This window comes from Halopseudomonas pelagia CL-AP6, from assembly GCF_000410875.1.
Lineage (GTDB): Bacteria > Pseudomonadota > Gammaproteobacteria > Pseudomonadales > Pseudomonadaceae > Halopseudomonas > Halopseudomonas pelagia.
This window is the reverse complement of record NZ_AROI01000008.1, coordinates 1-55338: the sequence shown is the minus strand read 5'-3', so window position 1 is coordinate 55338 and position 55338 is coordinate 1. Positions and strand designations below refer to the sequence as shown.

Below are 55338 nucleotides of genomic sequence, written 5' to 3'. Positions count from 1 at the left end.
GAATACCCCGAGCCAAAGCGCAGTGAGCAGGGCAAGGAAGCGCAGTTGTGCGGTTTTGAGTAGTGGCATTTTACTGTCCGTAGTTGAGATCAACGGCGTCAGTGTGCGCATACTGCTGTCAGCGCTTCGTCAAGGCGCTGTGAAAAAAGTGTTAATTCAGCGGCCCGATCGGGCGAGGGGGGTAGTTGCGCATGCGCATTCTGGTGATTGAGGATAACCGCGATATTCTGGCCAACGTGCTCGATTATCTGCAGCTCAAGGGCTACACCGTGGACTGCGCGCAGGACGGTGTCACCGGCCTGCATCTGGCGGTCAGTGAGCACTACGATCTGATCGTGTTGGACATCATGCTGCCCGGCATGGACGGTTATCAGGTCTGCCAGCGTTTACGTGAGGATGCCGGACGCGATACGCCGATCATTATGCTAACCGCCCGCGACGAGTTGGATGACCGGCTTGAAGGGTTGCGCAGCGGCGCTGATGATTATTTGATCAAACCGTTTGCGCTGTCCGAGCTGGTAGCCCGCATTGAGGCGATTCTGCGCCGCAGCCAGGGCAGTTCGCGACACATACTGGCGGTGGCTGATCTGAGCTACGATCTGGATACTCTGCAGGTCAGCCGGGCTGGGCAAGAGCTCAAACTCAACCGGGTGGGTCTCAAGCTGCTGGAGCTGCTGATGCGCCGAAGCCCGGCGGTATTGCGCCGCGCCATTCTCGAGGAAGCGTTGTGGGGCGAGGAGCTTCCAGACAGTGATAGCCTGCGTAGCCACATACATCAACTGCGGCAGGTGGTCGACAAGCCTTTTGCATTACCGCTTATCCATACCGTGCACGGGATAGGCTACTGTCTCGCGGAGCGCCCGCAATGATGCCTAAGCAGCCGCTGGTCCGGCGTATCGTTATTGCCTTCACGCTGATGACGCTGGTGGTCAGCGGGGTGTTTTCGCTGGGTATTGTCGCCATCGTGCACTTTGTTGAAGAGCATCTGGTCTCGCGGGAGATGAGCGACGAGCTTGACACCATACTGCAGGAAGACTTGGCGCTGGGCCTGCCGCCCCGGCTGGACGCCAAGACCCGCCTGTATGCGTCACACATGACCGATTCCGAGATCCCAGCCAAACTGGCGGAGATGGAACAGGGTTTCAGCGAGCTGGTCACCGAAGATGATGTGGCCTACGTGTTCATCCGCGACATCGGCACCCAGCGCTATGTGCTGGTACAGGATCAGGCCGAGTTCGAGGCGCGCGAGAATGCGCTGTTCGCTATTGTGCTGGCCGGCTTTCTACTCAGCGTCCTTTTTGCCTGGCTGCTGGGCAGGTTGATGGCGCGGCGGATTATGGCGCCGATCATCCGCCTGGCCGGACAGGTACGCCACCGTGATCAGTTGCTGACCATCGCACCGGCGCTGGCGCCGGACTATCCGCAGGATGAGGTCGGCAATCTGGCGGAGTCGTTCGATGCCACCCTGGGTCAACTGCGCCGCTCGCTGGAGCGTGAGCGGCTGTTCACCAGTGACGTCAGTCATGAGCTGCGCACGCCCCTGATGATCATCGCCAGCTCGGCCGAGCTGCTGGACGCGGCGCCCTTGGCTGAGCGCGAGCAGCGCCAGGTGGCACGGATCCAGCGTGCGGCGGAGGAAATGCGCGGGCTGGTCGAGACCTTCCTGCTGCTGGCGCGCTCGAAAGCCCGGCCTGAGCGACTGGTCGGCAACGCCAGTCTGCTGCAAGTGGCGCAGGAACAGGCCGAGCGTTGGCAGCATGCGTTCGTTGATAAGGGGCTCAAGTTCCATTTGCTCGTCGAGCAGGAAGACCATGGCAGCTATCACGTCGGGCTGCTTGGTACCGTGATGTCGAACCTGCTACGCAACGCCCTGCATTACACTGAACAGGGTGAGGTGAGACTACTATTGACCACCAGTGGTTTCCGCGTCGAAGACTCCGGACAGGGAGTGCCCGCTGAGCAGCAAACGAGGATCTTTGAGCCCTTTGTTCGCGGTAGCGAGGCGCGCGGCGAGGGCCTTGGGCTGGGGCTATCGCTGGTCAAGCGGATCTGTGCGCATCAGGATTGGGAGGTGCATATGTATTCGCTGCGCCCGGTTGGCAGCTGTTTCGAAGTCCGCCTGGGATGAGGCTTTTAACGAAATTTTGACATCCTTTTGACAGTGCGTTGATCCGCTGCTGCCTAGTCTGGCAGCACATCATTTTCCAGGATCCATCGCCATGTCGGATAGCAAACCGATTGAACTCGCGTTTTCCAGCAAGTACGACAGCGATCATGCTCAGCAGTATCTGACCAAACATCGCACTGGCCTGGCTCGGCGCTTGTCCACCTGGCGCGACATGCAGTTAGCCCGTCGCGCTCTTAAAGATGCTGGTGAACCCAATCTGGTACTTGATTTGCCCTGCGGCGCGGGCCGCTTCTGGCCGCTGCTAGCCGAGGCACCCAACCGCATGATTCTCGCCGCAGATTACTCCGCCGACATGCTAAATACCGCGCGCCAGGGGCAGGCATCGGAATTGGTTGCGCGGGTCAAGACTTTCCAGACTTCGGCCTTTGATATCGAGCTGGGTGACAACGCCGTAGACAGCATCTTCTGTATGCGTCTGATTCATCATGTCGCTGACCATGAGCACCGCATCGCGCTGTTGCGCGAGTTCGCACGGGTCACCCGCGACACGCTGATTATCTCGCTGTGGGTGGACGGCAACTACAAGGCGATGAAGCGCCGCCGGCTGGAAGCGCGCCGTGCGGCAAAGGGCCAAAACGGCCAGAATCAGAATCGCTTTGTGGTCGCGCGGGAGGTGATTGAGGCGGAATTTCGCGAAGCTGGCTTCGAGCAGATCAGCCGGCGAGACTTTCTGCCTGGCTACGCCATGTGGCGGGTCTACGTACTGCGCAGTACTGCGCAAGGTGCGCGCGTGAGCGCCGTCTCGCCTGCCGACAGCCGGCTGCTGTCGTTCAGCGACTCGCGTTTTGATCGCTGGTGGGATATGCAGGGCGAGTGGGTCGAGGCACCGAACCTGCGCCGTGGCGGCGAAAGCGGCGTGAAGCTTTTGCCGGCGCTGGCAGCGGGCCGCCCGCGGCTCTACAGCAAGCAACAGGTGGGGCATACCTATCGCAGTCTGCTGCACCCCTTCGGTCGTCCCACGGTGCTGCGCGAAGAGCAGGCGTTGCAGGTCTGTGAAGAACTCGGTGTGCCGGTGCCCCGGCGCGTGTTCTGCGCTGCCCGGCGCCATGCCGGTCAATGGCAGGCGCTGCTGATCACTGAGGAGCTGCAGGGTTATGTCAGCCTGCAAGACTGGTATGCCGAGCCCATCAGCATGCTGCAGCGCCACGCGGTGTTGCAGCAACTGGCGCAGGTGCTCTGGCGCCTGCATCAGGGTCGACGCCAGCACGGGTGCCTGTATGCCAAGCACATCTACGTGCGGGTTGATGGTGCTCAGGCGCTCGTCGCACTGCTGGATCTGGAGAAGAGTCGCCGCCGTCTGCTGCGCGGGCCCGCAGTTAGCCACGACCTGGATCAGTTGCAGCGCCACCGTGGCGCGATGCCGGACGTTGACTGGCAGTACCTAGTGAACTGTTATAATAGCCTGAGTGCGGGTAGCGAAGACAGCACCCATGCGACCTGATTCTCCGTCTGACTCCCCATCTGACTTCCCCTCTGGCGCGCAGGACGCGCTGGCGCTGAAAAGTCATGGCGGCTTTGGCCGGTTACTCAATGCCACCGGTTACTCACTGGCCGGGCTGCATGCGGCGCTGACCGGTGAGGCGGCCTTCCGCCAGCTGCTGTTGTTGGCGCTGGTGCTGGTGCCGCTTGCGTTCTGGCTGCAGGTCAGAAATCTGGAGCGGGCCTTGCTGGTGGGCGTGGTGATCATTGCCCTGATCGTCGAGCTGCTGAACTCGGCTATCGAGGCCACAGTGGACCGCATTTCACTGGAACTGCACCCGCTGTCCAAGCGCGCCAAGGACCTCGGTAGCGCCGCGCAGATGTTCGCGCTACTGCTGATTTTTAGCGTCTGGATACTGATTCTCATCTAACCTGGCGGCGCCGGGCCCTGTCTGTGGAACCGAACTGATGACTGCCCTTTCTGCACCCGGCCGGCTACGGCCGGTGGTTGGCCTGCGAGGCCAACTCCTGTTTGTTCTCGGCTCATTGCTGGCGCTGACGCTGATGCTCAGCCTGCTGCGCGCGGTCTTGCTGGCCTGGAACTGGGAGTTGGCCGCCGAAGCCAGCCGCAGTGACCTGCTGGAAGCCTTCGCCAACGGTTTGCGCTTCGATCTGCGCGTGGTGGTGCTGGCCGGCGTGCCGCTGATACTGTCGGTGCTGAGTAGCAGGCTGATGGCGATGCGGCGGCTGCAATGTGCCTGGTTGACGCTGGTGACGCTGCTGCTGTGCCTGCTCGGGATGATCGAGCTGAACTTCTATCGCGAATTTCATCAACGTCTGAACGCCCTGGTGTTCCAGTACCTGCAGGAAGACCCGGGGACCGTCCTGCGCATGCTCTGGTATGGCTTTCCGGTGGTCAGATTGCTGCTGGCGATGGCGCTGCTGAGCTGGGTGATGTACCGGCTGTTTAGCTGGCTGGATGGGCGCACCCGGCTGCCGGCGGGCCGCGATGGGTTGCAGCTGAGTCGACGCGGTGCGCTGGTTGCGCGGCTGTCGGTGCTGCTGTTGCTGATGCTCAGCTCCACTGTCCTGGCACGTGGCACCCTGCGCCAGGGGCCGCCCCTGCGCTGGGGCGATGCCTTTACCACCGACTCGATATTCGCCAACCAGCTGGGGCTGACCCCGGCACTGACTCTTTACGCGGCAGCCAAGGCGCAGTTTTCCGATCATCGGGAAAATGCCTGGCTGGGGTTGATGGACAGCCGCGAGGCGACCGAGATAACCCGGGAGCTGTTGCTGACCGAGCATGACCAACTGCTGGACAGCGAGCAGGCGCCAGTGCGGCGGCTGTATCAGGCGCCCGCGGACGGCAGTCTGCCGATCCGCAACGTGGTGGTGATTCTAATGGAAAGCTTTGCCGGCCATTACGTCGGCGCGCTGGGCTCACCGCTGAACATCACGCCTGAGTTTGACCGGCTGAGCCGGGAGGGGCTGTTGTTCACTCGCTATTTCTCCAACGGCACCCACACCCATCAGGGCATGTTCGCCAGCATGGCCTGTTTTCCCAATCTTCCGGGTTTCGAGTACCTGATGCAGGAGCCTGAAGGCGGTCAACAGTTTTCCGGCCTGCCGCAGCTGCTGGGCAGCCGTGGCTTCAATGATCTGTATGTCTACAATGGTGACTTCGCCTGGGATAACCAGAAGGGCTTCTTCGGCAATCAGGGCATGAGCCGTTTCATCGGGCGCAGCGATTACATCAATCCTGTGATGTCTGACGCGACCTGGGGCGTGTCCGATCAGGATATGTTCGACCGCGCCGCCGAGGAACTGGGCAAGCTGGATCCGGAAAAGCCCTTCTATGCGCTGCTGCAGACCCTGTCCAACCATACCCCCTATGCGCTGCCCGATGCGCTGCCGATTGCGCCGATCAGTGGCCAGGGGGTCAACGATGAACACCTCACCGCGATGCGCTACTCGGACTGGGCGTTAGGCCGCTTCTTCGAGCGAATTCGCAACGAGCCCTACTACCAGGACACCTTGTTCGTGATCCTTGGAGACCACGGTTTCGGTACGCACCTACAGCTGACCGAGCTGGATCTGCTGCGCTTTCACGTACCGATGCTGCTGATCGCACCCGGCATCACCGAGCGGTTCGGCGCACGCAACGATGTAGTCGGTACGCAGGTAGACATGGTACCCACCATCATGGGCCGTCTGGGCGGCGACGTGCAGCATCAGTGCTGGGGCCGGGACCTGCTCAGTCTGCCTGCTGCGGATACTGGCTTTGGCGTGATCAAGCCGTCCGGTGGAGGCCAGACCGTCGGTATGCTGAATGGTGACGAACTGGTCGTCCAGCCGCGTGGCGAAGATCCCCGCGCCTATCGCTACTGGCTTGGTGCGGACCCCGGCGTAGATGCCCTGCTGGCAGTATCGTCGGACCTGCGCGAGCAGCTCACGGCCTATGTGCAGACCGCGACTGAAGCGTTGCTGGATGATCGGGCTGGGGTTGGGACTGTGTCGGGCAAGAGACAGTAGTGGTAGGTGACTGATCACTGTGCGGGCTGATAGATCTTCGGCGACGCTAATGAGCGGTGGCCGTAAGGACCGCTTCCCAGTCGTTTCTGAGCTGAAGCACTATGGGTTACCGAACCGTCGACTGCGCTCAGCAGTTCAGCGGCTGGCGGTCACATTCAGCTCCGCTCCAAAGCCGTCCTGGCGTCCGCTTGCCGGCGAGCGCAGATGCAATGTCATTCCTGCCCCTGTGGCAATGGCGTCGGCAATGGCCAGACCCAAGCCCGAACCGGCCGTATCCGTTGTTGCGCGTGCAAAGCGGTTACGTAGCAAGGCGAGCTGCGGCGCTGGCACGATGGTGCCTGCATTGCTGACCCGCAACCTACCATCGTCGGTCATGCTGACCTCTACCGTCTGGTTGTCGGCGCCATGCTTGAGAGCATTCTCAATCAGGTTACGCAGCAGGATGGCGAAGGCATCGGGATCGAGCAAGGAGTTTACTTCACTCTCGGGCAGGCTCAGGCTTATTCGTCCTGCTGCCTGGCGCTCGAAGTCACTGACGATCATCGCCAGGATCGGCACCAGGTCGTGCGGGCTCTGCGATAGGGCGCCGCCCCCTTCGGCTTTCGCCAGTTCCAGCAGTTTTCCGGACAGTAGCGACAGGCTGCGCAGCGCTTCCTCTATCTCGGCAACATTGTTCTGCAGTTGCTCACTGTGAACCTGGGTTTTCAACCGCTGCACTTTGGCCAGCGCGGTGGCCAAAGGTGTGCGCAGTTCATGCGCGCTATTGGCGGTAAAACTCCGTTCTGACTCCAGCGCGCGGTGCAAGCGTGCCAGCAGCCGATTGACGGCTATGGCGATCGGCTCAAATTCGCTGGGTAACCGATCCCCGGTAACCGGGGAGAGATCGCCAGCGCCGCGAGATTCTATCGATTGCTGGAATTCGACCACCGGGCGCAGGGACAGTCGGACGATCCACCAGATCCCCAGCAGACTGATCGGAATCAGCAACATCAGCGGCATTAGCAAGGCCAGGCCCGCTTCCAGTGCCGCTTCGCGCCGGTGGGCCAAGGGTTCGGCCACCTCAAGGTAGAGGGTATCACTGACCGCAGACGCGCCGTATAGCCGGTGTGTTGCCGTGCTGGAAAATCCTTCTCGGGGTAATGGGGCAAACACCCGGGGATCGGCATCGTGGGACTGCAGCAGGTGGTTGCCGTGCGCGTCTCTGACCAGGTACGTGAGGTATTCATCATGCGCTTTCAGCGCCGGGGTCCTTTGTTTGCCGCTGGCATTTTCCCGGTTGAGGATGTCGGTCACCGCCAACGGCAGAATGCGTTGGGCGGTCTCTTCCAGGGCGCTGTCGAACACCTCGTTCATTTCGTGCTGGGCCACCAGTCCAGACGCGGTCACGCCTAACAGCCAGAGCAGGGTGACGCCGAGAGTCAGGCCGATGCCCAGACGGTTCTGTAAGCTGGTTCTAGTGCTCATGTGTTTCCAGGCGATAGCCCATACCCCTGACCGTTATGATCGCATCATGCCCGAGTTTTTTCCGCAAACGGCTGACATACACCTCAATGGTATTACTTTCGATTTCTGCGCCGAAGGCGTAAAGACGGTCCTCCAGCTGTGACCTGGATAACAGCATTCCGGGGCGCTGGATAAAGCCTTCGAACAGTGCCCATTCACGCGCCGTAAGCTCCACCGCCTGACCGTTGCGACTGATGCGGTGATCACCCAGATCGACCTGCAGATCGCCCACGCGTATCAGTGGGTTCGGATCGCCGCGGTAACGACGGGCGACTGCGGCCACCCGGGCCGATAGCTCGGACAGATCGAAGGGCTTTATCAGATAGTCGTCGGCGCCAGCGTTGAGTCCGGCAATTCGGTCCGATACCTGATCCCTGGCGGTCAGGATGATGACCGGGGTCGAGTTTCCGCTGGTTCTCAGCTTGCGCAAAAAATCCAAGCCGTGGCCATCGGGCAGCATCAGGTCGAGCAGAATCAGGTCGTAGGTCGTGGTCTGCACACTGGTTTCGGCAAAACGCAGGGTTTGCACCCAGTCCACCGCGTGGCCGTCATCGGCAATCTGATCGCGCACCGCCTCGCCCAACCCGAGCGTATCTTCAACCAGCAGTACCCGCATAACTCACCTCTGTTCCCGCCCTGAAAGCAAGATACTACAGCCGCGTCCTGACAGCAGCCTGAATGGCGCCCTGGTAATGGTTCTCGCCCCGCCACAGCCCTTCAGTTGGCTGTCAGGTTTGCGCGTTAACCTTAGCCTCACTCTTCCAGGTGTCATCAGAGGCGCTGTCATGCTCCGGATCATTTTACCTTTTATCATCGTGGTGTGCGGCCTCTGGGCCTGGAGTCTGGCTGCAGGGCCCTGGTCGGTCTATGAGCAGAGTCTGCTGCTCAGTGGCTGGTTGTCCATCGCCTTGATGTCACTGGTCATGATCTTGGCGCAGCGTCCGGCCTGGCTGGAACGCCCCTTGGGCGGAATGGACCAGATGTATCGCAGCCATAAATGGGCCGGGATTCTGGCGGTGGTTTTTGCCGCTGCCCACTGGCTGATTGAGATGGGCGACGACCTGATAGAGTCGATGTTCGGCGCAGCCGACAAGCGGCATGACCCGGATTATTCCGGCTTTATCGACGCCATGCGTGATGTTGCCGAGGACATAGGCGAATTTAGCGTTTATCTGTTGTTCGCCATGCTGCTGATTACCCTGTGGCGGCAGTTTCCCTACAAATACTGGCGCTATATCCACCGTGGCATGCCCGCGCTGTACCTGTTGCTGGCTTTCCATGCGGCGTGGCTTGCCCCGCTGCAATGGTGGCAGCAGCCGATTGGCCTGTTGCTGGCCATCCTGCTGCTGGGCGGCAGCATCGCCAGCGGGCTTTCCCTGGCCGGCAGAGTGGGCCGCCGTCACCAGGTTCAAGGTTCGATCAGCGCCATCAATACCCTGGGTAAGGGTGTCACTGAGGTTGTGTGCACGCTGGGCATGGCATGGCCTGGGCACCGTGCCGGACAGTTTGCCTTCGTGACCTTTAACACCCTGGAAGGTGCTCACCCGTTCACCATCGCCAGCGCTGACCGGGGCAATGGCGAGGTGACCTTCCTGATCAAATCCCTCGGCGACTTCACCCACCATCTCAGCAACAAAATCAGCGTCGGGCAAACAGTCACGGTTGAGGGCCCTTACGGCTGCTTTGACTTCGGCCGAAGAAACCGCAAGGCCCAGCAGATCTGGATTGCCGGCGGCATCGGCGTGACGCCGTTCCTGGCCTGGCTTGAAGCCATTGGCCGCAGCACGGAAACGGCGCCGCAGGCAGACCTGCACTACTGCACTCGCAATGCCGACCAGGACCCCATGGCGGAACGGCTCCGGGCGCTTTGTCGCGGCTTTCCCAGCATTCAGCTGCAGATTCATGACAGCAGCCAGGGTGACACGCTCTCGGCAGCAAAGCTGACTACCGGTGCGGACTCAGCTACGCGGACAGAGGTCTGGTTTTGCGGCCCGACAGGGCTGGGGCGGGCACTTGAACAGGGCTTGCGGGCGGTGCCCTTGCGCTTGTTGCGTTTCCACAAAGAGGCTTTCCAGTTTCGCTGAATATGATTGGACGCGTTCAGGCCCGTGTCAGGTACAGCTCATAAAGTACTCAGTGTGGATTCAACAGGAGATATGCCATGAAGACCAAACCCTTGTTTATAGGCCTCGCTCTAGTATTCCTGAGCCCTGCGCTGCTGGCTGACGATGACTGTGATGACCCGCTGGCCAATTGGCAACCGCGGGAAAATCTGCGCCAGAAACTGCAAGCCGAAGGCTGGACTGTCTACCGCATCAAGGTGGATGACGGTTGTTATGAGGTCAAGGGCCTGACCCCGGAGGGCTATCGCGCGGAAGCGTCCTTTGCACCAGCGTCGCTGAAATTGATGGAACTGGAGCGGGAGGAAGACGATGACGACGATCACGGTCACAGCAACAAAACGCACAAAAGTGCCCAGGCTAGTGGCCAGGTGCCGGTGCCGCAAACTGGCGCCGGCAAAAGTCGCCCCAGGGTAACCATTGAATAACCCGCCGATTCTGTCTGTTTGTTGTTAACGCAGTTCACGTTTTTATCGGAGAGACTGTATGAAAAAAAATTTTATTACTCTGGGACTGGCTATCGCACTGGTTGCGCCCGTTCTTGCACAGGCACGGGAGGTGACCATCACCACCGATTTGCTCGACTACGGTGGGGATGGCGCCTACCTGGCGCTTTACCTGACCGATGCTGCCGGGAAATTTCAGCAAACGCTCTGGGTTGCCGGAAGAAAACCCAAGTACTACAAGCACCTGAGTGGCTGGGCGCGCGGCAGTGGGCTGGATCCAGCTGAGTATGATGGCCTCGCCGGAGCGAGTGTAACCAGTGGGCGCAGCCTGAAAGTCACTGTGGACCTGGATGATGCGCTGATCGACAGCGGTTACCAGATCCATGTCGACAGCGCCGTTGAAGATATGCGTGATCATCGCTCGGATGTCGTCGTACCCCTGACCAGCACAGGTGCCGGTAAACAGGTTACTGGTGTTGGCTATGTTCGCTCGCTGCGCTACGATTTTTAACCGACTGGCAGGAGCAAAAGTAATGTTGCGTCAATTGCACGGTTTACCTGGTCTGTTCGCGGCGCTGTTGCTGATGACGCTGGCTGTCAGCGGGGCAGTTTTAGCCCTCGCGCCCGCAATCGACCGGGCGGCCACGGTGATCCCGGCTGCTGGCGAGGTGAGCGTGGCGGCGCTGGCAGAACGTGTCGTGACCCATTACCCGGGAACCGAACAGATTGTGCGCGGCCCTTCCGGCGGCGTGATCGTCTATTACAGCCGTGACGGTCAGCCCGGGGCTGATCTGGTCAATCCCTTGACCGGCGAGGGCATTGCGCCGTACGAGCCATCGGCTTTTTTCACCTGGATCAAGAGTCTGCATCGCTCGTTTCTGCTGGGTAATGCTGGCCGGGTGCTGGCCGGGGTCATGGCCGCAGTGATGCTGCTGCTGTGTCTCTCCGGCATTCTGCTGCTAGTCCGTCGGACCGGTGGCTGGAAAGCATTGTTGCGGCCGTTTACCGGTTCGGGCGGCAAGCGAATTCACGCCGAACTGGCCCGGTTGGCCGTTCTCGGGTTGCTGCTGTCGGCGTTGACCGGTTGCTATATGTCAGCGCTCCGCTTTGGCTTGCTGCCCGAACCTGCCGAAACCGGACCGACGTTTCCTGCTGAGGTCTCGGGTGGGCCGCCAGCGCCGGTGGCTACTCTGCGCGCTCTCTCGGCTGTTGATCTCAGCGACTTGCGGGAACTGGTGTTTCCCTATCCTAATGACCCACAGGAGGCCTATTCCCTGACCACCAGCGCCGGTGCCGGATTTGTTGATCAGGCGACAGGTGAACTGCTGAAGTACCAGCCGCGGGCTGCGGGGAGCGTGTTCCAGCAATGGATGGTCAGTTTGCACACCGGCGAAGGCCTGTGGTGGCTGGGCTTGATTCTCGGCGCTGCGGCGCTGAGCGTGCCGCTGCTGTCATTGACGGGGCTAACCATCTGGTGGCGGCGCCGCCGCTCGTCAGCGCAATTGCCGGACAATGCCGAGGCCGCTCAGGCGCAGGTCATTATCCTGGTCGGTTCGGAAAATAACACGACCTGGGGCTTTGCCCGGGCCCTTCACGCCAGCTTGCACCAGGCCGGTCTGCGGGTGCATAGCAGCGAGATGAACGCATTGGCTGACCATTATCCGCAGGCAGCCAGGCTTTTTCTGCTGACCTCGACCTACGGCGACGGCGACGCGCCGGCGTCAGCTCGTCAGTTTATGGCCAGGCTCAGTCATTTTAGGGGCGCGAAGACGCTGAAATATGCGGTGCTGGGTTTTGGTGACCGGCAGTTTCCAAACTTCTGTCAGTTTGCCTTGGCGGTGGATGCGGCGCTGGCCAACCAAGGGCTGAACCGTCTGCACGCTATCGAGCTAATTGATCAGTGCTCCGCTACGCAATTCAGTGCGTGGGGAGACAAGCTCAGCGAGCTGATCGGCACTCCGCTTGCGCTGAGCTACGATTCGCTGCCGCCGCCCAGCGTCAAGCTGGAACTGATCGAGCGGGTGGATTACGGGCTGGCGGTGCAGGCCCCTACCAGCATTCTGCGTTTCAAGGCGGCAGAGCAGGGTCGGGGCAAGTGGCCGATGTTGCTCTCCGGAGCCCGCACAACGCTGCCACTATTTGAAGCGGGCGATCTGCTTGGCGTCACCCCTGCGCGTGGGCAGCCCGCGAGGTTTTACTCGCTGGCCTCCTCTGCGACTGACGGCATTCTGGAGATCTGCGTGCGTAAAAAGCCTGGTGGCCTTTGCTCCGGATATTTGCACGGGCTCAGACCGGGGGATCGTATTGATGGCTTTATTCGCCATAACCCCGGTTTCCGGCCAGCGGTGGGCAGTACCCCGATTATTCTCATTGGTGCCGGTGCAGGGATTGGCCCACTGACCGGTTTTATTCGGAAAAATACGCAACGTTATCCAATGTATCTTTATTGGGGTGGGCGCAATCCGCAGTCGGATTTTCTCTATCAACCTGAGTTAGAGGACTACCTTGAAGACCATCGGCTGACAGGGTTGAATACGGTGTTTTCTCGATCAGACGAACGCGCCTACGTACAGGACAAACTCATGCAAGATCAGGTCGCTGTGCGTGAGATGGTTGAAAAGGGCGCACAGATTCTGGTCTGTGGTGGCCGAGATATGGCCGCCGGGGTAAAGCAGGTGATTGAAGACATTCTCAAGCCGTTGCGCACCGATGTGGAGACTCTCAGGGCCGAGGGCCGGTATCTAGAAGATGTCTACTGAACGGAAGGCGTACCCTAGAGCTGGCATGTTAGCTTCTACTGGTCAGGACCGTATTGACAGAGTAATCTGCTTGAGCGCTGATTTAACAGGCCAACCACCGCACACCAAACCGATCAGAACAACCTGGATTCACGTTCTGGATCAAAGGCGGCGGCAGTATCTTCAGAAAGCCAGTAATCAATATCAGGCCGTCAGCAACAACCCCTGGGGCAGGTGCAAGTGCAGCCTGAAGGGACAGTAGTCAGCATCAGCGGCCTGATCGCTCAGCAACTCCAGGGTGATTCTGCCACCCAGTGCCTCCAGGCTGGCGCGCACGGCATCCATGCCGACACCGCGGCCAGACGTCATACTGACACTATCTGCAGTGCTGAGCCCGGGATGGAAAATCAGCTCAGCCAGCTCCTGTGCCGGCCACTGGTCCTGCTCACCTTTGATTCCGGCCTCTTGCGCCTTGATGGCTAACCGGGCCAGGTTCAGGCCGCAGCCATCATCTGCCAGCGACAGGACAAAGTTGTTATCCTGCAGCTCACCATGCCATTGCAGGTGGCCAGCCGCCGCCTTGCCAGACCTCAGCCGCTGTTCGCCGGACTCGATGCCATGGGCCAGACTGTTGCGCAGGATATGCGTCAAGGCGCCCGCCAAAGCCGGCAGGCAAGTCGCTTGCAAGCGAGTGCAATCCAGTTGTCCGGAAAAGCTGATGCTCGGGGTTGGCTTGTCCAGCTCATTCGCCAGACGCGGCAAATCTGCGGTAATGTCCTGCAACCAATCCTGCATCAGTGGTACGCCCACTTGTTTGAGCAACTCACTCAACACCGGGCTTTGCTGTTGCGCTGCCAGTAATTGCAACTGATCCCAGAGTAGGTCATCGATGTGCCTGCCCTGATTCACAACGGCATCGGCATAGCCGGACAAACGTTCTGCATGCACCCGGCGGTAACGTTCCAGGTCCTGCACTACCTGTTCCAGTTCAACTTGCAGCTGCTGACTGTTGCGTCCTTGCACTGCCTGCTCTGCCGCATGCAGGCTGTCGGTAACAGCGAATAGACCGAGGGTGCGAGCGTTGCCTTTGATCGTATGCAAGTCACGGTAGGCCGCCAGCCATTCCGGCTGATGACTCTCGGGCTGCCAGTCCTGCACTGCTTGCAGCAGAGCGTCGATGCTCTGGCTGGATTGCTGCAAAAAAGCGGAAAACCGGGCTGGCGCGACGGCAAGAATCTCTTCCAGAAGTTGCAGTTCGCGCTGCTGCTCGTCGGCCTGAGCCTGCAGAGCACGCATCTGTGTGATGTCGCGAACCACCAGCATCAGGCGTTCGACGCAGTCATCAGCATCCAGCAAAGGCTGCCAGTGCAGTTCTAGCAACTTGCTGCCACCGCGTAAATCAACCCTGAGTTCGGTTGGTAGGTAGTGAGCATTGCACTCATACAGCAGCACGTCCTGCTCGAGCACCGCCATTAGCGCAGCAGCAGCTTGCTGCTGCTGATCAGCCCCCAGCATACTGCGCTCAAGTAGTAACTCCACGATTGACTGCCCGGCCAGGTTATCCTGGGCCAGGATGCTGGTCAGGTGCGCCGAGTAATCCTGATGCAGGGTCAGGTCCGGCTGGATAATACAAATCCCCTGCCGCATGTTTTGTAACACCGCCTGAATTTCACGGTTCCTGGCGTCCAGCGTTGCCGTGTGCTCATGTACGATTGCCAGTTGCTGCTCATGCGCCAATTCAACCAGGGCGCGGGCACGTAGAAACCCGACGTAAACACCTTGCCAGGTGATAACCACCCCTTCGGCATCCGGCTGCGCATGCACCCGCTTAAGTACCTGTTCGGTACTGGCATCCAGCTCGGCAGTAGGGCAAGCCGAGAGGAAATGCTCGAGCAGTTTGGGCTGGCCGCGATTGGCCAGCAGGGCCAGGCCGAAGCGCGAATAGACGTAACCCTTGAGGCTACGCTCGCAGACCAGGCCGAGTGGCTGCGCTTGCGCATCCAGCACTGGGAAGAAATGCTCCTGCTGGTAGTCACGGAACACCTCCAGCACCTGCAGCATATCGGTACTGACCAGGATCGGACGAATAACCTCGAGCCCACGCACAATACTCGGATTGCCCTGGCCCTGAAGGCTCTTCAGCAAGGCCTGGGGGTCGTGAAAACGCCGGTCTGGGGAGGACGTTTTAGCGGCCTTGTCGGCCGCAGAAGTAGCTTGAACAGGCATGACAGCAGCTCTCGTGTTAATGAAGGGATAATGACGTGAACGTGCCTGCACTCTAGAGGCCTGCTGTTGCTGTCTGATGACACTACGATAATATTATGGCGTCATCAAAACGACATCATGCCAGGCTAGCATCCCGCCCTAGACGCATTCTATCTAGGAGGCTGCTGTGCTTATTGTTCTTTCCCTCATCTTGGGCTGCCTGCTCGGCTGGGCTGTTTGGCGCCTGTACCAGCAACAGCTGACGATAAAAATTCAGCAAGACCAGCTCATCCAGGTTGCCCGCGCTGAACAGGACATGCAGCAACGCTGCCTCAGCAATGAGAAACAACAAACCAGCTTACAGGCAGCTCTGCATGCTTTGCAGCAGGACCTGGATCAACAACAGCGACACTGGCAGCAGGAGCGCAGCCGGCTTCAAGATGACCGTCATGCCAATGACCATCAGGCTGAACACCGGGTTAGCACTTTGCAGCAGGGCATGCAGCAGATACAGACGCTGAACCGGCGCTGGCAGCAACTCAGTAGCGAAATCGATGAGTTAGGCCAGATTGTTCACACCTTCGAACGCTGGAACGCCAACCTGGATGTAATGATGCAGCACAACCAGGCAATGCAGCGGGAGAGCCAGGCCTTTGCCGCCATCACCAAGCAAACCATCCTGCTGGCGCTGAATGCGAGTATCGAGGCTGCCCGGGCTGGTGAGCATGGCCGCGGCTTTGCCATTGTTGCCGAAGAAGTACGCAATCTGGCCAATCGCTCGGAGACGCTAAATAACGGCTATGCCGAGCGCTTGTTACAGAGCGCGGCCGTGACGACCACCACTTTTCAGGATATTCAGGCATCCAGCCGGATGATCCATACCGCCATTCAGGACTTGCGGCTGCAGTGCCAATCCCTGGATCAAGCCACTCGAGAACTGGAGGCGCAGCATGCTCATGCCCGCGCAGCCTGATACCAGCCATCTGGATGCTACGACCCGGGAGCAACTCGACGTTATGCTCTGCCGCGGCCTGGACGACAGCACTACCAGCCTGCATCGCGCACAGGTGTTGCCCGCACATGAGTGGCCGCGCGGTGCTGCAGACAGCGATGTCTACCTGACCCTGTTGAGTTTAAGCAGTTACCAGTTTCACAGCCTGGTGCTGGTCATTACCGACAGCTCTCGGGCTACTTGCGAAGTAAGCGACGATCACTTGCTGGAAATGGGTAATACCTTTTGCGGCAGCCTCAAGCGCCAGTTGGGACAACACCTGCCCAACCTCGGCATGTCTACCCCTCACGCCTTGTCGGTCAAGTGCCTGCCCATGCTATTGGACAATTGCCGGCTACCGCTGGTCGCCGGCTGCCATGACAGCCGTGGCCTGGGGGTTACCGGCTGGCTGTTGCTACCCCATGATTTCAATCTGCAACTGGTGGCTCAAAGCGTTGATGACGTGGAAAGCACTGGCGAACTGGAACTGTTTTAAACCCCACACCACAGAGGAATAACCATGTCTGCCATACTCGTAGTTGACGATTCCGCCACTGTACGCGACGCCGTTGCCGCCTTTCTGCGGCAAAATAACCTGACCGTTATTACCGCCAACGATGGACGCGAAGGCCTGCAACAACTGCAGCGCTACGCCAATATCAAGCTGGTAATTTGTGATGTAAATATGCCCCACATGGATGGCCTGACCATGGCGGAAAAGTCGCGCAGCGAGCTGCGTTGCAACGTCCCGATCATCATGCTGACCACAGAAAGTTGTCCGAAGATGAAAGAGCGAGGCAAGGCGGCCGGGGTCAAAGGCTGGATCGTGAAGCCGTTCAACGGGCCGGGGATTATTGGTGCCATACACAAACTCTTGGCTGCCTGAAGGTCTGTCAGCGCCTATCTAAAAACCGGCTGGGCGCCCCAGGCACTTTCTGCCTGGCCATGGGAGAGCTGCGGGTGTAAGGGTCGAGGGTTCAGGGGCAGAGGCTCAGGTCCTGCCTGTTGCTAATGCGAAGAGGAGCTCTAATTAATTGTTTTAGACCTGGGCAGGAAAATAAATCTGCCGCGTTGTCGCTATAATTTCGCTTTCACTCTTCTCGCTGATCGGCGTATCAGGAACCGCACGTCATCTACAGCGGGAACCATCGCGAGTGTGACTAACGCAAGTGCCAGCGGAACCGTTGCAATATAGCCGACATGCTTGAATCCAAACGCTCCCATTACCCCACCCAGGAAGAAACACATCGCTAACAGCGTGAGCATTTTGAGTCGAAACCGGTTGGCCGATACCTTTGGCCGGATTGAAGACGTTCCGGTATTCCAATAGGCAAGCTTACCTAGCTCGATACCTATGTCCGTGATGATGCCGGTAATGTGCGTCGTCCTGATCTCGGCGTTGGAAATCTTGGTAATAAGCGCATTTTGCAGGCCCATAATGAAACACAGCAGCATGACGGTTACAGGCACGAACAAGCCGCTCACGGTGGAGAGCCGAGCACCAAGCAAGCCAAAGCAGAGCAAGAGACCGGCTTCAAGCAGCAATGGCAGCGCAAATACGCTGTGCATCCGGTGGCGCCGCGAATAGTTGACCATTATCGCAGAGCAGGCCGCGCCCATCAGAAAGCACAGCAAGCCGCCAGCACCACTCAATACCAGTTCATAGGCACCCAGGACGATGTTGTCCGCCATTGAGGAGACAATGCCCGTCATATGCGAGGTGTATTGCTGCACAGCCAGGAAGCCACCGGCGTTGGTGGCTCCGGCCACAAAGGCCAAGACAAAGCCAAGGTGCCGGTTTGCGTCGGTAGTGCGCTTTCGCCCCGCGAGGCGTCTAGCGTATTTAATTGGCATTAAGACTACTCGACCCATTGATACAACGCAGACTGGAATCAGCGGCCTGAGCATTTCCGAGCCTATAGGGCGTTTGTCGCAGCGAGAATGCACTCGTCGGCTGCCGCAGCGACCAGCGCGCAGATCTTTGCAATAGCTGGACAGGTGCTTTAGCAGTGGATTTCCGCGCTTTTGATGCCCAAGCCTTTCAGCTCTTCAACCAACTCGTCCAGGTATACAAAAGATTCAATAACTTCGTTCTCATCAACCAGAAAGAAACTCTTTCCTGCGCCTTTTTTGAAAAATACGATCCATTCTCTGACATTGGTCGGGTTTGCGATCACATGGGTATCGAAAACCACGCCTTCGGCATGCCGGGTTTTTACGTCTTCACGCTTCATTACAATCACCGCACTCTAGGGTTCGAGCTGACTTGTTGCGCAGCCTGGTCGCTTCTGACCCAGCCATCTTGCTGGAGCTACTGTGCTTACAGTCCATCGTCAAAGTGCTTCATATTAACATCATATGTTAATGAAAAGCACATTGATGGCTGGGCGAATGGACGCTGCTGACGATACGCTAAGCAACGAACTTAGGGCTTTGAGCTTGAGGTCAGCTTGCTCTTGGTCGCGTAGGTGGCGCCGTGGGTTTCCAGATAGGCCCTAATCAACTGGCGTACCACTTGCGATGGAGTTAGGTCTTGAGCAGAGCAAAGCTCCTCGAAAGCTTTCTTTTTTGTGGGATCAATAAGCACCGTCAGACGCGCCGTTTTGTTTTCCATGATTTCTCCGTTCGCTTAAGTTGCCATATGTTAATCAAATTATAATCATCTTACCCTTGGCTGTCACCGGATAGGCAGGGGTAGGCAGGATTAGGAAATGCCCGCCAGATCCTGAATACAGGTCTCATCAGGGGTGGGGGAAAGCGGTTGGCGCGCTTTTGCACAGGCTATCGTTGGCCTGCCGGGTATCACTCGCGGATCTTTATTTCCCCAGCACTATTGCCCGTGCACGCCATTCTAGAGCCTTGACGGGCCTTCATGAGAAATAATCTCGTTTGAAATGGGCTCGTAATAGACACCCTCTATAGTCTCCCTTCCCAGGTGGATTGCAGCATGCATAGGCTGCAGCTTTTTAGCAAAAGTGACTCAGGGCGGGATGATTCAGCTGAAACGCCAGCGGTTATCGAGAAACCAGCCAAACCTGCCGGCATGGGCGGTGAGTTTGCCATGGCCGCGCCGGAGGTCCTCTCTCCGCGCGCGGTGCTGTACACCACCTCGATCGATTCGGGATATCCACTTCTGGACGCCACCAATGGCTGGGGGCGTCTGGATCTGGTAACCGCTGCAGACGGTTACGCCGCTTTCCTGGGCGACGTTAGCGTTGACATGGATGCCAGCGAAGGTGGCTTCCATGTGCGGGACTGGTGGAGAAACGACATTAGCGGAGAAGGTCGGCTGACCAAAACGGGTAGCGGTCAGCTAACGCTGGAAGGTGATAACAGCTATTCCGGTGGCACCCTTGTACAGGGCGGCGTGCTGGAAGCGAAATCCGACTCGGCATTCGGTGAAGGCGATCTGTACATCGAAGATGGGAGCGTTAGCGTAACTGCCGAGGATTCATATACGTGTAAATCGCCTATTCGGCGTTCTGATGCAGCCTGCTGACGACTAAAACCCCAACCAGGTGATCAAGGCCAGTAAAGGAAACACGCCCTGCATAACCGCTGCCCGCAGCATCCGAAGGCCGCCTGAAATGAACAGCACCACCGCTGCGCCGAGCATGCAGGCGCAACAGAACAGCACTAGCGTCTGGCCAACGACCAGACTGCTGGGCCAGTAAAGCAGCACCAGGCCAAAAACAATGCCCAGCGCCAGAAACAGGTTGTAGAAGCCCTGGTTAAATGCAAACAGACGTCTTGCTTCAGCATCTGCAGGTGTAGCCGCGCCGAAACGCTTATGTACCTGAGGCTTCATGAACCACAGGCTTTCCATGCAGAAAATCAGCACGTGTAGCGCTGCGGCAACAAAGGCTAACAACTGTGTGGAAAAATGCATGTGAACTCCATTGTCTTTATCTTGGTAAGTACCAGCAGAGCGTCCCGGTCGTCTGTCAAGCCCTCTTCTCTAGCGGGCAGAGAAGAGACTCTTATCGCAAGATGGGCAGACCGCTCCAATTTCCAGTCCTTGGTGGTCTGGCCGATAGCCCTGTGCAATAAGTGCATTGATCAAGGGTGCAAGCACTTGATTGTCTTCAATCGCCCTCATGCCTGCGCAGTGAGGGCAGACCAGCAATAGCTTCGGAATAGATTGTTTGCCCTCATCATTGTGGCAAACGATGAACATGCTAATGCAGTGGATTTTCCGTGCCAAGCCATTTGCAACGAGGAAGTCCAAGGCCCTGTAGACGGTGGGTGGTGATGCATTTGGCTTCAATGCTCTGAGATCGTTAAGAAGGTCATAAGCTTTGGCGCCACTTGGGTACTTGTGAAGCAGCTCGAAGACGAGCTGTCGGGTTGCGGTCAAGGAAACTGCCGCGCCGCGCCTGGTCTTTCTTTGGGTGGGTGCGTGCGTGTTTTCGGTTTCCCTATGCGTAGTCGCTGACCGGAGCTTCATGAGGTTCCCTTGTAGGCCGTATAGTATGTTATATTATAACATCTATGATCAATTTCGCCGGGTATTGATGTGACTGCCTGCCAGCTCACATGTTTTCCGGCGCCGCCAAGCGAGAATAGTATGACAATGAGCGTTTCGCTCCCTGACGTTGCCCTTACCGAACAGTCCGTTACGCACATCCCATTGGATTGGGTGGGAATGCAAGGAATCGTTGTTCCCGTCTTGTTGGATGAGCTAGGTGTGTTGTACCACGTCCAGGCCGAGGCCGCTGTCCAGGTGAACTTGCCTGATCCGCAGATCAAAGGCATCCACATGTCTCGCCTTTATCGGCTGCTTAATGAATTCGCCGAGCAAGAAAAACTGGCACCGTCTTCAATGGCCGGGTTGTTGCAGCGCATGGCATCAAGTCATGCAGATTGTCACTCAAGTCAAGCGCGCTTGACGCTGGACTTCAATATTCTGTGCAAGCGACCAGCGTTGCTTACCGAAGGGCTGAGCGGCTGGAAAGCCTACCCGGTAAAGCTTGAGGCGATCTGGGATGCAGGTAGCCTGCAGCTACACGCTACGGTGATGGTCGGCTATTCATCGACCTGCCCCTGCTCGGCGGCTCTTTCTCGTCAGTTGATTGAGCAGGCGTTCAAGGAGGCGTTTGGCGAAACCCATGCCATTGAGCCGCTGCGCATTGCCGCGTGGCTGCAGCAGAATGCAACGCTGGCAACGCCGCATAGTCAACGCAGTGTCGCCCAAGTACGGGTTTTGATACCCGCTAGCGCGCAGCACCTGAACCTTTTGACGCTCATCGACACTGTTGAGGCGGCCCTTGGCACACCCTTGCAGACTGCGGTGAAGCGTGCTGATGAACAGGCGTTTGCACGACTCAATGGCCAGAATCTGATGTACGTGGAAGATGCCGCGCGCCGAGTTCAACAGGCTATTTCGCAGCACTATCCTCAGTCGAGTGTTGGTGTTAGTCACGTCGAAAGCCTGCACCCCCACGACGCTGTGGCAAGCGTCTCTAGCGCCAAGGATAGTGGCAAATCGATCACGGCATTCCTTTAATGGTGCTGGACGTCATTATTGGTGCCATAACCCAGCGCTACATCGCCGCTTGCCATCAGGATAGGTATGAGCATTACGGGCAACTATCCGGTCGTCGCACCGAAAACGTCGCGCGTATGAACATGGCTTTGGTGCGCGACTATAAATCTTTACAGAAAGCGGTTTGATCATGTACGACGTGCTGATTCGCAATACGCGATTGGTTAACGAAGGGCGAGTGATTGATGCCGATCTTTTGGTGCTGCACGGACGCATCGATAAGATCGCTGGTAGCATCGAGGGCGTTAGTGCTCGGTTGGAGATCGATGCTGCGGGGAGCTGGCTCTTACCCGGAATGATCGATGATCAAGTGCATTTTCGTGAGCCAGGGGCGCCGCATAAGGGCAGTATTACCAGTGAATCAAAGGCTGCGGTTGCCGGCGGCATCACCAGTTTCATGGATATGCCCAACACCAGCCCTCCGACCTTGTCGCTAGACGCTTTGGCCGAGAAGAAACGCCGCGCCGGTGACTCTTCATACGCAAACTACGGTTTTCATTTCGGGGTCAGTAATGACAACCTGGATGTTGTGGCGGCCTTGAATCCGCGCGATGTTGCAGGAGTAAAAGTCTTCATGGGTGCTTCGACTGGCAACATGCTGGTTGATGATCCCCAAGTACTGGAAAAGCTGTTCGCCTGTGTGCCAACGGTGCTGCTAGCGCATTGCGAGCATACGCCAAGTATTCTGGCCAATGAACGGCGTTTTAAGGAGCAATACGGTGAAATCATTCGCGCCTCTGCTCATCCTCTGATTCGTGATGCTGAAGCCTGTTTCCGGTCCTCAAGCCAGGCTGTGGATTTGGCCCGGCGTTACAATACGCGCCTACATGTTCTGCATCTAACGACCGCGCTTGAACTGGCATTGTTTGACACTGGACCGCTGGCGGACAAGCGCATCACTGCGGAAGCCTGTGTCCACCATCTGTTTTTCGACGATCGCGACTACGCCTCGCTCGGCCATCTGATCAAGTGCAACCCTGCAATCAAGACACAGGCTGATCGTGACGCGCTGCGCCAAGCGGTGCTTGGTGGCCGTATTGATGTCATCGGTACCGACCACGCGCCGCATAGTTTGCTGGAAAAACAGAGTGCATACGGCCAAGCGCCTTCCGGAATGCCGCTTGTTCAACACGCGCTACCAGCCCTGCTGGAGCTGGTAGCTGATGGCGTGCTGCCATTGACCACAGTGGTGGAGAAAACCAGCCATGCGGTAGCGCAGTTGTTTGCGATCCAGGATCGCGGTTACCTGCGCGAAGGCTACTGGGCCGACTTGGTGCTCATCGGGCGCCTCAATGTTCCGCTTGCAGTTGCTGACGAGCCGGTGCTGGCCCACTGCGGCTGGACACCGTTTCAGCACCACCAATTTCGCCATCGTGTAAGGAGCACGGTGGTTTCCGGGCAACTGGCCTGGCATGACGGTCAGTTGCAAGAGGGCTGCCAAGGCCAGCCACTTGTTTTCAAGCGCTGAAGAACAGTGGCATCTATTCACGAACGCGTTACCTGAGAGCTAGAGGATTTCTGATGATTCGCATCACCCTTCCCGATGGCGCTGTACGTGAGTATGCGCAGCCAGTTTCCGTCTTACAGGTTGCAACAGATATAGGCGCCGGTCTGGCCAAAGCCACGGTTGCTGGCAAGCTAGATGGTCGGTTGGTAGACGCGACGGACCTGATTGAGAGTGACGTTCATTTACAGATCATCACCCCGAAAAATGACGAGGCGCTGGAGATCATTCGTCATTCCTGCGCGCATTTGCTTGGCCATGCGGTCAAGCAACTGTATCCCACCGCCAAAATGGTCATCGGGCCTGTTATTGACGACGGCTTTTATTACGACATTGCGTTTGACCGGCCCTTCACGCCGGAGGACCTGCGCGCCATTGAGCAGCGCATGAACGTGCTGCTAGAGAAGGAGTACGACGTAATCAAGCAGATCACGCCGCGGGCTCAGGTGATCGAGACCTTCAGCGCGCGCAGTGAGGATTACAAGCTCAGGTTGGTCGAGGATATGCCCGAGGAACAGGCGATGGCGCTCTATCATCATGAAGAGTATGTCGACATGTGCCGCGGGCCTCACGTACCTAACACGCGTCTGCTCAAAGCGTTCAAGCTGACGAAGCTCTCTGGTGCCTATTGGCGGGGAGATTCAAATAACGAACAGTTACAGCGCATCTACGGGACTGCCTGGGCAGACAAGAAACAGCTTGCCGCATATCTGCTACGTTTGGAGGAGGCGGGCAAGCGCGATCACCGCAAGCTCGGTACTCAGCTGGAGCTGTTTCATTTCGACGAGTGTGCGCCGGGCTCCGTATTCTGGCATCCGAAAGGCTGGACGTTGTTCCGAAGTCTGATCGGTTACATGCGAGCGCGCCAGGAAGCCGCAGGTTACGTAGAGGTCAATACGCCTGACGTCATGGATCGCGGACTCTGGGAAACGTCGGGACATTGGTTCAACTACCGCGACAACATGTTTACGACCATGACGGAGGATGAGCGCGTCTTTGCTCTCAAACCGATGAACTGTCCAGGCGCGGTTACGCTCTACGCGCACGGCATCAAGAGCTATCGCGACCTTCCGCTACGCATGGCCGAATTTGGTAAGGTGCATAGGTACGAGCCTTCCGGGGCATTGCATGGGCTGCTGCGGGTGCGTCATTTCACTCAAGACGATGCTCACATTTTCTGCACACATGCACAAATGGAGCAAGAGTGTGCCGACACCATTGCATTGGTGTTCGATATCTACCGCGACTTCGGTTTTACAGATGTGGCTGTAAAGCTGTCCACCCGCCCGCCTAATCGTATTGGTAGTGATGAGACGTGGGATCTTCTTGAGGGAGCACTGTCTGGCGCACTGGGGAATATGGGTACTGAATATAAGGTGAACCCAGGTGAAGGAGCGTTCTATGGCCCTAAGCTTGAATTTGTCTTACGCGATGCCATTGGTCGAGATTGGCAATGCGGGACGCTGCAGGTTGACCTGAACCTGCCCGAGCGTTTTGACGTGCACTATGTTGATGAGACCGGGCACAAGCAGCGCCCGGTTATGTTGCATCGCGCGCTGTTTGGGTCGCTTGAGCGCTTTATTGGCATCCTGATCGAACACTACAGCGGTGCTTTCCCGTTATGGCTGGCGCCAGTGCAGGCAGTCATCATGCCTATCAGCCAAGGACAGGATGACTATGCGGACACCGTTGCGAAAGCACTCAGAGGCGCCGGGCTGCGTGTTTCTCTTGATTTGCGGAACGAAAAAGTAGGCTACAAGGTGCGTGAGCACGCGCTGCAAAAAGTACCTTTTATGCTTGTTGTAGGTGAAAAGGAGAAGCTTGGAGGAACGGTCTCGGTCAGGTCACTACGTGGCGAGGATCTGGGAACTATATCGCTGGGCGAAGCGAGTAGCTTCCTGCTGCAGATGCAGCTAACCCACGGTGCACTCTGCTCACGCGGGCCAGCCCCGCGTATTCCGAGCATCGGGGATAATGCCCACAGCGCGAACCGAGCAGCGGGCTGATCAGATACGGGTAAGCGCGCAGCAGTAGAATCACCAGGTGTTTCATGAGGGCTCAGTGATCACCACAACCTGGTCGCCGCGCACGGCGTTGTAAAAACACCCCGGCCTACCGGTGTGGCAGGCCGGGCCGGTTTGCTCGACCAGCAGCAGGATGGCATCGCCGTCGCAGTCCAGCCTGGCTTCAACCAGGCGCTGCCGATGGCCGGAGGTTTCGCCTTTGCGCCAGAGCTGTCTTCTGGAGCGCGACCAGTAGCACACCTGACCTCTGGCCAACGTCTCCTGCAGGGCTTCAGCGTTCATCCAGGCCAGCATCAGTACCTCTCGGCTATCGTGCTGTTGGGCAATGGCGGTAATCAGGCCCTGTGCATTCCAGGGAATTGCCCTTAACACCTCCTGCAATGCACGGCTGCCGGACACTGGTGTGGATTCAAGCTCGCGCCAGATGTTCACTGACCCAGCGCCTCGACCAGGGTCTTCACATTATGCCGATACATGCCCAGATAGCTGCTGGCTGGACCGGTGCTGGCCAGGGCGTCCGAGTAGAGCGTGCCACCTACCTGCGCACCCGCCTCTTCGGCGATCTGTTTGATCAGACGTGGGTCACGGATATTTTCCACAAACACCGCACGCACCTGGTCAGCCCGAATCTGCCGAATCAACGCTGCCACGTCAGCTGCAGAGGGCTCGGAATGGGTGGACAAGCCCTGTGGCGCAATAAACTGCAGGCCATAGGCCTGACCCAAATAACCAAAGGCGTCGTGGCTAGTGATCACCTTGCGCTGCGAAGCTGGCAGACGGCCGAGACTGACGCGTACTTCGGTGAGCAATTCCTTGACCCGCTGCAGATAGCTATCACGTTGCTCCTGATAGTAATCAGCGTTGGCCGGGTCGGCAGCGGCCAGCGCCTGTGCAATGTTGGCCACATAGATTTCGGCGTGGGCCAGGTTCTGCCAGGCATGCGGATCAGCGATGCGCGCTCCACCCTCCTCGACCCTCAATGGCAGTACGCCCCGTGTCGCCTCGATGTAGGGGGCCGGGCTTTCGGTGCTCTTCATCAGCCGTGGTAACCAGGGCTCGAAGTCGAGACCGTTGGCAATGACCAGGTCTGCTGCCAGCAGGGCTCGTGCGTCATCCGGCGTAGGCTGGTAGACGTGGGCGTCTTCGTCGGCGCCCACAAGGTTGGTAATCTGGACATGCTCACCACCGATTTCTGCGGTGAAGTCGGCCAGGATGCTGAAGCTGGTAACAACCTGCAGCCGTTCATTTGCGCTAACCGACAAGGCCAGTAGACAGCTAACCAGAAAGACAAAAATGCGCATGACAACTCCTTAATGATGGGTGGTAACAAACGGCTGGCGACAGACCCCATGCACCGGTCCGAATAACACCGACAGCAGGTAGACCGCGCCGGCCACTAGCACGATGCAGGGGCCGGTCGCCAGACCGACATGAAATGACAACAACAGACCGAGCCAGACGCTGGCTGCGCCAAGGATTGCTGCTAGCAGCAGGATCGGCAGCAGTTGACGGCTCCAGAAACGTGCGGCGGCCGCGGGCAGCATCATCAGCCCAATCACCATCAGCGCGCCGATTGCCTGAAAGCCGACCACCAGATTGATCACTACCAGCCCGAGAAACAGGCCGTAGGCGGTCGGGCCATAGCGGCTGACGCCGCGCATGAACAGCGGATCCAGGCTGTCCAGTAGTAGCAGGCGGAACAAGGTGGCAAGCACCACCACGCTGGTAGCCGATACGCTGAGCATGGCCAACAGCACGTCCTTGTCCACCGCCAATGCGGAGCCAAACAGAATATGCATCAGGTCCAGGCGTCGCCCGGCCAGACCCAGCAGCAGTATTCCGGCTGCCAGGCTGATAGGGTACAGGGCTGCTAGGCTGGCGTCGGCGCGCAAACCGGTGCGCCGGGTAATGGCCGTGGCCAGGGCGGCCATACCCAAGCCGGCCAACAGGCCCCCCAGCGTCATACTGGGTAGGCTGAATCCTGCCAACAGGAACCCCAGGGCCACACCGGGCAGCATGCCATGGGCAATGGCGTCGCCCATCATGCTTACCCGCCGGAGAATCAGAAACACGCCGAGCGGCGCAGCGCTGCAGGCCAGCGCCATACCCCCGAACAACGCCCGGCGCATAAAGGTAAACTCGACAAAAGGCGACCACAGCCATTCGAGTGTCATGCCGCATGTAACCGCCTGGCAGGCCCGAACAACTCGCCTGGCCGCCCAAAGCGGCAAGCACCCGCACTGATCCATAATGCCTGTGGCACATGCTCGGCAAGCTTGGTCAGGTTATGGCTGACTAACACGATGGTCCTGCCCTGCTCATGCCATTGCTTAATCGCCCGCCAGAATAGTTGTTGTCCGGCCTCGTCCATGGCCGATTCTGGCTCGTCAAGCAGCAGCAGTCGGGCCTGTTGCAGGCTCAGCCGTGCGAGTAACGCGCGCTGCAGCTCACCGCCAGAGAGCGCGCCAAGGGGGCGTCCGGCCTGCTCCATCAATTGCCACTCGACCAGCGCCCGCTGCAGCTGTTTGCGGCGCTGTACTTTCGGCAGGCGGCTGCGCCATTGACCGGCATCAACCAACGTTTGGCAATCAATCGGGTATTGGCGGTCAAGGGCCTGAACCTGCTGCAGATAACCGATGTTACCCAGCTCCTGAGCGGCTACCCGGCATTCGCCAGCCAGCGGTCTGGCCAAGCCCGCCAGGACTTTGAGCAAGCTGCTCTTGCCACTGCCATTGGCACCCAGCACAGCGGTTAGGCTGCCTTGCTCAAGGTGCATATTCAGGGGCGGGGCTAGCGCATACCCTGGAGGCCCCCACTGCAAAGTACGGCAGAAGATCATTTTGGCGCCCTGACTGAGTGATGGGATTATCTAAAGCTCACGATATTGTTATGTTATAACAAATGATAAGTCAATCGGCTTAATGGTACCCGTGACTAAAGCCCCATTGTTGTTTGTCAGGATCACCGAGCGGTAATCGAAGGTGTCTGGGTGTTTCTCCGAGGGGTACTTGTCCGCTTCAGATTATCGACCCCGAAGCGGCCCGTATTTACCCAATCACTCGCGCATACACCGATCTGTCAACATTCCCTCCGGACAAGATCACGCCCACCCTTTTCCCCTGCATCGCTTCACGCTCCATGATGAGGGCTGCCAGGGCCGCCGCACCGGCTCCTTCAGCGAGGTTGTGGGTATCGGTGTAATACACACGCATGGCCTCCGCAATCTGGCCCTCGCTAACCGATACGATCCGCGCTGCGGCGGCCCCGTAGATAGCGAAGGCCTCAGGAACGGGCTTGCGCACAGCAAGGCCGTCAGCAAAGGTATTTGCCGAAGCGGTTTCGCATAGTGTTCCAGCGTCAAATGATAGTTTTGCGGCCGCAGCTTCATTGGCAACCACACCTACCACCTTGGTGTTCAGGCCCAAGGCGTCGCGGGCAGCGATCACCCCACAAATCCCCGACCCACAACCAATCGGCACGTAGACGGTATCCAGGTCCGGCGCGGCCTCGAACAGCTCTAGCGCATAAGTGGCTACGCCTTTGACCAGCTCAGTATGAAACGGCGGCACCAGGTAGAGGCCATGTACGTCCGCCAGGCGAGCGGCCTCTTCACGGGCATCATCGAAGTCGCCGTCACACTCGACCACTTCGGCACCGAAGCCACGCATGGCATTGTTCTTTTCTAGCGAATTACCTTTCGGTACTACAATCAATGGGTGCAACCCTAGCGCGCTTGCCGCCAGCGCCAGGCTCTGCCCATGGTTGCCACGGGTAGCGCTGACAATACCCTTCACGGCCGGGTGCGTGCGTTTGAGCCAGTGCATAAAAGTAATGCCGCCGCGCACCTTGAAAGCACCTGTAGGTGTATGGTTCTCGTGCTTGACCCATACCGTGCAACCCAAGCGCTCAGCCAGCAAGGGCCAGGCATACTGGGCGGTGGCAGGCATTACTTGGTATATGTGGCAAGCAGCTTGTTCGATATCGTCGCGAGTTAGTCTGTGCATGAGCAGTCTCCTTGAGGTTTTGCCCAGTCTAGGCAAGAGCGCAAACGGCTGGCTTTCAGAAAACTGACCTGACTTTTGTCCGCGCGCTTTACTACTATGTATACATGCGCCATCGAAACCGCCACCAGCCACCGCCCCCACCTGAACCGGTCCGCCGTGTTCAGGCAGGGCCATGGGCGATCGAATTGCTACCCGGCTCCGCCTATGCGACCCGATACGTAACGACCCAGGCGACGCTTGGCTTTGCCTTCGACAGTCAGCGCGGTTTGCACGCCATCGGCAGCGACCGAGTGCAGCCTTTCGATGCTATGCCCAACAGCCTGGCATTCGTTCCCGCGGGGTGTGACGTCATGTCTGAGTCGCCCGAGGGCGGCGAATACCTGCGGCTAATGCGCATAGACGATATTCCGTTACCGGGAGTGCGAGCGTTCAACAATCAGATTGATCGGCAGGCTATCGCCCTGGCGCAGTGTATGCGCGGGGCGTTGTTGCATGCCTGCGTGGAAGACGATTGGGAAGCGTGGGCACTCGCATTGGCAGCGCGAGTGGCTAGCAGAGAGTCTTTGCTGGCCCCGCCCCAAGGCTCTATCACCAACAACCGGATGCGCCTGCTTGATGAGTTCATTGACGCGAGCCTGGATGGCCCGCTGAGCGTACAGGCGATGGCGGGATTGCTTGGATTGTCCGAAGGCTACTTTATGCGGGCGTTCAAGAGCGCCACGGGCAAAAGCCCGCACAGTTACCTGATCGACCGGCGCCTTGCCAAGGCACGTGCGCTGATGCGCGATTCAACAGCCGGGCTGATGGAGATCGCCTATACCTGCGGCTTTAGCTCCCAGGCGCACATGACAAGCGCATTCAAGCAGCGCCTTGGCGTCACTCCGGCGCAGTTGCGTCAGGGCTTGAAGCCGCGTTAGAGCTAGGGTGTCGGTTGGCTTTTACCGGTATGGTGGTCTGCTAACTCCATGCCATACTCTCGGCAGAGCTCAGGAGCGGGTGTACAGGCTTGTCGGCGTTGACCGTTGGGCTCTCCAGCGCTTGGGAGACATGCCGAACCAACGGTTGAACGCATGCGAAAAGCTTGATGTTTCGGCATAGCCTGCGAGCTCAGCCACCTTTGACACACTCAGGCTTGTATATTGGAGGTAGTGGCAGGTCAGCACCTTGCGCGATGATTCGATTAACTCGGAGAACGCGCAACCCTCCTCGCGCAACTGCCTGCTCAGCGTCCAGCTTGGTACACCTAAGCGATCCGCGACCTGATCCAGTCGAGGAGGGCCGGACTGGATCAACTCAACGATTTCTGCTCGAGCTCTATCCCTGACTGTTGCTGGTATTGGAATCCTTTCCTGTAATTGGGAAAAACTGTGTTGGATAATTCTGAACAACTGTGGATCTGCTCCTGGCATGGTTTTGCGAAGGTCAGATAGGTTGAAAACGATGGCGTTGGTTGGCTGGCTGAATCTCACATCGCAGCGGAAAACCTTCATATGCTCATTAACGAGCATTGGTCGTGTGTGGGTCAAATGCACCTCCAACGGTGACCAGTGATCACCAAGGGCTCTGCGCATTAAATTGCAGATAACTCCCAGGGTCAGTTCAGAATCGTGCCGCCTGCTGACGATTGCGCCATCTAGCACCTGATACTCAAGGCACAGCTTTCCGCGATAAGGGCTCAGTTTCAGTGTGCTTTGTCGTTGGAAAAGCGGAAATAGCCTGGCCATGTTGGTCAGCGCGTCGCCTAGTGTGGGGGACGATAGACAGAGGTACCCCAGAATTCCTAGGTCCTCCGGCCGAAACTCGCTTCCAAGCCACAGTCCAAAATTTTCGTTCTGAGTAATGTCTGCAGCGATGTCGACTGATGTTAGAAATGACCCCAAGGAAATAGGTTGGGAGGGATCGTTTCGCAGGTCTAGCTTCAACGCGGCGCGATCGAAAATCTCCTCTGCATCAACTCCTTGGCCATTGACGAAGGATGCGAAACCCAGTGCGACGGTTGCCATGACCGTAGCGGATCCGGTGGTGGAGTGGTTTGGATACGTGTACGGCATAACTAAACCCTCTATGGATTTTGCAAGACCAAGAGATAATGTAGTGCAATAAATGATCCACACGTTCCAATGGCCCGCTGAAGCTGCGGTGCCCGGCAATGCGCTCAAGTGTCGAGGCGCCAATTTAGTGCGTGGCGCCCCAGAGAAGTACACATCGCTGTTCTCAAATAACAAAAAGTTGTTCGCAAGGAGCAAGTCACTCCTTCCTGCTTTTCCTGATACTGAGGCCGTTAGAGCAATCCAATGGCACCGTCCCTAACTTGATGGGCCAAATATTCAGGAGACGTGGTATGAACGAAGCTGAGCGTAGCGGGCTGAAGGGTTCGCTTGGGGTGCCTTCCATCGTTTTGATGGTGGTCGCCACGGCGGCACCCTTGACGGTGATGGTGGCGAACTCACCGTTGATAATCATGATGGGCAACGGGGTTGCGGCTCCCGTGGACGCTCTGGTGGCGACGGTGATCATGTTTCTGTTCACCGTGGGGTTCGTCGCAATGTCAAAGTACATCACCAACGCGGGAGCGTTCTACGCCTACATACAAAAAGGGTTGGGACGCTCTGTCGGTCTCGGTTCTGCGGCATTGGCGGTTGTTTCCTATGCTCTGATTCTGGTCGCGCTTGACGCCTATATCGGTCACGCGCTGGCAGGCGCGATTGGCAATTTCACCGGCGTGGACATTCCCTGGTGGCTCTACTCGTTTATGGCTATTGGTGTGATTTCCTGGCTCGGTTATCGGGATATCGAACTCAGCTCCAAGTTTCTTGCCATTGCCCTGATTCTGGAAATCGCCGTGGTTGTCGTAGTTGATATCGCGGTATTCGTTGATAAAGGTCTGGCGGGTATGGAAGGCGCCGCGTTTGAGCCTGCCAACTTCATGGCTGGCTCGCCAGGCCTGGGCATTCTATTCGCGATTTTCAGTTTCATCGGTTTCGAGTCGACCGTCATCTATCGCGAAGAAGCGCGCGATCCCGAGCGAACAATTCCTCGCGCAACCTATACCGCCGTCTTTCTGGTGGGCGCCTTCTACATCGTATCCATGTGGTGTGCGGTCAGCGGTATCGGTGGTGACAACATCCCAGCCTATACTGAAGCCCACGGCGCTGATATGTATCTGGCGCTGACAGAATATTACCTCGGCATCGTGTTCATGGATGTCATGCAGGTATTGCTGATCACCAGCCTGTTTGCCTGTGCACTTTCCCTGCATAACATCGTCGTCCGTTACAAGTACACGCTCGGCCGCTTTGGCGTTATCAGCAACAGTTTTTCCAAAGTGCATCCCGCCCACGGCTCGCCGCATTTCTCTTCAATGGCGCTGACCCTGTTCAGTGTCGTGATGCTTACGGTTCTGGTCGCAATCGGTGCCGATCCTGCTACCGAGGTCTACGCCTGGGGTGCCATGGCGGGCACACTTGGCTACATGACCATCCTGTCACTAACCTGTGCCGCCGTTATCGTCTTCTTTCGCCGTCAGCCGGGCAACACTCAGTTCTGGAGCACACTGATTGCGCCGGCCGGTGGACTGATCGGCATTCTTGGCTGCCTCTGGATAGCCATAGCCAATCTGCCGGATCTGATCGGGGGGGACAACGCCAGCACGGTCTCTGTTCTGGTGGTCCTGGCGCTGATTGCGACCTTTGCATTCGGCGTACTCACCGCCCAGCGCATGCGTCTGTTTCAACCATCACTGTATGACGCCCTGCGTGAGCTTGCCTGAGCTCCCCCCAACACCCTCAATCTGAAAGGAGAAACGACATGTTGAACCGACTGCCCAATACCGCCACCGTTGAAGAGGTCAGTGCTTCGTTAAAGGAGCATGGCTACGTCATCATTGATGAACTCGCCAGCCCGGAAATGATGAATAAGATAGCCGCGGAAATGGAGCCGCATATTCTTTCCACGCCGTTTGGCGAAGACAGTTTTCTCGGCGCCCATACCCAGCGCTCTGGAGCGATGATTGCTCGCTCGGAAACCTCTCGTGAGCTGATCATGAACCCGCTGGTGATCGGCGTGGCAGGCAAGCACCTGCAGAGCGCCTCTACCTTCCAGTTGCATCTGACACAAGTGATCACGGTTAATCCGGGGGCTCCAGCGCAGGTGCTGCATCAGGATCAACTGGCCTGGGACTTCTTCCCTTTCCCCGATGATTTCGAAGTGCAATGCAACACCCTGTGGGCCATGACCGACTACACCGCAGAGAACGGTGCAACGCGGATAGTGCCCGGCAGCCAGTACGCAGGCGTAAAACAGAATTATGCGCCGGAAGCCGGTGTCCCGGCGGTCATGAAAAAGGGCTCGGTGCTGTTGTATACCGGGAAGATCTACCACGGCGCTGGTGCTAACCAGAGCGATGGTGTTCGTCAGGCGATCAACATTACCTATGCCGTGGGCTGGGTCCGTCAGGAAGAAAACCAGTACCTGTCCACGCCGCTGGAAGTGGCTCGTACGCTGCCTGACGACCTGCTTAAGCTGATGGGTTACCAATGTGGCTGCTTTGCGATGGGCTATGTTCGGGACTTCGAGGATCCGCTTGCCTATCTGAAAGGCAGTACCGAACGCCGTTCCAGCGGCTTCAATGCCCTGAGCAAGACGGCGAATGTTAGCTCCGTGGAATATGTGAAGGCGCTCGGCTAAGAGCGCTCGACCATCACTGATATAAAGCCGTGTGTCCTCGCAGCCCACGCAACGGCCAGCGTTGCCCCGAGCAGAACCAGCAAGGCAGGCGAGAACGCACTAACCCCAAGCCGGTCAAGCAGCACGCCACCGATGAGACCTCCCCCCGCGATGGCCATGTTCCAGGCTGTGACCAGCATGGACTGTGCGGCATCCGCAGCCTCTCCAGCCGACTTGGCGAGCGCTGTCTGGAATAGCGTCGCGGCTCCACCAAAGGCTACACCCCAGATGCCAACAGCCGCGTAGACGATAGCGGGCACCGTTCCGGCCAGACCGAGAGCCAATGCCGCGATGCCGAACAGCAGGGTGCTGATGAGTGTCAGCGCGCGCAGATGACGGTCGATCAGCACGCCCACGATCCAGATGCCGATCAGCGACGTCACGCCAAACACCAACAGAACCAGATCTGTGCGCTCTGCCATTCCGGCGACCGACAGGAACGGGGCGATGTAGGTGTAGAGAATGTTGTGCGCCAGTACGAAAGCGAGCACTACAAACAACACAGGCCGGATACCGGGCAGAGTGAACACGTGCCTGAGCGAGACCCGCTTGCCCTTCGCCTGCCCAGCGAAGTCCGGCACCTGGATACGTACCCACAGCATAAGAATCAGCGCTAGCACGCTCATGATGCCGAAGCAGACGCGCCAACCTATCAGCGTTCCAAGGACGGCACCGGCAGGCACACCCAGTGACAATGCCAGCGGCGCGCCGACCATGGCAATCGCGATGGCACGGCCCTTCTGGTGCTCGGGCACCATGCGCGCCGCATACCCCGCCAGCAGCGCCCACAGCAGCCCGGCTGATACGCCCGCGAGGAAACGCACCACCATCGTCAGCGCATAGCTGGTGGAAACTGTAGTCACTGTGTTGGCGATGACGAAGCCGGCCATGGCGGCCAGCAGCAGCGGCCGGCGACGTAGCCCCTGTGTGGCAAAGGTTAGCGGGATTGCAGCCAGCAAAGAGCCGATGGCATAGGCCGTGACGGTTTGACCGACCCAGGCTTCAGAGACGGCCAGACCCTGGGCCATTTGCGGCAGCAAGCCTGCTGGCAGGGCTTCAGTCAGGATGGTAATAAAAGCCGCCGTGGCCAAAGCCAACAGCGAGGCCAGCGGTAGACGATCTTGCTTACGGGCCATCATCTGCGTACTCCCAACGCGCAATAGATAGCATCGCGCAAATCTCTGATAAAGCGCCCGGAAACACTCTCGTACAGCGGGTTGCTGAAGGCCTCCAGAACGACGGCAACGAACAGTCGCCGCTCGTCCATGGCGTGCTGCACCCTGTTCTGGATGCGGGTAGGCAGATGCGCAGATGGAAAGCCTCGGCGCAGGGAAAATGCGGGAGTCGTCACGGTGAATACCTCGGTTCAATTGGCGATAACGCGACGATAGGAGACCTGCGATTAAAGAAAAAGTAGGGTAGAGTTCCTGGTAGTGCGGATCTTATTGTCCGTAATGGAGGTGTACGGTGGACAGCCTGAACGGCTTTGTGGTGTTTGTGCAGGTAGCTGAAACCCGTAGCTTCGTCGCAGCCGGTCGATTGCTGGGCGTGTCGGCATCTGCCGTCGGCAAGAGCGTGGCGCGGCTGGAAGAGAAGCTGGGTGTACGTCTGTTCCATCGCAGCACACGCAGTGTCACGCTGACCGCCGAGGGCACGCTGTTTCTGGAACGTAGCCGCCGCATCCTGGCCGAAATCGAAGCGGCTGAGTTGGAACTATCGCACGCCAGCGCGGCGCCGCGCGGACGCCTGCGGGTGAGTCTGCCGCTGGTCAGTTCGCTGGTGCTGCCGGTGCTCGGCGAGTTCATGCGTGAATTCCCGGAGATCGAACTGGATCTGGACTTCAGCGACAGGATGGTCGATGTGATCGAGGAAGGCTTCGACGCGGTGGTGCGCACGGGCGAACCGGCCGACTCGCGCCTGTCGGCCCGCCGCCTGGGAACCTTCCAGATGCTGCCTGTCGCCGCGCCGGAATACCTGGCACGCCGGGGCACACCGCAGATACCCGCCGATTTGTTAGAGCACAGCTGCCTGCATTACCGCTTTCCCAGCAGCGGCAAACTGGAGACCTGGGGGTTGCGACAAGCGCCCGCTGAGCCAGAGCTGCAACTTCCCACGTCAATGGTCTGCAACAACATCGAGACGCGGGTGTGTTTTGCGCTCCGGGGGTTGGGGATCGCTTATCTACCGGATTTTTCTATCCGTGAGCCGCTGTTGGATGGTCGGCTGCAGCCAATCCTGAGCGAGTATGTAGAGCACACCGGCGTCTTCCATGTGCTCTGGCCAGCGAGCAAGCACCCCTCACCTAAAGTAAGGGCGCTGGTCGACTTCCTCCATGCGCACGTATTTCCTGCGACTACACCCTAGGAGGCTATCGGGCTTAAAGCTAATCCAGGCTGCCGATCACTTGCCTGCCTTCTTCCGGCGCAGCGTTACAATCGCCACCCAGCCGACCAGCAAAAAGGCTGCCGCCGCCAGGGTGCTCATGGTGCCGAGAGCGGGAACCATCGGGGTATAGCCGGCCACCATTTTGGAGTACAGCCATTTTGGCACGGTCGAATCGGCCCCGGTGGTGTAGAGCGACAGCGGGAAATTGCCCCAGGAGAGCAAAAAAGCGAACAAAGCCCCCGACCAGATGCCCGGCCACAGCAGCGGTAGGGTTATCTCGCGGAAAATGAATAGCCTGCTGGCGCCCATATCGCTGGCGGCTTCTTCCAGGCTTGGGTCATAGTTGTAGACCTGGATGGCGATGATCAGGGTCACAACCGGCACAATCCATACCAGATGGGCGACCACTGCAGTCTTCCAGCTTGGACTGATACCCAAGGCATTCATCCACAGCAGCATGGCCAAGCCCAGCACGGTCTGCGGAAAAAAGATCGGGAGCAGCAGCAGTTTCTGGTACAGCTTGCGGCCCTTCCAGTCGTAGCGAGCAAAGGCCAAAGCGCCGAAGAAAGCGAGGACCACCGAAATCAGGGTTACCAGTATAGCGATCTTCAGTGAGTTCTGTACCAGGATTTGCACTTCGACGGAGCTGACCGTGCGTTCCCACCAGTTCATCGAATATTCCCGCACCGGGAAGAGGAAATAGCGGCTTTTCGAGAGTCCAGCCAAGGCGCTGCAAATGATCGGCAGGTAGATGGCAACAAGCACGAAGCCGGTCCAGCAGCAGACCAGAAAGTCGGAACGAATTTGCGCCTGATTTCTCATCTCAACGTTTCCCCAGTACTTGATCAAGGTCCAGGCGCGTCAGGACAAAGAGCGTCAGACTGCCGATAATGAGCACCAACAGTACCGCCAGCGCCGCACCTAAAGGCCAATTCTGCGCATAGGTAAAGGCCACCTCGATGTCATGTACCACGGTGATCACCGACTGCCCGCCAAGGATCTTTGCCTCAGCCACGGCGCCGACGGAGAGCACGAAGGTGAGCAGCATTCCAATCAAAATCCCCGGCATGGCTAGCGGCAGCTCGATCTCGCGCCAGACCATCAGCCTGCTCGCGCCCAGGTCCTTCGCCGCATCCACCAGGTCCTGCGGCACCATGGCCAGACCCAGGGTAATGGGAAACAGCATGAACGGCAGATACACGTAGACCATCCCGAACAGCGTCAGCCCCGGCGTGTAAAGGACCTCGGGTGCTCTACCGAAGTCGAAGGCCTTGAGTACGCCGTCCAGCACGCCGTTTTTAATGAAGAACTGCACCCAGCCATAGAGCCGCACGTTCTCTGAAACAAAAAGCGGAAACACAAAGAGCACGCTGACCAGCGGAGCGAAGCGGCCGAATACCCGATTCAGCCCGTGGGCGATGGGGTAGGTGATGACCGCCAGTACTGCTACACACAGGGTAGCCAGAGCCAGCGACCAGACGAAGGAGCGCCACACTGTGTTGGATGGGTTCAGTACGTCGGTGAAGTTCGATAGCGTGAAGCTACGGAATACTTCAAAGCTTTTTGGCTCGGCGAAAGCAAAAGCCACCACCGTCACCAGCGGGGCGAGAAAACCCAACACCAGAAAAATGATCAGCGGGCTGGCGTAGCGGGCCCCCGTAGACAGGCCGCGTCCAGAAGTAGCATCAACCATGGTCAGGCTCCTGTGATGATGGCATCCGCTGAATTCCAGCCGATGAGCACTTGTGCGTTACGGGCGAGCTCACGGTTGAAGGTGCGGGGGTTTTCCAACAGCACACTGTTATCGCCACAGCGGATCTGATACTGCACCCGGGAGCCGAGCGAGTACTCGTTGAACACGACGCCACGAATGACGTTGTCGAAATCGTCCGGCGAATGGGCAAACTGCATATATTCCGGACGCACCACCACAGTGGCCGACTGAGTCCCTTGCAGCTCAGCCGGCAGGTCGAGGTGGATGGGGCAGCCAAGGTCAGTGCTGAGCCAGTCCTGGTCGGCATTCAGGGTGACCGGAAACTTGTTGACCTCACCGAAAAATTCGGCGACGAACTCGTTGGCAGGCTTTGCATAAATCTCTTCTGGCGAGCCCACCTGGATGATGCGGCCCGCGCGCATCACCGCGATGCGATCCGACATTACCATTGCCTCTTCCAGCGAGTGAGTGATGTAGATGAACGTCTTGCCGGTCTCGCGATGCAAGTCTTTGAGCTCCTTCTCCAGCACCTTCTTCAGTTTGTAGTCCAGCGCCGATAGAGGTTCGTCGAACAGCAACACTTCCGGGTCGTAGGCAAAAGCGCGGGCGAGCGCCACCCGCTGACGTTCGCCGCCGGAGCACTGCATGACGTTCTTGCCGTAGTAGTTCTCCGGAAGTCGCAGCATACGCAGCAGCTCCAGTGCCCGCGCCTTGCGCTCTGCCCTCGGTATCTTTTTTACTTTCAGTGGAAATTCGATATTTTCTCCCACGGTCTTGTGGGGAAACAGGGCCAGGGACTGAAATACCAGGCAAGTTGGCCGGCGCTGGGCAGGAAGGCTGTTGATGGCCTCCCCCCGTAGCGTAATGTTGCCTGAGCTGGGAGCTTCCATGCCCGCCAGCATCCGCAACATGGTGGTTTTGCCGGATCCAGACGGCCCTACGATCGTCAGGAATTCTCCTTCCATGACGTTTAGCGAGATATCCGCTACTGCGGTGAAATCGCCGAATTTCTTCTGCACATCGACCAACTGCAGCACCGGCAGCGGCCGTTTCACAGCGCTGTTGGCTGTCGGGCTACCCATTGATGCTTGTCCAGCCTGAATCATCATCATGCCACCCGCTTGGCCGCAGAAATCATCTCCAGAGCTTCGTCGAACTCCGGCACGATGTCGTAAGCCACACAGCGCTCCATTTCCTCGCCCAGACTGTCCCACTGGATGGCTTCAAGCTGTTCCTTGGTGAACAGCTTGAAGCATTCGGGATTCCCCATCTGGCTAACCGGGTTAAAGGTACCCTCGGCAAAAGCCACGCTATGGGCAATGTCCGGCGCTTGCACGTATTTGAGGAATTCCGTGGCCAGCGGTGACACGTTCGGGTTGTTCACAACCGAGGTGATCTCAACCCAGGACACGCCGCCCTTGCCATCCACCGGACCCCGCAGCGGGGTGATGCCGCGGATTTCCGGGAAGCCGTCGGCTCGCGCTGGTGAGCAGCTATACGTGCCACCAGTCATGTAGAGATCAATTTCTCCGGAGATCATTGCCTGATTGAGGCTAGAAGCGTCGCCGATCATCCTTGCGCCCTTGAACACCGCATTGGCGGTTTCCTGGAACTTCGCCATCTGTTCTGGGGTGTGTTCGATGAAGGGGTTGATGCCGGCTATCAAGAAAATGTCAAAGACGTTCCAGTCGTCCGATTCCTGAATGCCGTACTTGCCGCTCAGGGTCTTGTCGTTGAACAGGTCCCAGCCGGTGTCCTCGGCGGTCGCGCGGCTGATCTTGTCGGTGTTGACCACATAGTTGAACGGGCCGAAGCGCTGTGCCATGCCTAGTAACTCGCTGCCGTCGCTGCTCATTGCCCACTGGTAGGGCGGCTTGAACTCTGGAAGCATGTCCGCGAAGTAGGGCTCAAATTCGCTACGTGGCAGCGGCTTGATCAAACCCTCGGGGGCCATGACCTTGCGCGCCCAGGGGTTGTTTACATTGATCAGATCCCAAACGTTGGTTTCGCCAGCGCGCAATCGGTTGATCATGGTCGGATCATTGGTCAGCGACTCTGCGCGCACATTCGCACCGGTAGAGCGGCGAAATGGGTCGAGCACCTGTGCCGAGTTGTAGCCCTCCCAGCACAGAATGTTCAGTTCTTTCTCCCGCGCTGCAAAGGCTTTTGAACTCATCAACAATGAGCTGCCCCCAAAAGCTGCCATACCGGCACCCATTCCCATCAACTTCAGCAATTCCCTTCTTGATACGCCTTTCATAATTCGTCCTCGCCCGTCTAAAAGTGAAAGACAACGAATCGAGTAAAAAACAATTACGAGGCGAGTGCAACATTTTTTTTGGTAAGCACCAATATGTCGCAAGGCGCCCCAAAATGGGTTCTATTTTTCCCGAATAGGTCTTCTTGTTCTTGCAAGAAGCCCTGTTTGTAAGGGTCATGGATCTGGACTGCCAATTGCATAGCAATCGCCTTGAAGAGGATTTTGTGCCTATAAAACAGGAGAATAAAATGTTTGAGTCGCTACAAAAAAAGACTGTGATTGTCACAGGCGCCAGTCGCGGGATCGGCCTGGGCATCGCCAAGCGTTTTGGTGCGGCGGGTCTTAACGTGCTTGTTGTGTCGCGCTCGCTGCAAGACGCCTGCAAAGTCGCTGAAGAGATCGGTCCGAATGCTATGGGGTTTGCTGCCGACGTTAGTCAGCAAGCAGAATGCAAAGCCATGGTGGAGGCCGCAGTGAAGCGTTTCGGCTCGGTGGATGTGCTGGCGGCAAACGCCGGAATTTTCCCGTCTGCCAGTCTTGCCGACATGACTGTCGAGGCCTTCGATCATGTAATGCACACCAATTTGCGCAGCGCATTCCTGTGCACGCAGGCGGTTATGTCTGTGATGCAGGAGCAGGGTTTCGGGCGGATTATTCTGACCTCATCGATTACGGGTCCGATTACCGGGTTTCCCGGCTGGTCGCACTATGGTGCCAGCAAGGCCGGACAGTTGGGCTTCATGCGTACTGCGGCTATCGAGCTTGCCCGGTCCGGCATTACCATTAACGCGGTAATGCCTGGGAATATTATGACCGAAGGGCTGGAAGATATGGGTGAGGACTATGCCGCCCGGATGGCGGCTTCGATCCCTTTGGGTCGCCTGGGCAAAGTGGAGGATATCGCCAACGCGGTATTGTTTTTCGCCAGTCACGAGGCGGGCTACATCACCGGGCAGGCTATCGTGGTCGATGGTGGTCAGGTCTTGCCGGAATCTTCCGACGCGATGGCTTGATAAAAAAGGCGGATTTCTCCGCCTTTTTCTACCTTGTGGGCTTGCGGGTTTCAGGCTATACGCAGCACGGCATCAAGGGTTTCCAGGAATTGGTCTGCATGGGCTCGGCTGAAGCACAGCGCCGGGCGAATTTTCAATACGTTGCCATAAGCCCCTGCCGCACCGATCAGAATGCCTCGCTCCTTCATCTGGTTAATCACGAACCGCGCCAGTGCAGCATCTGGTGCGTTGTCTGCGTCAACAAATTCCAGCCCGATGAACAGCCCGGCCCCGCGTACGTCGCCGATGCGCGCATCCGCGCGGGCCAAGTTGCTAAGGCCGTCTCTCAGATAGCGGCCGACACCCTCCGCATTGGCAATCAGCCCTTCCTGATCCAGTACGTCCAGCACCGCCTGCCCTGCGGCTACCGCCACCGGGTTGCCGGCGAAGGTGTTGAAGTAGCCAGTTTCGGCGGTGAAGCACTCCAGCAGTTCTGGCCGGGTGATCACGCCCGCCATAGGGAAGCCGTTACCCATAGGCTTGCCTAGCGTGACCACGTCCGGCACCACACCGTGCCGCTGGAAGCACCAGTGGCTCTGCCCGGTACGGCCAAAACCCGGCTGAACCTCGTCCGCTATGAACAGCCCGCCTGCGCGATGTACGCATTCCACTGCCTTTGCCAGGAATCCTGCGGGGGCGGGGAAGACGCCGTCACTGGAAAAGATCGTGTCGACAATCAAACCGGCGAAGCGGATGCCATTGCGCTCAAGGTCGGCGATGGCCCGGTCCAGATGCGCGGCGAACACCTGCGCAAGATCTTCTCCCGGTGCCAGGCGGAAGGCATCCGGGGCCGGGATCGTGCGAATGTGCGCCGGCAGCGCGCGACCCTGCTGGTAGGAAGAAGGAGACACCTCCATCACCGCCATGGTATTGCCATGGTAGGCGGTCTCGGTCACCACGAAACCGCTGCCGCCGGTCCAGGCGCTGGCTATCCTCAGGGCGATGTCGTTGGCCTCGCTGCCCGTGCAGGTCAGGAGCAGATTGGACAGCTCTGCGGGGAAGGTAGCCAGTAGCGTTTCGGCGTAGTTCGTCAGGCTCTCGTAAAGGTAGCGGGTATTGGTGTTCAGGCGGGCAGTCTGCTCGCTGATTGCCGCTGTTACTGCCGGATGGCAGTGCCCGACCACCGGTACATTATTGTAGACGTCCAGATAAGGCTTGCCGGAGGTGTCGTACATGAACACCCCTTCCGCCCGGGCAATCTCCAGCGGCTGCTCGTAGAAGAGTACCGAGGAGGTGCCGAAGTAGCGCTGGCGCTTTTCTACCAGCGAACCCAGCCGGCCCTTCAGCCCTATGGCACTCCCTGCATCGAAGCGGTTCAGGGCTAAAATTTGTGTGGGTCCGGTCATAGAGTGTTCTCGCTGTGGTTGCCAAGGTATTGCTCGGCCAGAGCAACCGTGCCTCGGGTGTAGTCTGCGCCGGTTGAGCTTGCTGTAGGTGTTTCCGCATGGCTGGCAATCCAGGCAGTCAGTTGCATGCGCCGCAACATCAAGAACATTGGAATGGCTCGCTCATCCTCTGCGGAAAATGGTGCCACGCTGCGATAGCCCTCCAGCCAGGCCGCGAGAAATTCGTCCACTCGCGGGTCTTCTTCGAGAAAGCTGACGCAGGCGGCAAAGTCGTAGGCGAACCAGCTAAAGCCGCAGTCGTCGAAATCGATTACCGTGAGCTGTTCACCGTCTACCAGCAGATTGGCCAGTCGCATATCACAGTGCACCAGCCCGAACCGCTCAGGCGCCATGCCGAAGGCTGCGGTCTGCTTGCGGAGCAGTTCATGGGTGCGCTCAAGCATTTCACGACCTTCCTGCGTCAGACCCAAAGCATTGCGCCAATCGCCCCAATAAGCCTGTTCACCGATGATGGTGTCGAAGCTCCACACTTTTCGTTTGAAGCCGTCGGGTCGCTGCCAGGTCATGCTGTGCTGATGCAGGCGCGCATTGGTTTCACCCAGTACCCGGTACCAGGAGGTCAACTGGTTACCCGGATCAGGCTCGGCGCCCGGCATGTGCTCGAACGCGGCGACATATCGAACCGCTTCCCTGTCAGCAAAACAGCTCAAGGAGCCGCCAGCCAGGGTGGCGATTGGCTCTGGCGTGGTGACCATGCGGGAGTCGCGCAAGGCTTTAATCCAGGCAAGCTCCGATTCGATCTCGGCGCGTGTGTGGTAGTCCGGGCGCTGTATCCTCAGCACCAGCCGCCTGCCAGTAGAATCCTCCACGAGGTAAGTAGCGTTCTCGGAGATGGTCAATAACTTGAGCTTTGCCTCCGGCGAAATGCCCCATTCAGGCAGAACCTCGCGTAGCCCGGCCTCCAGCTTCTGTAAAAAATCTGATTGATAGAGCATATCCCCACTCCTTCCTTTTAATGAGGCAAGTACAACATTTTTTAGCATTGGCGACAAGAATAAATCCATTCACGCCACATTATAGTGTGGCGCTTCTTGCAGTATAAAAAGTAAGCATTCGCCGAAAAGAGCACTGCGCGTGGAAGCAATAGCTTGCGCCGAAAGACTGCATTACCATGCTCACCTCACCATTTTGTGGCATTCACCTCATTTTGTGGACGTAAAAAAGGAAGCCCTGCAATGTCCAGAGCCAAGACCGCCCGCCAGGCCGAGATCCTGGCTGAACTCAATACCACCCCGAGCTTGCGCATTGCCGACCTCGCCAAACTGCATCAGGTATCCAGTGAGACCATTCGCCGTGACCTTGACGAGCTGACCCGTAGCGGGCATCTGAATCGCACCTATGGTGGCGCTGTGCGGGCCATAGCCAGCGAGCCTGCGGTCACCGAACGCCATAGGCTCTACATGCAAGAGCGCGAACAGATCGCCCGTACGGCGGTGGACCTGATGAAGGATGCGCGGATTCTGATGATCGGCTCAGGCTCGACCACCGTGCATGTGGCCCGGCGGATTGCCTCGGTGATGAAGGACATCACTGTCATCACGCACTCGTTCGGCGTCGCCACGGTGCTGTCGATCAATCCGACCATCAGGGTCATTGTCCTGCCTGGGGACTACCACGCTGCCGAGGGTGCGATGGTCGGGGCGCATACCTTGGCCTTTCTCCACAGCCTGTCAGCCGACTACACCGTGCTGGGCTCAAGCGGTCTGTCCACCGAGGGCCCGACCGATGCGTTGATCGATTGCGCCGTGGTTTACAGCGCCATGATTCAGCGAGCTGTCAATACCATCGTGGTGGCCGACCATTCCAAATTCGATGCCACTTTTCCTGCTCGCTACGCCAGCTGGCAACAGGTGCAATATCTGGTTGCCGACCAACAGCCAAGCGGCAAACTGGCAGCGGTCCTTAGCCAGAACAAGGTCGCGGTTCGTTGTTGATGCTGGGCTGGTAATTGAGCAGGAACGGATCTTGCTAAGCATTCGTCGCAGGCCGCTCGAGCCGCTCGTCTGAGAGCGGTGGTAAACGAGTCGCGGCCTCCTACGGAGACGACCATGCTTGAAAGATTCGAAATTCCGGAACTGGAACCCGACCTGATTCAACGGATCAAGGTGGATGGCCACGAGGTGGTGGCATACAGTTACGGCACCGGCGATGACGTGTTGCTGTGCCTCAACGGCGGCCCCGGCCTGCCCTGCGACTACTTGCGCGACGCCCATGCCTGGTTGAAGGACCGGGGATTGCGGGTCGTCGCCTTCGACCAGCTTGGCACCGGCAAGGCCGACCGTCCCGAGGACAAGGCTTTGTGGAATATCGCCCGCTATGTCGAAGAGGTGGAGACCGTGCGCAAGGCGCTCGGGCTCGGCCAAGTGCACCTGCTCGGGCACTCCTGGGGAGGCTGGCTCGCCATTGAATACAGCATCCATTACCCTGAGGCGGTGAAAACGCTGATTCTGGAAAACACCGTGGCCGACATTCCGCACCTGTCCCAGGAGCTAGGACGGCTGCGTTCGGCACTCGGCAGCGAAACCGTGGCAATGATGCAGCGCCATGAAGCGAAGGGCAGCGTCGATCATCCCGAATACCAGGCTGCCGTTACCCTGCTCAACTACCGCCACGTCTGCCGGCTGGAGGAATGGCCAGCACCGGTGCAGCGCTCGCTTGACGACTGGAACATGGGGCCATACGAAACCATGCAGGGACCGAACGAATTCCTCTATATCGGTAATTTGCGTGACTGGAACCGGCTGAAGGAAATGGGCGAGTTCCGCATGCCGATTCTGATCACCACCGGCCAGCACGACGAACTCACCCCGGCCTGCTCGCTGCGCATGAAGCTGGCCGCACCTCACGCCGAAGTGCACGTATTCCCCAATAGCAGTCATATGCCGTTTTACGAGGAGCCAGAGGCTTATTTCCCAGCGTTGCTGTCGTTTCTCGAGCAGCATTCAAGCTGAACGTTAACGGCTTGAACAGCCGTGCGTGATGTGCAGCCATGCGTGACCAATATTCTCAAACAAAAAGGGGTCAACGCGCCGCCAAGCAAAGTAGCCATGGCGGCGCTTACCTTGGCCAGGGCTCAGTCAATGCCTACGCATGTTCGTGAGTTGTACAAGCGCGCCCACTGCCCCAACAGTGCCTGCGGCCACCGCCAGCGACGACAGGGGCAGCCCCATTAACAAGATCAAACCGCCTCCCGCCGCTCCAATGGCACTGCCCAGGTACAGTGCGGATTCATTCAATGCAACGGCAAAATTGCCGTCTCCCTGCGCTTCACGAGTGCGGATCAGCTCATTGTTCTGTGGCACCTGTAGCGCCCAGCCAACCGCACCCCAAAGTGCAATGGGCAGCACCGCCAGCCAAGGATGCATGCTGGCTGCCAGGGGCAAGGACATCAGTGCGAATGTTAAGCAGAGCATGATGGCGAGCGTCAATGCTGGGCCTCGCATGCGGTCGGCCAACGGCCCGATCAGGAAGCTGCCTGCAACCCCGCCCAAACCCCATACCCATAGATAGGGTGCAATTGACCGGATAGCACCATGCTCTGGTTCAGCCAGAAATGGAGCAATAAAGGTGTACATACCCAGGCTGCCAATGGCTGCCAGCAGAGACACCGTTAATATTGCCAGCACACGACCATCAGCCAGCAGGGCCAGCTTGCGGCCTAGGGGAATCGTGGCAGCGGTGGGTAGCTTGGGTAGCCGCCAGGCCAGTCCGGCTAGTGCGGATAAGCCCAATGCTGCGACTAGCCAAAATGCAGAGGCCCAACCAAGGCGTTCTGCGAGCAACAGACTCAATGGCACGCCGAGTACCGTACCGCTAGCCATGCCGCCCATGATAATGGCGATGGCTTTACCGCGCTTGGCGGGTGGCGAGAGTGTGGCGCAGACGGCAATCCCCATCGCCAAGTAGACACCGGAGCCCACACCCGCCAATGCGCGGAGTGCTAGCAGCCAAGAAAGCTCGGTTGCCAGCGCACTGGCAGCATTCGCCAGCACGAAAAGGCCTAGCGCAGCCAGGAGTCCGGCCCGCTGGTAACGCCCCGGCAGAAAGGCCACGATCAAGGGGGACCCCAGCCCATATGCCAATGTAAAAGCCGTAACCAGTTGTGCAGCCGCCTCAACCGGTATGGTAAATGCGGTTTGTATCATCGGGATCAGGCCGGCTGTAACGTAGGAAGCCATGCCGAGCGCAAAGGCGCCGACAGCGACCAGATAAACCGTCAGTCTTGCCGTTACCTCAGGCTGAGTTGAAGCCGCGTACGCGTCAGAATGAACACTCATCTTTCTTCTCTCCGAAATGTGAGCGTGCAGTCTGGTAGGTCATTTATTCGGTTACAATATGGCCATTTATGCTGTTACTAAAGGTAATAACGAGCTTTGAGTAGACTTGAACGCACTCGCCAGGAGCTGGGCGATTTTCTTCGCGCACGTCGCGAACAGCTTTCCCCTGAAGAGATGGGGCTACCTGGCAACGCCCGACGGCGTACGCCCGGCCTGCGCCGGGAGGACGTTGCGGCGCTTTCCGGAGTGGGTGTCACTTGGTACACGTGGCTTGAACAGGGGCGGGACATTGGCGTTTCTGCTGATTTCCTGGACCGGCTCTCGCGCGTACTCCGGCTTGACGCCGCTGAGCGCCGCCATTTGTTCCTGCTGGCGCATGAAAGATTGCCAGCCGAACTCGGTAAAACCTGGTGCGTGGTGCCGTCCTTGGTATTGCGGTTGATGCATGACCTGGCTCCCCACAGTGCCTACGTTCTGAACCTGCGGTGGGACGTGCTCGCCTTCAATGATCCTGCGGACAAGCTGTTTGGTTTTGCCAATCACGAGCCGGCGCGGCGTAACCTGCTCTGGTTGCTGTTTACCGATCCGCTTTTGCGAGAAAGATTTGAGGGCTGGGAGGCGCAGGCCCCGCGAATGCTGTCGAGCTTCCGTCGCGACTATGCGCGTGCCACACAAGAAGCTGACATACAGGAGCTGGTGGCAGAACTGCAGAAGGTATCGCCTGAATTCCAGCAATGGTGGCGCCGCCACGACGTGCACGCACCCTGCGACGGCACGCGCTTGTTACGCGTGAATGGCTGCCCGGTGGCCTACGAGCACACTTCTCTCACCGTAGACGCGGATAGGCACTTGCGAATGGTGGTGTATGCCCAAAAGCAGTTAACGATTTGACGCTATCAAAGCCCCCCGGCGGCCATGAACAGGCCGCCAGTGGCGCGGTTAAACAGCGTGACTCTGCTTGGGCTCTGAAACCAGCGGCTGATCTTCGAGCCGGCTCCTGCGTAGGTCGACATCAAGGCAACATCAAGCACTAGCCGCCGCCGTTGCATCACATGTCAGCCGAGCAGTCTGGTGGCCCTGTCTGGCCTGATTGCGGATCGCAATCAGGCGATCATCTATTTCAAAAGGCATTGTTATACTATAACCTTCGCGTCCCATTATACCTAGGACGCCGCTTACATGGCCACCGCAACCGCTACGATGCCCGCACCAGGCACGCTTTTATCCCCTGATGCCACCACCCAAGTCCGCACGCGAATGCTCGCAATCGATGCACTCCGCGGACTGGTCATGCTGTTTATGCTCGTCGATCATGTGCGTGAGACCTTTTTTCTGCATGTTCAGGTGGGTGATCCCATGGACCCACTCAATACACCACCGGAACTGTTTTTTACGCGTATCAGCAGCATGGTCTGTGCGCCGGTTTTCGTGTTTCTGACCGGCCTGTCGGCGTGGTTGTACGGGCAATCCCACAGCCGTAGCGAAGTGTCTACATTCCTTCTCAAGCGCGGTCTGTTTCTGGTATTCCTTGAACTGACCCTGGTGAACTTCGCCTGGAATGCGACCTTTGTACCGCCTACCCTGTGGCTGCAAGTCATCTGGGCCATTGGTCTGAGCATGATCATACTCGCCGCGCTTATCCACATGCCGCGCGTAGCTCTCGCTGTGTTGGGTTTTGTTATCGTTGTTGGGCACAACCTGCTTGATGGCATCGTGCTGACTGCGGATTCACCCTTCTTCGAGATCTGGTCGATCCTGCACCAGCGCTCGTTTATTGAGATCACCGAGTACACCCGTGTACGGACCACCTACCCGATCCTGCCCTGGATCGGTGTCATCGCACTTGGCTACTGTGCCGGACCCTGGTTTGCGCGCCATTCCGATCCGTCGCAACGTGCCCGTCGCCTGGTGACCTGGGGTGTTGGTCTGCTCGTGGGGTTCGTGCTCATTCGCTATCTCAACGTCTATGGCGACAAGCAGTGGAGCAGCATGGATGACGGCATTCGCACGCTCATGAGCTTCATGTCGCTGACTAAATACCCGCCCTCACTGCTGTTTCTGATGCCCACCATAGGTGTGGGTCTGCTGTTTCTCGCCTGGTTCCAGCAGCTCGAAGGGCGCCCCGTGCTGAAAGTACTTGGGCTGTATGGCGGCGCTCCGATGTTCTTCTACGTGGTGCACTTGCTGGTGCTCAAGGCGCTGTACCTGATCGCCGTACAGATCTGGGGTCTGAACCAGGGTAGCTACTATGGTTTCAATAACCTCAGTGGTATATGGCTGTGGGCGGTATTGCTGTCGGCAGCGCTGTACTTCCCGACCAGTTGGTTCGCCCAACTCAAGCAGCGCCGGCGCGATATCGCCTGGCTGAAGTATTTCTAAGGCGCGGATCATGAATAGACTATTGGCTTGCTGGACCCTGGGACTGTCACTCAGCTGTCTGCCGTTGATCGCCCATGCTGGCGCGCAGGATAGTGCGGCGGGCTTTGTTGAAGGCAGCAGTTGGAACCTGTTGAATCGTAGCGTTTACGACCGCCGTGCGTACCGTCACGGCGGGCTCAACAGCGCTGCACGCAATGCCTTCAAGCCACGTAGCGAGCGTAGTGACCTGGCTGAAGAGTGGGCCTACGGGCTTATGGGCACCTATACCTCGGGTTTCACCCAGGGTGCAGTCGGCTTTGGCCTTGATGCCCACGCTTATCTGGGGGTACAGCTCGACAGCGGTGGTGGTCGTGCGGGCAAGGCCCGTTTGCTGTCTGTGGACAAGGAAGGTCACCCCAAGGATAACTACAGTCGGGGCGGCGCAGCGGTGAAACTGCGCCTCTCGTCCACTGTTTTAAAGTATGGCGAGCAACGGGTGAAAACGCCGGTGTTTGGTTCGTCCGACAGCCGCCTGTTGCCCGAAAGCGCCACGGGTTGGTGGTTAACCAGCCAGGAATGGGACAACCTGACCCTGAATGGCGGTCATTTCAATGAAAGTACCGACCGTAATGCCAGCAGCCATGACAATGGCTTCGTAGTGAACTATTCCAACGCCAGGCAAGGCAATTCGTTCGACTTCCTGGGTGGCAGCTATACGGGTTTTGAAGGCCTTAACCTGACCCTTTACAGCGCGTTGTACGACGAGACATGGCGGCAGCATTACCTCGGCGCTAACTATGCATGGCCTATCACCGACCAGCAGGCGTTGTCCTTCAACCTATATCTCTACCGCACGCAGGATACCGGCGAGGCACGTTCGGGAAATATCGACAACACCACTTGGAGCCTGATGAGCACCTACTCGCATGCTGCCCATAGCTTTTCAGTCGGCTACCAAAAGGTGCATGGGGATACGCCATTCGATTACGTCACACGGGGTGCAATCTACCTCACCAATGCCGTGGCATTGTCCGACTTCAACGGGCCAAACGAAGCCTCGTGGCAACTGCGCTACGACCTGTCGATGGCCGAGTACGGTATCCCCGGCCTGGGGTTCAGCGCGGCGTATATTCGCGGCAGTGGCATTGATGGTAGCGATGTGGACCCCAACGGGGGCTATGCCTATCTGGGCTACGGCTCCAAAGGACGACACTGGGAGCGTGACCTGGAAGCCCGCTACCTTGTGCAGACCGGCGCTGCCAAAGGAATGTCCTTCAGTGCGCGGTACGCGATGCACCGTGGCAACACCGATCAGGCTGAGCTGGACGCCGACCAGATTCGCCTGGCGGTGGAGTATCCGATTTTCTAGTCCGTGGTGGGAGCGGAATGCCCATAGGTGTCGCTTGAGTTCCAGCAATGGTGGTGTATGCCCAAAAGCAGTTAACGATTTGACGCTATCAAAGCCCCCCCGGCGGCCATGAACAAGCCGCCAGTGGCGCGGTTAAACAGCGTGACTCTGCTTGGGCTCTGAAACCAGCGGCTGATCTTCGAGCCGGCTCCTGCGTAGGTCGACATCAAGACAACATCAAGCATTAGCCAGGTCAGGGCCAGAATGACGAACTGGAGCAACTGGGGCTCGTTTACATTGATGAAGTTGGGGAACAGCGCAGCGAAGAACAGCAAATCCTTTGGATTGCTGATGCCCACCACAAAGCCGCGATTCAATAGCTCACGGAGGGGAACCACCTCGCTCTCTGCCGTTGCGCTGGCCTGTTGCGTCACAGCGGGTCTTTCCAGCCAGGCTTTTACTCCCAGATAAACCAGGTAAGCTCCGCCAAGCATTTTCAGCACATAAAAGGTTGTCTCCGAGGCCGCCAGGATCGCCCCAAGGCCCAGCGACGAAATAGTCATCAGTACCAGCGAAGCCAAAGCGCCCCCGGCCACAGTGGCCATAGCACGTTGGCGGCCAAACTTGAGGCCGTGACTGGTACATAGCAGGGCAGACGGCCCTGGGAAAACTATCAACGCAAAGATAACGCCGACATAAGCCAGCCAGGTCAATCCGTCCAAGGGACACTCCTTTACTCTTCCTGCGCCACTTTCAGCTGAGCGCGGAAATGCTTTACGTATACTCGGCTTTGCCTGCGCCGACAGCTCGGTCCAACCTAGCGTGCAAGCATACATCCGAAACCGGCAATCCATAAACCAAGGCCGAAGCTAAAGTGCGCAAAAAGACTCCGCAGCCTAGCTACGTCCGGTTGCGCTGTTTTGCGCGCCGCGACCCCCGCACCCATGGCGGGTTGCAGAACAAGAAAAGGCGCAAGTACTGTCACCACACCGAAGGTCGAAGTGAGGGCAAGTAGCCTATTACTTCAAGTCGACTTTAGGTCAAGGGCCATGCTCGATATTTTTCAACTCTCCCGTAAAAGCCGTATTCCAGCCTCGAAACTGCGCTATTACGAGGAAGTAGGCTTGATTCGGTCAGTGGGGCGCAATGGGTTGCGCCGGGTTTTCGAAACGGACGTATTGACGCGCTTGTCGCTGATTGCCTTGGGCCAGGTTGCGGGATTCTCGTTGGCCGAGATACGTGAAATGCTTGGCTCTGAACGACAGCCAGAAATCGACCGTGACATGGTGGGTGCGAAGGCAGATCTTTTGGATCGACGCATCAAAGAGCTGACAGCACTGCGTGAAGGTTTGTGTCATGTTGTGACCTGCTCAGCACCTAGTCATCTGGAGTGTCCGACCTTTCAAAGACTGATGCGGATCGGACTGACGCGCCAGATCAATTTGTGCCGACTTATGAGCTTTGGACTAAAAGGCGTGAGGGGTGGTTGCCGGAGTTTCCAGTTGTTAGGCGGTATGTGGCTGATCGAGAGAGTGCCGCGCGGGAGGAAGATGCTTCGGGTCCATCAAGCAAAGGCGAAACGAAGTAAAGCCTGCTCCACGGCGCGCAATCGTTACGTCACCAGCCGCTCCTGCTTCAACCACGCCATGGGCGATAGTCCGCATTGCGACTTGAATGCACGCGACAGCGCAGACTCGCTGCTGTAGCCAGCCTCTTCGGCGATCAGCCTGAGCGGTTGTCCATTCTTCAGCCACTTTTGCACCAGCCCCACTCGCCAACGCTGCAGGTAGCTTGCCGGCGTTTCGCCCACCGCTTCGCGAAACTGATTGGCAAACACACTGCGCGACATGCCCGCCACGGCTGCCAGGGATTCAACCGACCAGTCCCGCTCCGGCGCCTGGTGCATGGCAACAATGGCGCGGCGTAGTTGCTGGTGCGCAAAGCCTGCCAGCAGGCCCACCTGGGTGCTGCCGTTCTCCATCAACTGGCGCAGCAACTGCACCAACAGCACCTCAAACAGCCGATCAAGCATGACCTGGCGGCCGCAATTGTTGGCCTCGGCCTCGGCGAACAGCAGCGTCAGCACCGGCACGCTGTCCGGCAATCGGTCCAGCGGTATGCAAACGCACGCGGGCAGGGCACTGGACAGTGGATTTGCCGGGCCGCCCTCAAAAGCAATGTGCGCGCAAACAAAGTCCGCGCCCGTTTCGCTGTCGGTCACAAAGCGGTGTGCCATGGGGCGTGGGTAAAACAGCAGGGTCGGGCCATCCAGGCTGTAGGCCTTGCTGGCGCCATGCCAGACATCAGCCGTGCCGCGGCGCAGCAGATGCAACTGGCCATAGGGTTCGGTGCCGTCCAGCGTGTTGACGCCGCACAGCGGACCGGATTGGAACGTGCGCGCACTGATAGCAAAGTGCCCCAGCAAAGCAGCGAGTCGATCAACCATAAATACGATCCGTCAAAAAATTAAGACTAATTGCGCTAATTCGTACGATTAAATGCCCGAGAATCCTTTTCGTCAACAGGCAACACCACTTTCACTTCACAGAAAAGGAATCAAGCCATGAATAGATTTACCCGTACCGCCATCGCTGCATTCGCCGCCGCCGCCCTGCCAGTGATCTCAATGGCCGCTCACGCCGCAGACTTTGCTCGCACTGCCAGCACAATCACCACCCAGGACGGCGTCGAGCTGTACTACAAGGACTGGGGCCCAAAGAACGGTGAAGTCGTCATGTTCAGCCACGGCTGGCCGCTCAACTCCGACAGCTGGGAAGCGCAAATGCAGTTCCTGGCGGACAAAGGCTACCGCGTGATCGCCCACGACCGCCGTGGCCACGGCCGCTCCAGCCAGTCCTGGGAAGGTAACGATATGGACCACTACGCCGATGACCTTTCAGCCGTCATCAAGGCGCTGCAGGTCAGGGACCTTACCCTGGTCGGCTTCTCCACCGGTGGTGGTGAAGTAGCCCGCTATATCGGCCGCCACGGCACCGGACTGGTAAAGAAGGCCGCCCTGATCAGCGCCGTACCGCCGATGATGCTGAAAACCGACAGCAATCCCAACGGTTTGCCGCTCTCGGTATTCGATGGTCTGCGTGAAGCCTCCAACATCGACCGGTCGCAGCTGTACCTGGATATCGCCAGTGGGCCCTTCTTCGGCTTTAACCGCGAAGGCGCCAAGCCCTCGCAAGGCATGATCCAGTCGTTCTGGAGGCAGGGCATGCTGGCTGGCGCCAAGAATACCTACGATTCCATCGCTGCGTTCTCTGCGACGGACTTTCGTGGTGACCTGGCCAAGTTCGACATACCCACGCTGGTGATTCACGGCAGTGACGACCAGATTGTACCCCTCGACATCTCCGGCAAAGCCTCGGCCGCGCTGGTCAAGGATGCCAAGCTGATCGTTTACCAAGGTGCCCCCCATGGTCTGGCGGATACCAACAAGGAACAGCTGAATCAGGATTTGCTGAGCTTCCTTCAGCAGTAATGCAATAACTCCATGGCCGAGGTGGTTCATGCCCTTCGGCCAACCCCCAACAGTTAAAGAGGATGACCCAATGTCTATTCAAAACGTTGCTTACCGTGCCTATGCAGAAGCCACCGGCGGCCGTGATGGCCGTGCCATTTCTTCCGACGGCGTGCTGGATGTGGCGCTCACTACCCCGCGAGAACTGGGTGGTGCAGGTGGTGAAGGTACCAACCCGGAGCAGCTGTTCGCTGCGGGCTACTCAGCCTGTTTCCTGGGTGCAATGAAGTTCGTAGCCGGCCGCGACAAGCTCAGCATGCCAGCAGACGCATCGATTGAGGGCGTAGTGGGTATAGGTGCCATCCCCACAGGTTTCGGCATCGAGGTTGAACTGCGTATCAGCCTGCCAAACCTGGACGATGAACAGGCCCAAACCCTGATTGAACGCGCCCACATTGTCTGCCCGTACTCCAACGCCACCCGCGGGAACATTGACGTAACGCTGACACGGGTCGAGTGATTCGCAGTCGGTGGAGCTGGATCGATAAGCTGGATTGGCCAGCTTATCGAATCAATACACTGTCCCCATTGAGTCCGTGCAAGCTTGCAGCACGCACAGCTTCCACTACTGTTAACTGACTAGGGCAAGGCATTGCCAGCCTGAAGCAGATTGTAGAGGAGGCGCAGCATGGACTCATTCACCGGCGGTTGCCTGTGCGGGAAGGTCCGCATCACCGCCACCGGCTGCCCCTACCGCGTCGGTTTGTGCCACTGCATGGATTGCCGCAAATCCCACGGCGCGCTCTTTCATGCATCCGCCGTGTTCCCGCAGGATGCCGTAACCTTCGAAGGCGAAACTCGTGACTACCAGGGCCGCTTCTTCTGCCCACATTGCGGCTCTCCAGTCTTCTCTCGCACCGCTGATGAAATCGAAGTGAACCTGGGCTCGCTGGATGCGCCGGATCAGTTTGTGCCGACTTATGAGCTGTGGGGTAAGCGACGTGAGGGGTGGTTGCCGGAGTTTGCCGGAGTTAGGCGGTATGAAAGGGATCGGGAGGGGGCGGATCGGGGTGAGGATTAAATTCTATGGAAGGCCGCTTTTGGCCCAGAGCGTGTAAAAAC

Annotated in this window: 56 protein-coding genes and 5 pseudogenes; 33 read left to right on the top strand and 28 right to left on the bottom strand. The window is 58.2% G+C overall.

All coding sequences use genetic code 11. The annotated features are described in order from the left end of the window. Positions 1–191 precede the first annotated feature (191 nt). The 6 genes and pseudogenes from K787_RS0106770 to K787_RS0106750 all read left to right on the top strand — a co-directional run bounded on the left by K787_RS0106770 (position 192) and on the right by K787_RS0106750 (position 6142). Complete coding sequence (locus tag K787_RS0106770) at positions 192–869, top strand: response regulator transcription factor (protein ID WP_022962037.1); 678 nt, start codon at positions 192–194, stop codon at positions 867–869. Further along, complete coding sequence (locus K787_RS0106765) at positions 866–2128, top strand: sensor histidine kinase (RefSeq protein ID WP_022962036.1); 1263 nt, start codon at positions 866–868, stop codon at positions 2126–2128. The genes K787_RS0106770 and K787_RS0106765 overlap by 4 nt, the downstream gene beginning before the upstream one ends. 91 nt (positions 2129–2219) lie before the next feature. Continuing rightward, positions 2220–2897: pseudogene (locus K787_RS25490) on the top strand (class I SAM-dependent methyltransferase); the annotation flags it as partial. Then, on the top strand, positions 2874–3629 hold the full coding sequence (locus tag K787_RS25485; protein WP_306360821.1) for a lipopolysaccharide kinase InaA family protein: 756 nt from the start codon (positions 2874–2876) through the stop codon (positions 3627–3629). The pseudogene K787_RS25490 and the gene K787_RS25485, both read left to right, overlap by 24 nt. Next, positions 3619–4038, top strand: a complete 420-nt coding sequence (locus K787_RS0106755; protein ID WP_022962034.1) for a diacylglycerol kinase — start codon at positions 3619–3621, stop codon at positions 4036–4038. Before K787_RS25485 ends, K787_RS0106755 begins: the two co-directional genes overlap by 11 nt. A 37-nt stretch (positions 4039–4075) precedes the next feature. Continuing rightward, a complete protein-coding gene (locus K787_RS0106750; RefSeq protein WP_022962033.1) occupies positions 4076–6142 on the top strand; it encodes an LTA synthase family protein in 2067 nt (688 codons plus the stop codon). A 135-nt stretch (positions 6143–6277) separates the two neighbouring features. On the opposite strand, the gene K787_RS0106745 is transcribed toward K787_RS0106750, so the two are convergent. Further along, positions 6278–7606, bottom strand: coding sequence for a sensor histidine kinase (locus K787_RS0106745; protein WP_022962032.1), 1329 nt, complete (start codon positions 7604–7606; stop codon positions 6278–6280). After that, positions 7596–8261, bottom strand: a complete 666-nt coding sequence (locus K787_RS0106740; protein ID WP_022962031.1) for a response regulator — start codon at positions 8259–8261, stop codon at positions 7596–7598. Before K787_RS0106740 ends, K787_RS0106745 begins: the two co-directional genes overlap by 11 nt. A 169-nt stretch (positions 8262–8430) precedes the next feature. Between K787_RS0106740 and K787_RS0106735 the strand changes: the two genes are divergently transcribed. The 4 genes from K787_RS0106735 (at position 8431) to K787_RS0106720 (ending at position 12970) form a co-directional block, all read left to right on the top strand. Beyond that, positions 8431–9729 carry a ferredoxin reductase family protein gene (locus tag K787_RS0106735; RefSeq protein WP_022962030.1) on the top strand — a complete coding sequence of 433 codons (1299 nt, stop codon included), beginning with the start codon at positions 8431–8433 and terminating at the stop codon, positions 9727–9729. 77 nt (positions 9730–9806) lie between these two features. After that, entirely contained in the window at positions 9807–10193 is a 387-nt protein-coding gene (locus K787_RS0106730) for a PepSY domain-containing protein (RefSeq protein ID WP_022962029.1), read from the top strand. Positions 10194–10251: 58 nt separating this feature from the next. After that, positions 10252–10722, top strand: coding sequence for a DUF2271 domain-containing protein (locus tag K787_RS0106725; protein WP_022962028.1), 471 nt, complete (start codon positions 10252–10254; stop codon positions 10720–10722). Positions 10723–10744: 22 nt separating this feature from the next. Further along, positions 10745–12970 (top strand): PepSY domain-containing protein, encoded by a 2226-nt coding sequence (locus K787_RS0106720; protein WP_022962027.1) that lies wholly within the window; start codon positions 10745–10747, stop codon positions 12968–12970. A 183-nt stretch (positions 12971–13153) separates the two neighbouring features. Here K787_RS0106720 and K787_RS0106715 read toward each other — a convergent pair whose 3' ends face one another. Beyond that, complete coding sequence (locus K787_RS0106715) at positions 13154–15175, bottom strand: Hpt domain-containing protein (protein WP_022962026.1); 2022 nt, start codon at positions 15173–15175, stop codon at positions 13154–13156. Between the two features lie 166 nt (positions 15176–15341). Here K787_RS0106715 and K787_RS25750 point away from each other — a divergent pair, with 166 nt between their 5' ends. From K787_RS25750 to K787_RS0106700, 3 genes are read left to right on the top strand one after another with little or no spacing between them, the layout of a single operon-like run. Further along, the gene (locus tag K787_RS25750; RefSeq protein WP_022962025.1) at positions 15342–16127 is read left to right on the top strand and encodes a methyl-accepting chemotaxis protein; all 786 of its coding nucleotides are present in this window, start codon (positions 15342–15344) and stop codon (positions 16125–16127) included. Next, positions 16105–16641 carry a hypothetical protein gene (locus K787_RS24260; RefSeq protein WP_022962024.1) on the top strand — a complete coding sequence of 179 codons (537 nt, stop codon included), beginning with the start codon at positions 16105–16107 and terminating at the stop codon, positions 16639–16641. Before K787_RS25750 ends, K787_RS24260 begins: the two co-directional genes overlap by 23 nt. A gap of 24 nt (positions 16642–16665) precedes the next feature. Next, on the top strand, positions 16666–17031 hold the full coding sequence (locus tag K787_RS0106700) for a response regulator (protein WP_022962023.1): 366 nt from the start codon (positions 16666–16668) through the stop codon (positions 17029–17031). Between the two features lie 191 nt (positions 17032–17222). Here K787_RS0106700 and K787_RS0106695 read toward each other — a convergent pair whose 3' ends face one another. The 3 genes from K787_RS0106695 to K787_RS0106685 form a co-directional block, all read right to left on the bottom strand. Then, positions 17223–17924: a YoaK family protein gene (locus K787_RS0106695; RefSeq protein WP_306360703.1), complete on the bottom strand. Its 702-nt coding sequence runs from the start codon at positions 17922–17924 to the stop codon at positions 17223–17225. Positions 17925–18148: 224 nt separating this feature from the next. After that, the gene (locus tag K787_RS0106690; protein WP_028614685.1) at positions 18149–18379 is read right to left on the bottom strand and encodes a hypothetical protein; all 231 of its coding nucleotides are present in this window, start codon (positions 18377–18379) and stop codon (positions 18149–18151) included. Between the two features lie 191 nt (positions 18380–18570). Continuing rightward, positions 18571–18759, bottom strand: a complete 189-nt coding sequence (locus tag K787_RS0106685; protein ID WP_022962020.1) for a ribbon-helix-helix protein — start codon at positions 18757–18759, stop codon at positions 18571–18573. Between the two features lie 333 nt (positions 18760–19092). On the opposite strand from K787_RS0106685, the gene K787_RS0106680 reads away from it, so the two are divergent. After that, positions 19093–19644 (top strand): autotransporter-associated beta strand repeat-containing protein, encoded by a 552-nt coding sequence (locus K787_RS0106680; protein WP_022962019.1) that lies wholly within the window; start codon positions 19093–19095, stop codon positions 19642–19644. Positions 19645–19647: 3 nt separating this feature from the next. Here the strand turns inward: K787_RS0106680 and K787_RS0106675 are convergent, their stop codons facing one another. Both K787_RS0106675 and K787_RS25825 read right to left on the bottom strand, forming a co-directional pair. Further along, on the bottom strand, positions 19648–20034 hold the full coding sequence (locus K787_RS0106675) for a DUF1304 domain-containing protein (RefSeq protein WP_022962018.1): 387 nt from the start codon (positions 20032–20034) through the stop codon (positions 19648–19650). Between the two features lie 69 nt (positions 20035–20103). Then, a complete protein-coding gene (locus K787_RS25825) occupies positions 20104–20592 on the bottom strand; it encodes a Fur family transcriptional regulator (protein WP_022962017.1) in 489 nt (162 codons plus the stop codon). Positions 20593–20718: 126 nt separating this feature from the next. Here K787_RS25825 and folE2 point away from each other — a divergent pair, with 126 nt between their 5' ends. The 4 genes from folE2 to thrS are packed head-to-tail and all read left to right on the top strand — an operon-like array spanning position 20719 to position 25200. Beyond that, complete coding sequence (folE2, locus tag K787_RS0106665; RefSeq protein ID WP_028614684.1) at positions 20719–21651, top strand: GTP cyclohydrolase FolE2; 933 nt, start codon at positions 20719–20721, stop codon at positions 21649–21651. Continuing rightward, the gene (locus K787_RS25200) at positions 21651–21818 is read left to right on the top strand and encodes a hypothetical protein (protein WP_022962015.1); all 168 of its coding nucleotides are present in this window, start codon (positions 21651–21653) and stop codon (positions 21816–21818) included. The genes folE2 and K787_RS25200 overlap by 1 nt, the downstream gene beginning before the upstream one ends. Before the next feature lie 2 nt (positions 21819–21820). After that, a complete protein-coding gene (locus K787_RS0106655; RefSeq protein ID WP_022962014.1) occupies positions 21821–23158 on the top strand; it encodes a dihydroorotase in 1338 nt (445 codons plus the stop codon). 53 nt (positions 23159–23211) lie between these two features. After that, positions 23212–25200, top strand: a complete 1989-nt coding sequence (gene thrS / locus K787_RS22405; RefSeq protein ID WP_022962013.1) for a threonine--tRNA ligase — start codon at positions 23212–23214, stop codon at positions 25198–25200. On the opposite strand, the pseudogene K787_RS25480 reads toward thrS, so the two are convergent. The 6 genes and pseudogenes from K787_RS25480 to K787_RS0106625 all read right to left on the bottom strand — a co-directional run. Further along, positions 25190–25246, bottom strand: a pseudogene (locus K787_RS25480) (hypothetical protein); the annotation flags it as partial. The gene thrS and the pseudogene K787_RS25480 sit on opposite strands and share 11 nt — an antisense overlap. Beyond that, the gene (hisI, locus tag K787_RS0106645; RefSeq protein ID WP_022962012.1) at positions 25243–25650 is read right to left on the bottom strand and encodes a phosphoribosyl-AMP cyclohydrolase; all 408 of its coding nucleotides are present in this window, start codon (positions 25648–25650) and stop codon (positions 25243–25245) included. The gene hisI and the pseudogene K787_RS25480, both read right to left, overlap by 4 nt. After that, a complete protein-coding gene (locus K787_RS0106640) occupies positions 25647–26519 on the bottom strand; it encodes a metal ABC transporter solute-binding protein, Zn/Mn family (protein ID WP_022962011.1) in 873 nt (290 codons plus the stop codon). The genes hisI and K787_RS0106640 overlap by 4 nt, the downstream gene beginning before the upstream one ends. 9 nt (positions 26520–26528) lie before the next feature. Next, positions 26529–27392 (bottom strand): metal ABC transporter permease, encoded by an 864-nt coding sequence (locus tag K787_RS0106635; protein WP_022962010.1) that lies wholly within the window; start codon positions 27390–27392, stop codon positions 26529–26531. Further along, positions 27389–28057 (bottom strand): metal ABC transporter ATP-binding protein, encoded by a 669-nt coding sequence (locus tag K787_RS0106630; RefSeq protein WP_022962009.1) that lies wholly within the window; start codon positions 28055–28057, stop codon positions 27389–27391. The genes K787_RS0106635 and K787_RS0106630 overlap by 4 nt, the downstream gene beginning before the upstream one ends. A 208-nt stretch (positions 28058–28265) precedes the next feature. Further along, a complete protein-coding gene (locus K787_RS0106625; protein WP_022962008.1) occupies positions 28266–29222 on the bottom strand; it encodes a threonine dehydratase in 957 nt (318 codons plus the stop codon). A 104-nt stretch (positions 29223–29326) separates the two neighbouring features. On the opposite strand from K787_RS0106625, the gene K787_RS0106620 reads away from it, so the two are divergent. Beyond that, positions 29327–30139 carry a helix-turn-helix transcriptional regulator gene (locus K787_RS0106620; RefSeq protein WP_022962007.1) on the top strand — a complete coding sequence of 271 codons (813 nt, stop codon included), beginning with the start codon at positions 29327–29329 and terminating at the stop codon, positions 30137–30139. A gap of 69 nt (positions 30140–30208) precedes the next feature. On the opposite strand, the gene qhpR is transcribed toward K787_RS0106620, so the two are convergent. Beyond that, positions 30209–31225 carry an AraC-like transcriptional regulator QhpR gene (gene qhpR / locus K787_RS22400; RefSeq protein WP_161785938.1) on the bottom strand — a complete coding sequence of 339 codons (1017 nt, stop codon included), beginning with the start codon at positions 31223–31225 and terminating at the stop codon, positions 30209–30211. 338 nt (positions 31226–31563) lie between these two features. Here qhpR and K787_RS0106610 point away from each other — a divergent pair, with 338 nt between their 5' ends. Next, positions 31564–32991, top strand: coding sequence for an APC family permease (locus K787_RS0106610; RefSeq protein WP_022962005.1), 1428 nt, complete (start codon positions 31564–31566; stop codon positions 32989–32991). A 38-nt stretch (positions 32992–33029) separates the two neighbouring features. Next, a complete protein-coding gene (locus K787_RS0106605) occupies positions 33030–33908 on the top strand; it encodes a phytanoyl-CoA dioxygenase family protein (RefSeq protein WP_022962004.1) in 879 nt (292 codons plus the stop codon). Here the strand turns inward: K787_RS0106605 and K787_RS0106600 are convergent. Beyond that, positions 33905–35086, bottom strand: coding sequence for an MFS transporter (locus tag K787_RS0106600; RefSeq protein WP_022962003.1), 1182 nt, complete (start codon positions 35084–35086; stop codon positions 33905–33907). The genes K787_RS0106605 and K787_RS0106600 overlap by 4 nt on opposite strands. Continuing rightward, positions 35083–35298: a hypothetical protein gene (locus K787_RS25015; protein ID WP_152486794.1), complete on the bottom strand. Its 216-nt coding sequence runs from the start codon at positions 35296–35298 to the stop codon at positions 35083–35085. The genes K787_RS0106600 and K787_RS25015 overlap by 4 nt, the downstream gene beginning before the upstream one ends. Positions 35299–35414: 116 nt before the next feature. Here K787_RS25015 and K787_RS0106590 point away from each other — a divergent pair, with 116 nt between their 5' ends. Beyond that, positions 35415–36311, top strand: coding sequence for a LysR family transcriptional regulator (locus tag K787_RS0106590; RefSeq protein ID WP_022962001.1), 897 nt, complete (start codon positions 35415–35417; stop codon positions 36309–36311). A gap of 36 nt (positions 36312–36347) precedes the next feature. On the opposite strand, the gene K787_RS0106585 is transcribed toward K787_RS0106590, so the two are convergent. Genes K787_RS0106585 through K787_RS0106570 form a run of 4 tightly spaced genes read right to left on the bottom strand, consistent with a single transcriptional unit; the run spans position 36348 to position 40306 of the window. Further along, a complete protein-coding gene (locus K787_RS0106585; protein WP_201765098.1) occupies positions 36348–37181 on the bottom strand; it encodes an ABC transporter permease in 834 nt (277 codons plus the stop codon). After that, positions 37156–38025: an ABC transporter permease gene (locus K787_RS0106580; protein ID WP_022961999.1), complete on the bottom strand. Its 870-nt coding sequence runs from the start codon at positions 38023–38025 to the stop codon at positions 37156–37158. The genes K787_RS0106585 and K787_RS0106580 overlap by 26 nt, the downstream gene beginning before the upstream one ends. A 2-nt stretch (positions 38026–38027) precedes the next feature. Then, positions 38028–39158, bottom strand: coding sequence for an ABC transporter ATP-binding protein (locus tag K787_RS0106575; protein WP_022961998.1), 1131 nt, complete (start codon positions 39156–39158; stop codon positions 38028–38030). After that, the gene (locus tag K787_RS0106570) at positions 39155–40306 is read right to left on the bottom strand and encodes an ABC transporter substrate-binding protein (protein WP_028614681.1); all 1152 of its coding nucleotides are present in this window, start codon (positions 40304–40306) and stop codon (positions 39155–39157) included. Before K787_RS0106570 ends, K787_RS0106575 begins: the two co-directional genes overlap by 4 nt. 248 nt (positions 40307–40554) lie before the next feature. Between K787_RS0106570 and fabG the strand changes: the two genes are divergently transcribed. Next, positions 40555–41319, top strand: a complete 765-nt coding sequence (gene fabG, locus K787_RS0106560; protein WP_022961995.1) for a 3-oxoacyl-ACP reductase FabG — start codon at positions 40555–40557, stop codon at positions 41317–41319. A gap of 50 nt (positions 41320–41369) precedes the next feature. Here the strand turns inward: fabG and K787_RS0106555 are convergent, their stop codons facing one another. Continuing rightward, positions 41370–42704 carry an aspartate aminotransferase family protein gene (locus K787_RS0106555; protein ID WP_028614680.1) on the bottom strand — a complete coding sequence of 445 codons (1335 nt, stop codon included), beginning with the start codon at positions 42702–42704 and terminating at the stop codon, positions 41370–41372. Continuing rightward, positions 42701–43699: a phosphotransferase enzyme family protein gene (locus K787_RS0106550; protein ID WP_028614679.1), complete on the bottom strand. Its 999-nt coding sequence runs from the start codon at positions 43697–43699 to the stop codon at positions 42701–42703. Before K787_RS0106550 ends, K787_RS0106555 begins: the two co-directional genes overlap by 4 nt. Before the next feature lie 240 nt (positions 43700–43939). On the opposite strand from K787_RS0106550, the gene K787_RS0106545 reads away from it, so the two are divergent. Beyond that, positions 43940–44698 carry a DeoR/GlpR family DNA-binding transcription regulator gene (locus K787_RS0106545; RefSeq protein ID WP_022961994.1) on the top strand — a complete coding sequence of 253 codons (759 nt, stop codon included), beginning with the start codon at positions 43940–43942 and terminating at the stop codon, positions 44696–44698. 114 nt (positions 44699–44812) lie between these two features. Then, on the top strand, positions 44813–45715 hold the full coding sequence (locus K787_RS0106540) for a proline iminopeptidase-family hydrolase (protein ID WP_022961993.1): 903 nt from the start codon (positions 44813–44815) through the stop codon (positions 45713–45715). Between the two features lie 126 nt (positions 45716–45841). On the opposite strand, the gene K787_RS0106535 is transcribed toward K787_RS0106540, so the two are convergent. Then, a complete protein-coding gene (locus K787_RS0106535) occupies positions 45842–47041 on the bottom strand; it encodes an MFS transporter (protein WP_022961992.1) in 1200 nt (399 codons plus the stop codon). Between the two features lie 96 nt (positions 47042–47137). Here K787_RS0106535 and K787_RS0106530 point away from each other — a divergent pair, with 96 nt between their 5' ends. After that, positions 47138–47932 (top strand): helix-turn-helix transcriptional regulator, encoded by a 795-nt coding sequence (locus tag K787_RS0106530; protein WP_022961991.1) that lies wholly within the window; start codon positions 47138–47140, stop codon positions 47930–47932. A 5-nt stretch (positions 47933–47937) separates the two neighbouring features. On the opposite strand, the gene K787_RS25695 is transcribed toward K787_RS0106530, so the two are convergent. Further along, the gene (locus K787_RS25695) at positions 47938–48072 is read right to left on the bottom strand and encodes a LysE family translocator (protein WP_022961990.1); all 135 of its coding nucleotides are present in this window, start codon (positions 48070–48072) and stop codon (positions 47938–47940) included. 148 nt (positions 48073–48220) lie between these two features. Here K787_RS25695 and K787_RS0106520 point away from each other — a divergent pair, with 148 nt between their 5' ends. Further along, positions 48221–49420 (top strand): acetyltransferase domain-containing protein, encoded by a 1200-nt coding sequence (locus tag K787_RS0106520; RefSeq protein WP_022961989.1) that lies wholly within the window; start codon positions 48221–48223, stop codon positions 49418–49420. 10 nt (positions 49421–49430) lie between these two features. Next, positions 49431–50768 (top strand): OprD family porin, encoded by a 1338-nt coding sequence (locus tag K787_RS0106515; protein ID WP_022961988.1) that lies wholly within the window; start codon positions 49431–49433, stop codon positions 50766–50768. 71 nt (positions 50769–50839) lie between these two features. Here the strand turns inward: K787_RS0106515 and K787_RS0106510 are convergent, their stop codons facing one another. Both K787_RS0106510 and K787_RS24630 read right to left on the bottom strand, forming a co-directional pair. Next, positions 50840–51469, bottom strand: coding sequence for a LysE family translocator (locus tag K787_RS0106510; RefSeq protein ID WP_022961987.1), 630 nt, complete (start codon positions 51467–51469; stop codon positions 50840–50842). 95 nt (positions 51470–51564) lie between these two features. Beyond that, positions 51565–51738, bottom strand: a pseudogene (locus K787_RS24630) (DUF2938 family protein); the annotation flags it as partial. On the opposite strand from K787_RS24630, the pseudogene K787_RS25365 reads away from it, so the two are divergent. Continuing rightward, positions 51692–52087, top strand: a pseudogene (locus K787_RS25365) (MerR family DNA-binding protein); the annotation flags it as partial. The pseudogenes K787_RS24630 and K787_RS25365 sit on opposite strands and share 47 nt — an antisense overlap. Positions 52088–52173: 86 nt before the next feature. Beyond that, a pseudogene (locus K787_RS25475) lies at positions 52174–52335 on the top strand (hypothetical protein); the annotation flags it as partial. Positions 52336–52359: 24 nt separating this feature from the next. Here the strand turns inward: K787_RS25475 and K787_RS0106500 are convergent. Continuing rightward, a complete protein-coding gene (locus K787_RS0106500; protein ID WP_022961985.1) occupies positions 52360–53193 on the bottom strand; it encodes an AraC family transcriptional regulator in 834 nt (277 codons plus the stop codon). A gap of 117 nt (positions 53194–53310) precedes the next feature. Here K787_RS0106500 and K787_RS0106495 point away from each other — a divergent pair, with 117 nt between their 5' ends. The 3 genes from K787_RS0106495 (at position 53311) to K787_RS24620 (ending at position 55297) form a co-directional block, all read left to right on the top strand. Beyond that, positions 53311–54237 (top strand): alpha/beta fold hydrolase, encoded by a 927-nt coding sequence (locus tag K787_RS0106495; RefSeq protein WP_022961984.1) that lies wholly within the window; start codon positions 53311–53313, stop codon positions 54235–54237. A 70-nt stretch (positions 54238–54307) separates the two neighbouring features. Further along, a complete protein-coding gene (locus tag K787_RS0106490; protein WP_022961983.1) occupies positions 54308–54736 on the top strand; it encodes an organic hydroperoxide resistance protein in 429 nt (142 codons plus the stop codon). Positions 54737–54904: 168 nt separating this feature from the next. Next, positions 54905–55297, top strand: a complete 393-nt coding sequence (locus tag K787_RS24620; RefSeq protein WP_084671962.1) for a GFA family protein — start codon at positions 54905–54907, stop codon at positions 55295–55297. The last annotated feature ends 41 nt before the right edge of the window (positions 55298–55338 follow it).

What these genes read in the sequence shown, in the direction of transcription:
- K787_RS0106770 (WP_022962037.1), top strand. Translation starts at nt 192, where the DNA reads ATGCGCATTCTGGTGATTGAGGATAACCGCGATATTCTGGCCAACGTG.
- K787_RS0106765 (WP_022962036.1), top strand. Translation starts at nt 866, where the DNA reads ATGATGCCTAAGCAGCCGCTGGTCCGGCGTATCGTTATTGCCTTCACG.
- K787_RS25485 (WP_306360821.1), top strand. Translation starts at nt 2,874, where the DNA reads ATGTGGCGGGTCTACGTACTGCGCAGTACTGCGCAAGGTGCGCGCGTG.
- K787_RS0106755 (WP_022962034.1), top strand. Translation starts at nt 3,619, where the DNA reads ATGCGACCTGATTCTCCGTCTGACTCCCCATCTGACTTCCCCTCTGGC.
- K787_RS0106750 (WP_022962033.1), top strand. Translation starts at nt 4,076, where the DNA reads ATGACTGCCCTTTCTGCACCCGGCCGGCTACGGCCGGTGGTTGGCCTG.
- K787_RS0106745 (WP_022962032.1), bottom strand. Translation starts at nt 7,606, where the DNA reads ATGAGCACTAGAACCAGCTTACAGAACCGTCTGGGCATCGGCCTGACT.
- K787_RS0106740 (WP_022962031.1), bottom strand. Translation starts at nt 8,261, where the DNA reads ATGCGGGTACTGCTGGTTGAAGATACGCTCGGGTTGGGCGAGGCGGTG.
- K787_RS0106735 (WP_022962030.1), top strand. Translation starts at nt 8,431, where the DNA reads ATGCTCCGGATCATTTTACCTTTTATCATCGTGGTGTGCGGCCTCTGG.
- K787_RS0106730 (WP_022962029.1), top strand. Translation starts at nt 9,807, where the DNA reads ATGAAGACCAAACCCTTGTTTATAGGCCTCGCTCTAGTATTCCTGAGC.
- K787_RS0106725 (WP_022962028.1), top strand. Translation starts at nt 10,252, where the DNA reads ATGAAAAAAAATTTTATTACTCTGGGACTGGCTATCGCACTGGTTGCG.
- K787_RS0106720 (WP_022962027.1), top strand. Translation starts at nt 10,745, where the DNA reads ATGTTGCGTCAATTGCACGGTTTACCTGGTCTGTTCGCGGCGCTGTTG.
- K787_RS0106715 (WP_022962026.1), bottom strand. Translation starts at nt 15,175, where the DNA reads ATGCCTGTTCAAGCTACTTCTGCGGCCGACAAGGCCGCTAAAACGTCC.
- K787_RS24260 (WP_022962024.1), top strand. Translation starts at nt 16,105, where the DNA reads ATGCTCATGCCCGCGCAGCCTGATACCAGCCATCTGGATGCTACGACC.
- K787_RS0106700 (WP_022962023.1), top strand. Translation starts at nt 16,666, where the DNA reads ATGTCTGCCATACTCGTAGTTGACGATTCCGCCACTGTACGCGACGCC.
- K787_RS0106690 (WP_028614685.1), bottom strand. Translation starts at nt 18,379, where the DNA reads ATGAAGCGTGAAGACGTAAAAACCCGGCATGCCGAAGGCGTGGTTTTC.
- K787_RS0106685 (WP_022962020.1), bottom strand. Translation starts at nt 18,759, where the DNA reads ATGGAAAACAAAACGGCGCGTCTGACGGTGCTTATTGATCCCACAAAA.
- K787_RS0106680 (WP_022962019.1), top strand. Translation starts at nt 19,093, where the DNA reads ATGCATAGGCTGCAGCTTTTTAGCAAAAGTGACTCAGGGCGGGATGAT.
- K787_RS0106675 (WP_022962018.1), bottom strand. Translation starts at nt 20,034, where the DNA reads ATGCATTTTTCCACACAGTTGTTAGCCTTTGTTGCCGCAGCGCTACAC.
- K787_RS25825 (WP_022962017.1), bottom strand. Translation starts at nt 20,592, where the DNA reads ATGAAGCTCCGGTCAGCGACTACGCATAGGGAAACCGAAAACACGCAC.
- folE2 (WP_028614684.1), top strand. Translation starts at nt 20,719, where the DNA reads ATGAGCGTTTCGCTCCCTGACGTTGCCCTTACCGAACAGTCCGTTACG.
- K787_RS25200 (WP_022962015.1), top strand. Translation starts at nt 21,651, where the DNA reads ATGGTGCTGGACGTCATTATTGGTGCCATAACCCAGCGCTACATCGCC.
- K787_RS0106655 (WP_022962014.1), top strand. Translation starts at nt 21,821, where the DNA reads ATGTACGACGTGCTGATTCGCAATACGCGATTGGTTAACGAAGGGCGA.
- thrS (WP_022962013.1), top strand. Translation starts at nt 23,212, where the DNA reads ATGATTCGCATCACCCTTCCCGATGGCGCTGTACGTGAGTATGCGCAG.
- K787_RS0106640 (WP_022962011.1), bottom strand. Translation starts at nt 26,519, where the DNA reads ATGCGCATTTTTGTCTTTCTGGTTAGCTGTCTACTGGCCTTGTCGGTT.
- K787_RS0106635 (WP_022962010.1), bottom strand. Translation starts at nt 27,392, where the DNA reads ATGACACTCGAATGGCTGTGGTCGCCTTTTGTCGAGTTTACCTTTATG.
- K787_RS0106630 (WP_022962009.1), bottom strand. Translation starts at nt 28,057, where the DNA reads ATGATCTTCTGCCGTACTTTGCAGTGGGGGCCTCCAGGGTATGCGCTA.
- K787_RS0106625 (WP_022962008.1), bottom strand. Translation starts at nt 29,222, where the DNA reads ATGCACAGACTAACTCGCGACGATATCGAACAAGCTGCTTGCCACATA.
- K787_RS0106620 (WP_022962007.1), top strand. Translation starts at nt 29,327, where the DNA reads ATGCGCCATCGAAACCGCCACCAGCCACCGCCCCCACCTGAACCGGTC.
- qhpR (WP_161785938.1), bottom strand. Translation starts at nt 31,225, where the DNA reads ATGGCAACCGTCGCACTGGGTTTCGCATCCTTCGTCAATGGCCAAGGA.
- K787_RS0106610 (WP_022962005.1), top strand. Translation starts at nt 31,564, where the DNA reads ATGAACGAAGCTGAGCGTAGCGGGCTGAAGGGTTCGCTTGGGGTGCCT.
- K787_RS0106605 (WP_022962004.1), top strand. Translation starts at nt 33,030, where the DNA reads ATGTTGAACCGACTGCCCAATACCGCCACCGTTGAAGAGGTCAGTGCT.
- K787_RS0106600 (WP_022962003.1), bottom strand. Translation starts at nt 35,086, where the DNA reads ATGATGGCCCGTAAGCAAGATCGTCTACCGCTGGCCTCGCTGTTGGCT.
- K787_RS0106580 (WP_022961999.1), bottom strand. Translation starts at nt 38,025, where the DNA reads ATGGTTGATGCTACTTCTGGACGCGGCCTGTCTACGGGGGCCCGCTAC.
- K787_RS0106575 (WP_022961998.1), bottom strand. Translation starts at nt 39,158, where the DNA reads ATGATGATGATTCAGGCTGGACAAGCATCAATGGGTAGCCCGACAGCC.
- K787_RS0106570 (WP_028614681.1), bottom strand. Translation starts at nt 40,306, where the DNA reads ATGAAAGGCGTATCAAGAAGGGAATTGCTGAAGTTGATGGGAATGGGT.
- fabG (WP_022961995.1), top strand. Translation starts at nt 40,555, where the DNA reads ATGTTTGAGTCGCTACAAAAAAAGACTGTGATTGTCACAGGCGCCAGT.
- K787_RS0106555 (WP_028614680.1), bottom strand. Translation starts at nt 42,704, where the DNA reads ATGACCGGACCCACACAAATTTTAGCCCTGAACCGCTTCGATGCAGGG.
- K787_RS0106550 (WP_028614679.1), bottom strand. Translation starts at nt 43,699, where the DNA reads ATGCTCTATCAATCAGATTTTTTACAGAAGCTGGAGGCCGGGCTACGC.
- K787_RS0106545 (WP_022961994.1), top strand. Translation starts at nt 43,940, where the DNA reads ATGTCCAGAGCCAAGACCGCCCGCCAGGCCGAGATCCTGGCTGAACTC.
- K787_RS0106540 (WP_022961993.1), top strand. Translation starts at nt 44,813, where the DNA reads ATGCTTGAAAGATTCGAAATTCCGGAACTGGAACCCGACCTGATTCAA.
- K787_RS0106535 (WP_022961992.1), bottom strand. Translation starts at nt 47,041, where the DNA reads ATGAGTGTTCATTCTGACGCGTACGCGGCTTCAACTCAGCCTGAGGTA.
- K787_RS0106520 (WP_022961989.1), top strand. Translation starts at nt 48,221, where the DNA reads ATGGCCACCGCAACCGCTACGATGCCCGCACCAGGCACGCTTTTATCC.
- K787_RS0106515 (WP_022961988.1), top strand. Translation starts at nt 49,431, where the DNA reads ATGAATAGACTATTGGCTTGCTGGACCCTGGGACTGTCACTCAGCTGT.
- K787_RS0106500 (WP_022961985.1), bottom strand. Translation starts at nt 53,193, where the DNA reads ATGGTTGATCGACTCGCTGCTTTGCTGGGGCACTTTGCTATCAGTGCG.
- K787_RS0106495 (WP_022961984.1), top strand. Translation starts at nt 53,311, where the DNA reads ATGAATAGATTTACCCGTACCGCCATCGCTGCATTCGCCGCCGCCGCC.
- K787_RS0106490 (WP_022961983.1), top strand. Translation starts at nt 54,308, where the DNA reads ATGTCTATTCAAAACGTTGCTTACCGTGCCTATGCAGAAGCCACCGGC.
- K787_RS24620 (WP_084671962.1), top strand. Translation starts at nt 54,905, where the DNA reads ATGGACTCATTCACCGGCGGTTGCCTGTGCGGGAAGGTCCGCATCACC.